This window comes from Serratia sp. 201, from assembly GCF_037027545.1.
GTDB classification, from domain to species: Bacteria; Pseudomonadota; Gammaproteobacteria; order Enterobacterales; family Enterobacteriaceae; genus Serratia; species Serratia bockelmannii.
On record NZ_JAXCHC010000002.1, the window covers coordinates 569,198 to 626,522 of the forward strand.

Consider the following 57,325-nt stretch of genomic DNA (forward strand, 5'->3'; position numbering starts at 1 on the left):
CGGATTCAGTTTGGCCACCTGCTCAGGCGTCAGCTTGTTGCCGCGCACGTCTTTTTCGTCGGACTGCAGCGCGGACGCGAAGCCGAGGGCGTCATAGACGAAGCTGAAACGGCTCTTGGGCGCGTAAGCGCTGATCTTGCCGCCGGAGAACAGCACCACCAGCCCACGCCCGGCCTGGGTGGCCTGTGGTTTGACCGCGGCGATCTGCGCATCCAGCTTATCGACCGCCGCCTGCGCCTGTTGCTGCTTATCGAACAGCTCGCCCAGCTGCAGGGTGCGCTGTTTCAGGCTGCCCAACTGATCCTGCTGATCGACGGACATGTTCAGCGTCGGTGCCAGCGCGTTCAGCTCGTCATAAGCTTTGGACGCCCGGCCGGCGATCAGGATCAGGTCCGGCTTGGCGGCGCGCAGCACGGCCATATCCGGTTCGAACAGGGTGCCGGCATTGAGGTATTTGTCATCCTGATAGCGCTTCAGGCTATCCGGCAAGTTCTTGCGGTTGCCGGGCAGCGCCAGCGGTTCGACGCCCAGCAGCTGCAGCGTTTCCAGAGACGCGTAATCCAGCACCACGATGCGCTGCGGGTGCTTCTTCACCTCGGTGCTGCCGTTCAGGTGCTGGACGTTGACGGTGGCCGGAGTAGCGGCTATCGGCGTATCGGTTTTGCTGTGGCAACCCGCCAGCGCCATTGCGGCCAGCAGGGCGATCATCAGGGGGGAGCGGCGTAATCTCATGGAGCTTCCTCACGGTGATGGAATGAAAAGGGCGCGCAGCGCGCGCCCAGGGGCATCAGAAGTTGTAGGTCATGCCGACGGTGTAACGGCGGCCGTCCAGCGTGGTGCGGTAGTGATCGTAATCCACGGTTTTGTCGAGGATGTTGTAAACCCCGCCGGTCAGCTGCAGGTTTTTCGCCGCCTGGTAGCTCAGGCCCGCATCGACGAAGGTGTAGGATGGCGTGCTGGTCGCCATCGAGGTGCGGCTCAGATATTGTGAGGTTTTGCTGCGGAAGTTAACGCGCGACCACAGGCTGAGGTCCTGCGTGGCACGCCAGTCCAGCACGGTATTCAGCATGTGCTTAGGCATCTGGTTGAGCGCCTTGCCCTGGAACTCGCCGCTCTTCTGCTCGGAAGAGGTGTAGGTGTAGTTGGTGTTCCACTTCCAGTCTTTGTTGATCTGCCAGCCGAAGGTGGCCTCTACGCCGCGCATATTGGCTTTGTCGACGTTGACGCGATCGCTGATAAAGTCGTAGGACGTGCCGCCGATGGTGCAATCCGGCGTGTCTTCACAGCGGCGCACTTCGGTGATTTTGTCTTTAAAGTCAGTGTTGAAGACCGTCACGCCGGCGTTAACGCCTTTCAGGCTATCCCACATCAGGCCGATTTCTTCGCTCAGGCTCTTCTCTGGCTGCAGATCCGGGTTGCCGACGATGATGCCTTTACGCACGCCGCCGCCGGTGACCTGCCCCCAGTTAGGGGAGGATTGGCGCAGATCCGGCGATTTGTAACCGGCGGAGACGCCGCCTTTCAGCGTCCACTGTTCGGTCAGGTGCCAGACACCGTACATGCGTGGGGTCCAGTGGCTGCCGAAGTTTTCATCACGGTCCATACGGATGCCGCTGGTCAGGCTAAAGTCGTTGGTCAGCGCCCATTCGTCTTCAGCGAACAATGCCCAGCTCCAGCGCGTCAGCTTGCTGAGACCTTGAGCCGATTCAAGCTGGTTGCCACCGTCGCCCAGTTTTTCATAGCGGTATTGGCCGCCGAGGTTCAGCATGTGGGAACCCAGCTCGAACTGGTTCTGGGTGTTGAAGATGGTGTTGTAGGCCTTCATGTTACGGCCCGGGTTACCGGTTTCTTCGCGCTGCACGTAGCTGGTGGAGTTGCCGAAGTCGTAATAGCCGTTGTGGGTCAGCGCGTAGTTGGTGCGAGTGTATAGGCTTTCGCTGACCTCGGTTGGTGTGCACTTGCCTTTGCTGCAGCGCTCCGCCACTACCGATTTGCCCGGCGTGCTGTTGCGATCCTGCAGCGAGCGGCCGATTTCGAAATCGAATTCGTTTTTCTCGTCCGGCGTCAGGGTGAACACCGCGGTGCCGCTGCGCATGCGCTGTTCGTTATAACCGTTGGTGATTTTATCTTCCGCGCGGCGCGACAGCAGGCCGTTGACCCGCAGGCCGAGCAGGCCTTCAACCAGCGGGCCGGAGGCGTAGGCGTTGGTCTGGAACAGATCGCCGGAATCGCGGTTTTCCTGAACGGTGGCGTCACCGTGCAGCGAGCCTTTCCACTCGGTGCGTGAGGTTTTGCGGGTGATGACGTTGATCACGCCGCCCATGGCGTCGGAACCGTACAGCGAAGACATCGGCCCGCGCACCACTTCGATGCGTTCGATGGCTTCCAGCGGCGGCAGCCAGCCCTGTTCGATGCCGGCGTTGTCGCTGTTCGGGCGGGTGCTGCGGGTGTCGACGCGCTTGCCGTCCACCAGGATCAGCGTGTACTTGGAGGACATGCCGCGGATGCTGATGTCACTGCTGCTGGCGCCGCCGGTGACCACCACGCCCGGCACGTCTTTCAGTGCATCGGTCACGTCGCGATAGGCCTTATCTTCGATCTGCTGGCGCGGGATCACCGAGATGGACGCGGCGGAGTCCTGAATTTTTTGCTGGAAGCCGGAGGCGGTGACGACCATGGTGTCCTGGGTGTCGTTCTGCGGCGCGGCCAGCGCGGCGGTGGCGCTGAGTGAAGCGACAACCAGAGCGGCGAGCTTGCTGTAACGTGGCGTTTCCATGAGGTGAACCTTTCCTGGGTTGAATTGAAAGTAATTAACCAATTGAATTTCTAATGAAATTATTCATCGTTCGCTGAGAAATACTTCGCTTCGTCAGCGTTGCGTGAGGGTATTGTAAGGATTTTTTACTGAATGTAAACGCTAATGATAATTCATATCATTTGTATGCGGGTTCTACTGACGAAAAAGAGTAACCGGATGAATTAAAGGGGAAAAGCGGCGCAGCGGGCGTGCGCCGGGGAGGATCAGCGTTTCTGGATGTAGGTAATGGCCAGCGCCAGCGCCAGCACCAGGCCTTTGATAATGTCCATGGCGTAGTAGGGCACCGACAGCATCACCAGGCCGTTTTGCAGCACGCCGAGGATCACCGCGCCGATCAGGGTGCCGAGCGCATTGGGTTTGCCGGAGCCCGCCAGCGAGAAGCCGATATAGGCCGCCGCCACCGCGTCCATCAGATAACCGCCGCCGGCGTTGACCTGCGAAGAGCCGATACGTGACGCCAGCAGGATGCCGCCAAGCGCCGCCAGCCAGGAAGAAATAACGTAAGCGGCAACCCTGTAACGTACGGTGCGGATACCCGACAGACGCGCCGCTTCGGGGTTGCCGCCGATGGCATACATGCGGCGGCCATGCTTGGTCAACGACAGGAACAGCTGCACCGCCACGGTGACCGCCAGCATGATCAGCACGATCACCGGCACCTGGCCGAGGGCGGAAAACACCTCCGGGATCAGGCCTTCCGCCATGTCGCCATTCGGCAGCACCATGTTTTGGGTGATGGAACCGCCGTAGCTGTAGGTCATCGCCACGCCCTGGATCACGAACAGGCTGGCCAGCGTCGCCAGCATGTCGGGAATTTTGAGCACCACGATCAGCAGGGCGTTGAACAGGCCGACCAGCGTGCAGAGCAGCAGCGTTACCACGATGGCGCCGGTGGTGTCGAACCCGTGCCAGACGAACAGTGAAATCACCAGCGCGTTGGCCAGCGAGGCGGTCGAGCCGACCGACAGATCGAAACCGCCGACCGACAGCGAGATGGAGACGCCGATGGCGATCACCGTCACGATGGCGATCGAACGCAGGATGTTGATGATGTTATTGGCATCGAGAAAGTTGTCCGACGCCAGGCCAAACAGGGCGATCAGCGCCGCGACGGTCAGCAACATGCCCCATTTGTAGAGGAAATCAAACAGCTGTTGGCGCCAGGGCAGCGCAGGCCGCAGGGCAAATTCTTTACTCACGCAGGGGTTCCTCCGGTGGAATAGAGCAATAAGGTTTCTTCGTCGATGTCGGCGGCGTTCAACTCCGCCACGATGCGGCCGTCCCACAGCACGCAGATGCGATCGCACAGGCCAATCAGCTCGGCGAACTCGCCGGAGGCGTAAATCACGCCTTTGCCGGCGTGAGCCAGGCCGTCGATCAGGCTGAACAGCTCCTGCTTGGCCTTGATGTCCACGCCCTTGGTCGGCTCATCGAAGATCAGCACCTCGGCGTTGCCGCGCAGCCACTTGCCGATCGCCACTTTTTGCTGATTGCCGCCGGACAGGCGCGCCAGCCGCTGTTGCGGGCCGGAGGCGCGAATGTTCAGACGCTGCATGATCTCGCGCGCCCAGCGCAGCTCTTGCCGCCGGCTGAACAGGCTCCAGCGCGAGAAGCTGTCGTCGGCGCTGACGCTCAGGTTCATCGGGATCGCCTCATCGATAAAAATGCCTTCTTTGCGGCGCTCTTCCGGCACCAGCGCCAATCCTTGTTCGACCGACAGGTGCGGCGCGCGTGGCGCCCAGGGCTGCCCGCGCAGTTCGCCGCGCTCGAGCTGCACGGTGCTGGCGCCGAACAATGCCTTGCACAGTTCGGTTTTGCCCGCTCCGGCCAGCCCGGCGATGCCGAGGATCTCTCCTTCATGCAGCCGCAGCGAAACGTCGCGCAGCTTATGGCGATCGCGCAAGCCCTCCACCTGCAGCAGCTTACGCCCAGCGTGCGGCGGGCGCGGCGGCGGGAAAATGTCGTCCAGCCGGTGGCCGAGCATTTTCTCGACGATCTGTTCGCCGCTCAGCCCGCGCATGGCGTCTTCGCTGACGCGCCGGCCGTCGCGCAGCACCGTCAGCCGATCGCAAATGTCGCTCAGTTCGTGGATGCGGTGAGAAATGAACACAATGCCGATGCCTTCGGATTGCAGGCGGCGCACTACGTTAAACAGGCGCTCGCTCTCGGCGCGATCGAGCGGCGCGGTCGGTTCGTCGAGCACCAGAAAACGGCAGCGGTGCGACAGCGCGCGCGCCAGCAGCACCTGCTGTTTTTCCGCCAGCGTGCAGTCCGCCAGGCGTCTGCGCGGGTTGAGCGGCAGCGCCCATTGCTGCAGCAACTGCGCCGCGCGGCGGTGCAGCTCTGCCCAGTTCAGCCAGTGGCCCGGCTCGTTCAGCCAGTCCAGCATGATGTTTTCCGCCACCGACAGCGTGGGGATCAGCGCGACGTCCACCTCTTGTTGCACCACGTGAATACCGTGGCGGCGCGCCTGCAGCGGGGAGTGGATCGCCACCGCCTGGCCGTCGATCAGGATCTCGCCGCGATAATGGTCGTGGGCGCCGGAGAGGATCGCCATCAGCGTCGACTTGCCCGCGCCGTTGGCGCCGACCAGCGCGTGGATTGAGCCGCCCTGCAGCGTGAAGTCCACGTCCTGCAGCGCGTTGAAGCCGGCGAAGGCGATCGAGATATTGCGCATCTCGAGGCGCGAAGGCGTTGCGGTTGACATTGCGTAGTAAGGCCGTTTAGATGTTTAGATGGCTGTTTTGCTCTGTTGTAACACAGATTACGCCGTTGGCAACCAACAAAATGGCATAACGGCGATGAAAAACGTCGAGAGGCAGGGGGCGCAACCCGTGTCAGGCTGCGCCGGAGCGATAAGCGGTCAGAAGGTGGTGGGGGTATGTGCGCTGACGATGCGGCAAATGCGCGCCGAAGTATTGCTGAAGCTGTGCGGGATGCCGGTGTTGATGGCGTAACTCTGGCCGGCGGTCAGGCAGTAGCTCTGGCCGTTGATGGTCAGCACGATCTCGCCCTCCAGCAGGGTGCCGATCTCTTCGCCCTGGTGCTTGATCTTTTCACCGGTGGTGGTGCCGGGCTGGTAGGTTTCCAGCATCATCGCCAGGTTGCGCGTGGGGCTGCCGTTGTGCACCAGCTTCATCGACACCCCCTGGCTGCCGATCTCAATCAGGCCCTCGGCGTCGATCACCACGCGCGGTTCGTCGGCGGTTTCCGGTTCGGCAAAGAATTCAGACAGCGACAGGCCATACACCTTCAGCAGCTTTTGCAGCGTGCTGATGGCCGGGCTGACCTTGTCCTGTTCGATGGTGCTGATCGCACTGTGGGTTAACCCGGACAGTTCGGCGACCCGGCGCTGTGACAAACCCAATTGCTGACGGATCTGCGACAGGCGTTTGCCCGGTGCCAAGCTGACTTCGCTCATAGCGGTACTTCCTTCTGGTAAGGGCGACAGGCAGAAATGAAGATCGCTATCGGGTGCCTGTCTGGTCGATAACGATACTGCATGATATCGGTAGTTAGGGTGGGTTTGGAAAATATATTGCCCATGTTCACTCTTGGTGCGTTGGACAAAATAGTTGACGTGAAAATGGCAGTAAGGCCTTTTCGGTCAATATTTTATCAATTTAGCAGCCGCTGGCGAATAATCAAACAGGATTGTAACATTTGCAAACCCATTCTGTTAATACTATGTTTCATATTGTGGATGTTATTTTGAGCGCCCGGCAGCGGCGCGGCCTGACGAGAAATCCAATCATGTGTTGAATCGAACGGTGGACGGGCGCCAACGCGCCTTCAGAGCATAATGGCGGGTGACGTATGCAAACCAATAGCGCAGCAGTTGAACATTTTGCACAGCATCATGAAGAGAGGCGAAGTAGCGCGTTCCAAAATGAGGTTGCTCATTATTTGGAACGCCATCCCGCCACGCAGTATGTCGATATCCTTCTCACCGATCTTAATGGTTCCTTCCGCGGCAAACGCATACCCGTCTCTGGGTTAAAAAAACTGGAAAAAGGCAGCTACTTCCCCGCGTCGGTGTTCGCCATGGACATCCTTGGCAACGTGGTGGAGGAGACCGGCCTTGGGCAGGAGCTCGGCGAACCGGACCGCATTTGCCTGCCGGTGCCCGGTTCGCTGACGCCGTCAGCCGCCGATCCGGAGCACATCGGCCAGGTGCTGCTCACCATGCTGGATGAAGATGGCACTCCCTTTGACGTTGAACCCCGCAATGTGCTGAACCGCGTGTGGCAGGCGCTGCGCCAGCGCGGTTTGTTTCCGGTGGCAGCGGTAGAGCTGGAGTTTTATCTCATCGATAGGCTGCGCGACGCGGAAGGCGATCTGCAGCCGCCGTGTGCGCCCGGCACTCAGGAACGCAACACCCAAAGCCAGGTGTATTCCGTCGATAACCTGAACCATTTCGCCGAGGTGCTGAACGATATCGACGCGCTGGCGAAGCTGCAGGGGCTGCCGGCGGACGGCGCGGTGGCGGAGGCGTCGCCGGGGCAGTTCGAGGTCAACCTGCGTCATACCGACGACATCCTGCTGGCCTGCGACCACGCGCTGGCGCTGAAGCGGCTGGTGCGGCTGGTCGCCGAGAACCACGACATGCACGCCACCTTTATGGCCAAACCCTATGAGGATTACGCCGGCAGCGGCATGCACGTGCATGTCAGCATGCAGGATAGTGCGGGCAACAACCTGTTTGCCGACGCCGAAGGCGAGGATTCGCCGCTCTTGAAACAGGCATTGGCCGGGATGATCACCCTGATGCCGGCGTCGATGGCGCTGCTGGCGCCGAACGTCAACGCCTACCGGCGCTTCCAGCCGGGGATGTATGTGCCGATCCAGGCCGCCTGGGGCCACAACAACCGCACCGTGGCGCTGCGCATTCCCTGCGGCGAACCGGAGAACCACCGGGTGGAGTACCGCGTGGCCGGCGCCGATGCCAATCCTTATCTGGTGATGGCGGCGATCCTGGCCGGCATGCTGTACGGGCTGGACAACCTAGTGCCGCTGCCTGAGCCGGTGACCGGCAACGGGCTGGAGCAGGAAGGGCTGCCGCTGCCGATCCGCCAGAGCGACGCGCTGTACGAGTTTGAACATCAGCACGCGCTGACGCACTATCTGGGCGAGCGTTTCACCCAGGTGTATCACGCCTGCAAGACCGACGAACTGCTGCAGTTTGAACGGCGGGTGACGGAAACCGAGATCGACTGGATGTTGAAAAATGCCTGAATGGGCGTATAAAGTAAGAGGTATGTGCGGGTGACTGGCCTGCCGGCAGCGGATTAATTCGCCTGCCGGGCTGGTTTTCCGTGCGATCGACAAAAAGAATTTGTATTTGAGGGTTTCCGGATCTTGTCATTCGGAGGCATTCTGGTGCAAAATATCTCAAATGCAGATAGCCGACGTTTTGAAAGCGTCGGTTATTTTTTTTGCATTATGTTTTACCAACGTAGCGTTTCATACACCAAGCGAGGCCGGACACCGATCCGGATAGATAAATAGTTTCGTGCACGATCAAACAAAACTTTATGGTCGTGACTCATGAGGATTAGAAAGATGGGGCAATTTTTCACTTTAGCGCCGGTGCCCGCCGGTTTCCGCTGTGGCCGCAGCGACTATGGAGCAGCCGAGGTTTCCTCGACCCGTTATCCAGCTTACAACCCCCTTCTTTTAGAATTAAGTCGCTCGTTGCGAAGTTTCCCCGCAACCTTAAGTCTTGGCGTGTCCGCCATCCGCAAGGCTCAAGGTAAGGGGGGGCTGAACAATGTCCGATAACACCATCAACGCCGCTCCGGCTCAGCGCACTCAGCTGCGTAAAACCCTGACATTAGTTCCGGTAGTGATGATGGGCTTGGCTTACCTGCAGCCAATGACCATTTTCGATACCTTCGGCATCGTATCCGGTTTGACCGATGGTCACGTCGCGACCGCGTACGCCTTCGCTCTGCTGGCGATCCTGTTTACCGCCCTGAGCTACGGCAAGCTGGTGAAGAAGTTCCCTTCCGCCGGTTCCGCCTACACCTACGCCCAGAAAGCCATCAGCCCGCACGTCGGCTTTATGGTGGGCTGGTCATCGCTGCTGGACTATCTGTTCATGCCGATGATCAACATTTTGCTGGCTAAGATTTACCTGGAAGCGATCTTCCCGGGCGTACCGTCCTGGATCTTCGTGGCGGTGCTGGTCGGCTTGATGACGATTTTCAACCTGCGCGGCATCAAGCTGGTGGCTAACCTGAACTCCATCATCGTGGTGGTGCAGGTGGCGATCATGATCGTGTTCCTCGGCCTGGTGATCAACGGTATTTACCACGGCGAAGGCGCCGGTACGCTGGTCAGCAGCCGCCCGTTCTGGTCCGATAACGCCCACGTGGTGCCGATGATTACCGGCGCGACCATCCTGTGCTTCTCGTTCCTGGGCTTCGACGGCATCAGCTCGCTGTCCGAAGAGACCAAAGACGCGGAAAAAGTGATCCCGAAAGCCATCTTCCTGACGGCGCTGATCGGCGGCATCATCTTTATCGTGGTGTCTTACTTCGTGCAGCTGTACTTCCCGGACATCTCGCGCTTCAAGGATCCGGACGCCTCACAGCCTGAAATCATGCTGTACGTGGCGGGCAAGTTCTTCCAGTCGGTGATCCTGGTGTTCTCCTGCGTGACGGTATTGGCGTCGGGCATGGCGGCGCACGCGGGCGTTTCGCGTCTGATGTACGTGATGGGCCGCGACGGCGTGTTCCCGACTCGCTTCTTCGGCTATGTGCATCCGAAGTGGCGTACCCCGGCGCTGAACGTGCTGCTTGTAGGCGCCATCGCGTTGTCCGCGGTGTCGTTTGACCTGGTGACCGCGACCGCGCTGATCAACTTCGGTGCGCTGGTGGCCTTCACCTTCGTTAACCTGTCGGTGATCTCGCAGTTCTATATTCGCGACAAGATGAACCGCACCGTGAAGGACACATTTAACTACCTGATCCTGCCGGTGATGGGCGCACTGACCGTCGGCGCGCTGTGGATCAACCTGGAAGCCAGCTCGATGACGCTGGGCCTGGTTTGGGCGGCCATCGGTTTGATCTACCTGGCCTTCGTCACCCGCAGCTTCCGTCTGCCGGTGCCGCAAGCGAGCGAAGACGCCGCCTAAGCGCGAGCCGTCTCCTCAGCCACAAAAAAGGCCGCTTTCGCGGCCTTTTCCTTTTCTGCTGCGGCGGGGTTTATCCCACCAACTCTTTGCCGTAATCGAACAGCGCTTTCAACAGGGCGGTTTTCTCTTTGTCGCCTTCGTGCAGGTTATACAGCGATTCGAGCTGCAGCAGGTAACTCTGCACGCGCTCTGCGCTCAGCGCTTCCTGGCGGTGTTGCAGCCAGCGACGCTGCTCGGCGTCGTCCAGCGTATTCGGGTAGTTGCGCGCGCGGAAGCGGAACAGCAGCTCTTTCATGCGGCCGTCGCTGAAGGCCAGATCCAGCGCCGGCAGGTTCTGCGGTTTGGTCTGCTGGATAATCCTCATCGCCGCCTTGTCGGCGTCGCTGAAGAAACCGTCGTACAAGCGGGCGTCGACGTCGTCGGCGCCTTTGAACGGCTCGGCTTCGGCGAACAGCGTGACCACTTTCTCGCGCACTTCCGGATGCTGTTTCAGCAGCTGCAGATTTTGCAGACACGCCTGACGATCGATGCCCAGCCGCTCGGCATTCTCCGGCAGCAGGGTTTTGGCCGGCGCCAGCACCGGGCATTTGTTGATGTGCACCAGCTTGATCGGCACCGGTGCCTGATCCGGCGCCAGATCGTCACGGCGGGTATACAGCCGTTCACGCAGCTGCTCGGCGCTCAGCGTCAACAGCGGCGTCATGTCGCCGGCCAGATCGCACATGATCACCGCGTTCTTGTTGTCCGGGTGCCAGGCCAGCGGCGACACCCAGCTGGTATTGCCGCGCGCCGCGCCGAACATGCCGGAGACGTGCACCAGCGGCGTCATGTCGGCGACGTCGATCAGGGCGTTCAGCTTGTGCTTGTTGCGGTGCTGCAGCAGGAAATCGAACAGCCGCGGCTGTGCCTGTTTGACCAGCTTGGCCATGGCGATAGTGGCGTAAACGTCCGACATCGCGTCGTGAGCCTGCGTGTGCTCGACGCCGTTGGCGCGCGTCAGATGTTCCAGGCGGAAGCTGGGGAAACCGTCTTCGTTTTCCGGCCAAACGATGCCGTCCGGGCGCAGAGCGTAGCAGGCGCGCATCACATCCAGCAGATCCCAGCGCGAGTTGCCGTTTTGCCAGCTGTAGGCGTAGGGATCGTAGAAGTTGCGATAGAAGATATTGCGGCTCACTTCGTCATCGAAGCGGATGTTGTTGTAACCGAGAATGCAGGTGCCGGCCACGCTGAAGGCCTGATGGATTTGGCGGGTGAACTCGGCCTCGTTAACCCCTTTGGCACGCGCCACCTGCGGCGTGATGCCGGTGATCATCACCGCCTCGGGTTCCGGCAGGTAGTCATCGGCCGGGGCGCAGTAGATGACCAGCGGCTCTTCGATAATGTTGAAATCCATATCGGTGCGCACGCCGGCGAACTGCGCCGGGCGGTCCAGCGACGGGCTCTTGCCGAAGGTCTCGTAATCGTGGATATAAAATGTGGCCGGTGCCTTGCTGCTCAAAATCGCGTCTCTTCAGTGGCGGATACAATATGCCTCTATTGTAACGGCGTAGGGAGCGATGCCAAGCGGCGGTTAGCGAAATGCGCGCAATTACGCACGGCGATAGAAATCCAGCCGCTGGTGAAAGTAGGGGAGCAGGTGGTCGGGGATCTGTCGTTCTGTTTCCGCCTGGGTCGAAGCGATGCCGTAGCGCTCGTTGTAGATCACGCTGATGGCCAGCAAATCGGCTTCTATTTTCTCGCGTTGCGCCTGCGGTAAGCTATCCAGCTTTCGAACCATCGTTATCTCCCTGTTAACCTTAGGGTATAATAGGATCGTTAGCGGGTCTTGTCCCTACCCATTCCGAGGGGAGGTGGACGCCTGCGCGCTTTGCTGCGAGCTGGGGGCCAGACTGTGGCGCGCGGCGAACTCGTTCTGCGCCTGGTGCGCATTGAGGCGATCTGCCCGGTTATACAGCGAACAGGCGCCGCTTATCACCGCCCCCCAAAACAGGGCGCACAGCAGTAAAACCCCCAACCAGATTTTTTGGTTATAGGTCATAGGTCCTCCACGGACGAGAAGAGAAATAACATTGACCGTTAAATTAAATCAGGCACTACATCAATGGTATTTAAACGGCAGAGATTAATCATCCAATCTACGCGCTTCTTTTGTTACTAAAGCCACGATGGATGTTTCAAAAGATTCCTTAAGATAATATTAAGAAAAGTGATTCTGGGCGCCGTAATTCTATTTAATATTTGTTTAAATACCCGCAGATACAATCTCCCACATTCAATACCAATGTGGGTGACAATGATGAAAACGCTACTGTTAACCGGCGCTACCGGCTTTCTCGGTGGTGCAGTTCTTGAAAAATTATTGATTGAAAATCAGTCTATTAATTATCTTTTACTGGTGCGCGCCGATGATGCGCAGCAAGGATTGGCTCGTATTCGCACGAATATGGAAAAGTTTAATATCGACGCGAATCTGCTGTCTAAAATTACGATAGAAAATATATTGTTGGGCGACCTTTCCGAGCCGGCCGAATTTTTAACTGACGCACGTATTAACAATGTCACGCACGTTATTAACTGTGCGGCCGTTGCTTCATTTGGTAATAACCCGCTCATTTGGAAGGTAAACGTAGAAGGCACCCTGGCCTTTGCCGAAAGAATGGCGCAGGTGCCGGGATTAAAACGCTTTCTGCATGTTGGTACCGCCATGTCCTGTTCCCCGGAACCGGGTTCGCTGGTGGCGGAGAGCGGCGAATTTGAGGAAGATGCCGAGCATCTGGTGGAATATACGCGTTCCAAATCCACCATCGAACAGCTGATGCGCCAACGCTGCCCGCAAATGCCGCTGACCATCGCTCGTCCGTCGATTGTCGTGGGCCACACCCGCCTGGGCTGCCAGCCTTCCAGCAGCATTTTCTGGGTGTTTGGCATGGCGCTGATGCTGCGCAAGTTTATGTGCTCGCTGCAGGACAATATCGACGTGATCCCGGTGGACTACTGTGCGGATGCGCTGGTGATGCTGATGAACAGCGAAACGCTGGAGAACGACGTTTATCACATCTCCGCCGGTGAAGAGCGCAGCGTCAGCTTTGCCGAAATCGACCGCGCCATGGCGGCAGCGCTGGAAAAAGCGCCGGTGGGCGATGAGTATGCGCAGGTGACGTATGACGCGTTGGTGAAAATGCGCCGTCAGCTGAAAGACATTTTCGGCCCGTGCAACGAGCGGCTGATGCTGAAGGCGATGCGCCTGTACGGCTCGTTCGCCATGCTCAACGTGCGTTTCAGCAACGAGAAGATCCTCAAGCTGGGCATGCCGAAACCGCCGCGCTTCACCGACTACATCGCCGGTTGCGTGCAGTCGACTCGCGGGTTGTCTATCCAGCAGCAGATGGTGGTGGACTTCAAATAACCGCCGGGCGCAGCGGGCGCCCGAGGTTGCTCTGCTACCAGGACGAAGAGGACCAGAAGACGCGGCCGAGCACCACCAGTTGCTCCTTGCGCTGCTGATAGCTGAGATGCTCGTCCTGGTACTCTTCACGGTTGAGGGAGCGGATGATGACGCCGCCGTCCGGCTGCTCGATCAGCACCTTCACCCGCAGCAAATTGCCGTGGCGGATGGCATAGGTCTTGCCCTCGCGGATGCGCGTGTCGTCGGTGTTGATGCCGACCACGTCGCCATCCTGCAGACGTGGTTCCATGCTGGAGCCGGAGATGCGGATAATGCGCGCGGCGTTGACCGCCACCCCCATCTTGTGCAGATAGTAACGGCGGAAGATCAGCGAAAATTCCTCGCGATCGACGATTTCGTAGCAGCCGTCGCCGGCGGAAAAATCAATATCCAGCAGCGGGATCTCCACAAACTCTTCCTTGTCCTGTTCGGTATCTTCCCATACCACCGGTTTTAAACGGGCGGGCTGGAAGTCCGACTCCGCCGCCACGTTGTCAAACGGGCGCACCAGCTGCTTTTCATGAAACACGTCGAACCAGCCCTTGGGCAAATTCAGCCTGGCCTCGATCCGCCTGGCCAGATTGTCGCCAAGATTGCGGGAGGATTTCTCCCCGATGATTTGGCTCAGCGTCGGCGCGGAAGACTCAACCAGCGTGGCGAATTCATTCTGGTTGACGCCTTGCCGGGCGTAGCGGGCCATCAATTCGCGCAGATTGTTGCGCCTGATTTCTTTAGTTTCCATTGTGCAATGATCGCACTCTTTAGCAAAAAGGTAAATAACGATTTTGCTAAAAAACACTTGCGCATGATTTAGCAATTAGCTAAAACAAAAAGGGTGAGCCAAGGGTTCACCTGTGCGGGGCGGCCTGTCATGATGAGGGGCCGCTCAGTGAAATCAAACGAGAGAGGGACTTTACGATGTATAAGATTGATTACAATAGCTACCGATCGGTCGCCAGCTTCGGCCACCGCGTGCGTTTTCTGGTGCTGCACTACACGGCGCAAAACTTCGCCGACTCGGTGAAGTCGTTGACCGGAAAATCGGTCAGCGCGCACTATCTGGTGCCGGATCCGACCGAGGCCACCTATCAGGCCGCCGGCTTCAGCGGCGTGCGCATTTTCAACCTGGTGGACGAGAACGAGCGCGCCTGGCATGCCGGTACCAGCCAGTGGGGCACCCGCAGCAATATCAACGACACCTCGATCGGCATCGAGATCGTTAACCTGGCGAGCGGCGACGGTGGAAACATCACCTTCCCGCCGTTCAATCCGCAGCAGATCGAGGCGGTCACCCAGCTGGCGCAGAACATCCTGCAGCGTTATCCGGACATCTCGCCGGTGAACGTGGTGGCGCACTCCGATATCGCGCCGGGCCGCAAGAGCGATCCGGGCCCGCAGTTCCCGTGGCAGCAGCTGTATCAGGCCGGCGTCGGCGCCTGGTATGACGAAGCGACCAAGCAGCAGCGCCAGCAGGAATACTGCAGCCAGGGCCTGCCGGCGCAGGCCGATTTGCTGAAACTGTTCGCCCAATATGGCTACGACACCTCGGCGGCGAACACCGCAGAAGGCTATCGCCAGCTGGTGCGCGCGTTCCAGCTGCACTTCCGTCAGCAGAAGTATGACGGCGTGATGGATGTTGAAACCGCCGCCGTTCTGCGCGCGCTGGTCGACAAGTACGCCGCCTGAGCCTGACCGCGAATGGGGGACGCCTCATTCGCCTTTTCCTCGCCGGGCTTCCTCCGCTAAAATAGCGGCCTGGCTGGTCTTTATCGGAGGCATTGTGCGCCTCGATCGAAAAATCTCTTCCCTTGAACTGCTGACCTATCGCCACTACCGCATCGTACACGGCGTGCGCATCGGGCTGGCGTTTATTCTGACCTTTCTGCTGATCCGCCTGCTGGCGGTGCCCGAAGGCACCTGGCCGCTGATCACCCTGGTGGTGGTGATGGGGCCGATCTCGTTTTGGGGCAACGTGCTGCAGCGGGCGCTGCAACGCATTGCCGGCACGGTGTTCGGCGCCGCGTCCGGCCTGATCGCCCTGTATCTGGAACTCTATTCGCTGCCGCTGATGCTGGCTTGGTGCGGCGTGGTGATGTTCGTCTGCGGTTACCTGACGCTCGGCAAACGGCCGTATATGGCGCTGCTGGTGGGGATCACGCTGGCGGTGGTATGCGGCGCGGGCGCCGGTGACATGCACACCGCGCTGTGGCGCAGCGGCGACGTGATCTTCGGTTCGCTGCTGGCGCTGCTGTTCACCAGCATCTACCCACAGCGCGCCTACATTCTGTGGCGCATGCAAATGGCGGACTGCCTGCAAACCGCCGCCCGCCTCTACGGCGCGTATTTTTCGCCGAACGTTATCGAGCGGCCGCGGCTGGAGCCGCAGCTCAAGGATCTGTTGAATCAGGTGGTGAAGCTGCGCAGCCTGATCGTGCCCGCCAGCAAGGAAACCCGCATCCCCAAAGCGGTGTTCGAGGCGGTGCAAACCCTCAGCCGCAATTTGGTGTGTACACTGGAGCTGATGGCCGACGCCTACTGGGCCTCGCGCGAAACGCACTTCATCATGTTGAACGCCCGCACGCTGCGCAGTACCCAACTGCTGACGCTGAGCTCGCTGGAATCGCTGGCGGTGCTGATGCGCGAAGGGCCGCAGGCGCAGCGGCAGGCGGTGGCGGGGCAGCTGGCGGAGATCGCCGGCGAGCTGAAAACGCTGATGCAGGAGGTCAGCCTCGGCCAGCACGGCGAAGCGCCGATTTACGGCTACGTTTGGCTCAGCATGGAGCTGGCGCAGCAGCTGGAAGAGTTGGGGGATCTGCTCCAGGTTTGTACCGCCGCCGGGCGTGAATAGGGGGTCAGATCATGAAGGCGGCGCTTTGGGTTTTGGCCGCCGGGGCAAAGTGGGTAAGATAAGGCAATCACTGTTGTGCCGGACCGCCACAAACCTGTATCTTGGTGCCATGTGGCCGTAAGCAAATGAATCTGTGTATTACTAAAGCAAGGGTATAAAGATGGATAATGCAAATAAGCCGAGTTTCCAGGACGTGCTGGAGTTTGTGCGTATGTTCCGCCGCAAAAACAAACTGCAACGCGAGATCGTCGACAACGAAAAGAAAATTCGTGATAACCAGAAGCGCGTGCTGCTGCTCGACAACCTGAGCGAGTACATCAAGCCCGGCATGAGCATTGAAGACATTCAGGGCATCATCGCCAACATGCGCAGCGACTACGAAGATCGCGTTGATGACTACATCATCAAAAATGCCGATCTGTCCAAAGAGCGCCGCGAGCTGTCCAAAAAGCTGAAAGCGATGGGCGAAGTGAAGTAACCCGCTTTATCGGGCCGGGTGCGATGCCTGGCCCGCATTCCTGCCAATCATCTTCTTCCCGCCGTTTCGATCATCTCCCGATCCTCATCGATCCTTTAAATGGGATCGCGATCCGCATTTGTAGCATTTTTAGCCGCAATGTTAACGAACTGTGATTTTGCTCAAACAATTATTTTTGCAGCTTTGGTTATATGTCGATCAATGTTCACGTTGTCATTTTGAGTTTTCGGGATGTTTGATGATTAATTCATTGAAATTTATCATGTTGTTTCGTTACTTGTTTTTTGTTGGATAAAAATGACAACGTCAACATTAAGAAAATTCAAGCGTTTAACGAGTGTATTGGAGGAAGAGATGAGCCAGTTGCCGGAAAAAATGCGCGCGGTCGTTTGCCACGGCCCGCAGGATTATCGTTTCGAACAGGTGCCTACGCCGCTGCCGAAGGCGCGCGAGCTGGTGATCAAGGTGGAAGGCTGCGGCATCTGCGCCGGCGACTGCAAATGCAAGAACGGCGCGCAGATGTTTTGGGGGGAGAACCCGTGGGTCAAACCGCCGGTGGTGCCGGGGCATGAGTTCTACGGCCGCATCGCCGCGCTGGGCGAGGGCGCGGAAGGCAAATACCGGATCGGCGAGCGGGTGATCGCCGAGCAGATCGTGCCGTGCTGGGAGTGCCGCTACTGCAAATCCGGCAGCTACTGGATGTGTGAGACGCATAACATTTACGGCTTCCAGAAAGACGTGGCGGAGGGCGGCATGGCGGAATACATGCGTTTTTCCGAGAACGCCATCGTGCACAAGATCCCGGAAAGCCTGAGCCACGAAGACGCGGTATTGATTGAGCCGATGGCCTGCGCCATTCACACCGTGGCGCGCGGCGACATCCAACTGGACGACGTGGTGGTGTTGGCCGGCGCCGGGCCGCTCGGGCTGTGCATGGTGCAGGTGGCGCGCCTGAAGACGCCAAAGAAACTGATCGTGATCGACGCCATCGACGAGCGGCTGGCGCTGGCGAAGGAATTCGGCGCCGACGTGGTGATCAACCCGCTGAAGGAAGACGCTGACCAGATCGTCAAATCGCTGACCGGCGGCTACGGCTGCGACGTCTACATTGAGGCCACCGGCGCGCCGATCGGCGTCACCCAGGGGCTGCAGATGATCCGCAAGCTGGGCCGCTTCGTAGAGTTCAGCGTGTTCGGTAAGGAAACCACCGTCGATTGGTCCATCATCGGCGATCGCAAAGAGCTGGACATTCGCGGCGCGCACCTGGCGCCCTACAGCTACGAAATCGCCATCGATCTGTTCGAGCGCGGGCTGGTGACTTCCAACGGCGTGGTTACCCACAGCTATTCATTGAACGACTGGGACGAAGCCTTCGCCCTGGCGGACTCGACCGACTCCATCAAGGTGATCCTGGTTCCCTGACCCTCCCGCCGTACCGCTGTTGCAGTCACGATCGCCGGCCCGTTCGCAATGGGGGGCCGGCCGGTCGGCCAAACGTAAAGACATGCTGTTGCTCTGATAACCACAACAAGAAGCTTCCCTACAGGAGAATTGGCTATGTTTTCATTATTCAAAAAGACCCTGCCTTTTATCGTCGCCGGTGGAATGTTGGCGGCCAGCCATGGGGCGCTGGCCAAGCAAATCACTATCGGTATGTCGTTCCAGGAAATGAACAACGACTACTTCGTCACCATGAAGCAGGCGCTGGATCAGGCGGCGGCGGATATCGGCGCCAAGGTGTACGTGGCCGATGCGCGCCATGACGTCGCCAAACAGATCGGCGACGTGGAAGACATGCTGCAGAAGAAGGTGGATATCCTGCTGATCAACCCGACCGATTCGGTGGGGGTGCAGTCGGCGGTGATCTCCGCCCATAAGGCCGGCGCGGTGGTGGTAGCGATCGACGCCCAGGCGGAAGGGCCGCTGGATTCGTTCGTCGGCTCGGAAAACTACGACGCCGGCTTCCAGGCGGGCGAGTACCTGGCGAAAGCGCTGGGCGGCAAAGGCAAGGTGGCGATCCTCGACGGCATCCCGGTGGTGCCGATCCTGGAGCGCGTGCGCGGCTTTGAAGCGGCGATGAAAAAATACCCCGACATCAAGATTGTCACCAAGCAAAACGGCAAGCAGGAGCGCGACACTGCGCTGACCGTGACCGAAAACATGCTGCAGTCGGCGCCTGATCTGGCGGGCATCTTCAGCGTCAACGACGTCGGCGCGCTCGGCGCCCTGGCGGCGATCGAAAGCAACGGCGCCAAGGTCAAGCTGGTGAGCGTCGACGGCCAGCCGGAAGCCATCAAAGAGATCCTCAAGCCGAATTCGCCGTTCATCGCCACTTCGGCGCAGTTCCCGCGCGACCAGCTGCGCATTGCGCTCGGCATTGCGCTGGCCCGCTACTGGGGCGCCACGGTGCCGAAAACCGTGCCGGTCAAAGTGAAGCTGATCGACCGCAGCAATGCGGCCGGCTTTAGCTGGTAACAGCAGCCGGGTTCGCCCCGCTGCGGCGGGGCGTTCGGTGCGGAGGGCAATACGGTGACACCTTTACTGGAACTGAAGCGAATAAAAAAGAGCTTTCCCGGCGTGAAGGCGCTGGACGGCATCGATCTGGCCATTCAACGCGGCGAGGTGCACGCCCTGCTGGGCGAAAACGGCGCCGGCAAATCGACGCTGGTGAAAATCATGTGTGGCATCTATCAGCCGGACGAGGGCGATATTTTTATCGACGGCGAGCAGCGCCGCTTTAACAACTATCGCCAGGCGATCGAGGCCGGGGTCGGCATTATTTTTCAGGAATTCTCGTTGATTCCCTACATGAGCGCCATCGACAACATCTTCCTCAACCGGGAGATCAGGAACCGCTGGGGCCTGCTGGATCGGCGGGCGATGCGGCGCAAGGCCGAGGCGATCTTCAAGCGGCTGACGGTGGCTATCGATCTCGATTGCCCGGTGGAGCAGCTGAGCGTGGCGCAGCAGCAGTTCGTTGAGATCGCCAAGGCGCTGTCGCTGGAGGCGCGGGTGCTGGTGCTGGATGAGCCGACCGCCACGCTGACGCCAGGCGAGGCCGAGCACCTGTTCAGCGTGATGAACGATCTGCGGCTGCTGGGCGTCGGCATGGTGTTTATCTCGCACCACCTGGACGAGATCTTCACCATCTGCGATCGCATCACCGTGCTGCGCGACGGCGCCTACATCGAAACGCTGGCCACCGGCGACACCAACGTGGAAGAGCTGGTGCGGCTGATGGTCGGGCGCAAAATCGAGAACGCTTTCCCGGTGAAGCAGCACCCGGTCGATACCGCGACGGTGCTGCTGGAGGCGGAGATCCAGCGCGAGAAGCACGGCGCGACCGACCGTTTTCACCTGCACAAGGGCGAGATCCTCGGCTTCGCCGGGCTGGTGGGCTCCGGGCGCACCGAGACCGTTTCGGCGCTGATCGGCGCCAGCCGCTGCCACCGTAAACGTGTCCGCCTCGGCGGCCAACCGGCGGCGCTGCGCTCCCCGGCGCAGGCGCTGGCGCAGGGTATCGGCCTGCTGCCGGAGAGCCGCAAAACCGAGGGCCTGGTGCTGCCGTTCTCGGTGGCGCAGAACATCACCCTCAACCGGCATCACCGGCGCGGCAAGATCTTCGTCAGCGCCCGCAAGGATCGCGACGTGGTGCAGCGGCTGATCCGCGCCGTGGGGGTGAAAACCCCGGACGCTGAGACCGCCGTCAGCACCCTGAGCGGCGGCAACCAGCAGAAGGTGGTGATCGCCCGCTGGCTCAACAATGACTGCAACATCCTGATCTTCGACGAGCCGACGCGCGGCATCGACGTGGGCGCCAAGGCCGAGATCTACCAGCTGATGCAGCAACTGACCCAGCAGGGCATCTCCATCATCATGATTTCCTCCGAACTGCCGGAGATCATCGGCGTGTGCGACCGCGTGCTGGTGTTTCGCGGCGGCCACATCGTCGCCGAGCTGACCGGCGACGACATCGAATCCAACCACATCATGCTTCACGCGACCGGGAGTGCCTTATGATCGGAATTGAACAACCCGCCGTGGCGCGCCGCGCCGCCGGCCCCAGCCTCGGCAAGCGCTGGGAAAAACTGCTGCATCACCCGGCGGTCTTGCCGTTTATCGGCTTTGTGATCCTGTTCGTGCTGATGAGCCTGTTGAACGACAGCTTCCTCAGCGTCAACAACCTGACCAACGTGGCGCGCCAGGTGTCGATCAACGCCATCATCGCGGTGGGCATGACCTGCGCCATCCTGACCGGCGGCATCGATCTCTCGGTGGGGCCGGTAATGGCGCTGGCCGGCTCCGTCGCCGCCGGGCTGATGCTGGCGGCGGTGCCGATCCCGCTGGCGATGGTGGCGGCGCTGGCGGTCGGCGCGCTGTTCGGCCTGGCCAACGGCGCCTGCATCGCCTACCTGCGCATGCCGCCGATCATCGTCACCCTGGCGTCGATGGGCATCGCCCGCGGCCTGGCGCTGCTCTATACCGGCGGCTACCCAATCTCCGGCCTGCCCGACGTCTTCTCCTTCTTTGGCCGCGGCACGGTGCTGGGCATTCAGGTGCCGATCCTGATCATGCTCGGCGTGTACGTGCTGGCCTGGCTGATGCTCAACCAGCTGCCGTTCGGCCGCTACGTCTACGCGATGGGTGGCAACGAAGAGGCGGCGCGCCTGAGCGGCATCCGCGTGCCGCGCTACAAGATGCTGGTGTACGTGATCAGCGGCCTGACCGCCGCGCTGGCCGGGCTGGTGCTGACCTCGCGCCTGATGAGCGGGCAGCCCAACGCCGGCGAAGGCTTCGAGCTGGACGCCATCGCCGCCGTAGTGCTGGGCGGGGCGGCGATCTCCGGCGGGCGCGGCGCCATCGTCGGCACGCTGGTGGGGGCGATGATGCTCGGGGTGCTCAACAACGGCCTCAATCTGATGAACGTGTCGCCATATATCCAGAACGTGGTGAAGGGCGGCATCATCCTGGCCGCCATCTACCTCAGCTCCGTGCGGCGCAAATAGGAGGCGCGATGTCAGTCTTTCTTGGCATAGACGTCGGCGGCACGGTGATCAAGGCCGGGCTGTACCGGGCAAGCGGTGAAGAGCTGGCGATCGCCGAGCGCGACGGCGCGGCGATTGCCGCACAGCCGGGCTTCAGCGAACGCAATATGGACGCGCTGTGGGATGATGTTTGCGCGGCGATCCGCCAGACGCTGCACGCGGCGGGGCTGGAGGCCGGGCAGGTGCGCGGCGTCAGTTTCTCGGCGCACGGCAAAGGGCTGTACGCCATCGACCGCCACGGCAAACCGGTCGGCAACGGCATCCTCTCTTCGGACAACCGCGCGGCGGCCACGGCGGCTGAGCTGCGCCGCACCGGCGTGGACGCGCAGACCTACCCGCGCAGCCTGCAGCCGCTGTGGCCCAGCCACCCGGCGCTGCTGCTGCGCTGGCTGAAGCAGCAGCAACCGGCGCAGTACGCCGCTGTCGATCGCATCCTGATGGCGCACGACTACCTGCGCTTTCGCCTCACCGGCGAGGCGGCGGCCGAGGTGACCAACATCTCCGGCAGCAACCTGTTTAACCAGCACAGCGGCGCTTACGATCCGGCGCTGATGGCGGCCTTCGGCATCGAAGAGGCGCAGGAGAAGACCGCGCCAACGATCGGCTCGGCGCAGCTGGCCGGGCGGGTGACGGCCTCTGCGGCGGCGCAGTGCGGCCTGCGAACGGGCACTGCGGTGTACGGCGGCCTGTTCGACGTGGTGGGCGCGGCGCTCAGCTCCGGCGTGGCCGACGATCGCACGCTCAGCGCGGTGGCGGGCACCTGGTCGATCGCCACCTGCGTGACCGAGCGCATCATTCCTGCCGATTACCCCTACGCCTGGGGGCGCTACTGCATCGACGGACGCTATTTCGTGCACGAAGGCAGCCCGACCTCGGCCGGCAACCTGGCCTGGTTCCTGCGCCAGTTCTGCGCCGACGACCGGCAGCGCTACGCCCAGTTTAACGCCTGGGTGGCCGAGCGCCGCGAGCAGCCGAGCGGGCTGCTGTTCCTGCCTTATCTGTACGGCTCCAACCTCGGCGGCAACACGCCGGGCGGGCTGATCGGCCTGAGCGCCCACCACGAGATGGCGGACGTGGTGCAGGCGATCTACCAGGGCATCGTGTTCTCGCACCTGATCCATCAGGAGCGCATGGTGCAGCTGAACCCGCGCATCGAGCGGGTGCGCATGACCGGCGGGCCGACGCAGTCCGAGGTCTGGATGCAGATGTACGCCGACGCCGGCAACCTGCCGCTCGAGGTGGTGGAAACGCGCCAGAGCGGCTGCCGCGCCGCCGCCCTGTGCGCCGCCGTCGGCGCCGGGGAGTACGCCGGGTTCGCCGAAGCGATCGCCGCCGCGCCGCCCAAGCTGCGCTGTTATTATCCCGCGACCGCCGCCCACCGGCGCCTGCGCGCCCAGCAGGCGCGCTATCTGGCGGTCGCTCAGGCTTTGAGTGAGGTGACTGATGCAAACGACTAACGCCGCCTGTCTGGGGCTGTATGAAAAGGCGCTGCCCGCCGATCTGAGCTGGCCGCAGCGGCTGGCCACCGCCGCCGAGCTGGGCTTTGAGTTCGTAGAGATGTCGATCGACGAACAGCCGGCGCGCCAGCAGCGGCTGGATTGGGATCGCCGCCAGCGGCTGGCGTTTATCCAGGCGCGACTCGACAGCGGGGTGACGGTGCCGAGCCTGTGCCTGTCGGCGCACCGGCGCGACCCGTTCGGCAGCGCCGACGCCGCCACCCGCGAGCGGGCGCGGGTGCTGATGAGCAAAGCGCTGGAACTGGCGACGGATCTCGGCATCCGCAACATCCAACTGGCGGGTTACGACGTCTATTACGAACCCGCCGATCGCCACAGCCGCGAACGCTTTATCGAGGGCATGCAGTGGGCGGCGGCGCAGGCCGCCAGAGCGCAGGTGATGCTGTCGGTGGAGGTGATGGACACGCCGTTCATCAACAGCATCAGCAAATGGCGCGACATCGCCCGCCACGTCAACAGCCCGTGGTTCACGGTGTATCCCGATCTCGGCAACCTCAGCGCCTGGGGTAACGATGTCGCCGCCGAGCTGGCGCTGGGCATCGGCAGCATCACCGCCGTGCACCTCAAAGACACCGTCGCGGTGGGGCCGGGCAGCGCCGGGCAGTTCCGCGACGTGCCGTTCGGCGAAGGCTGCGTGGATTTCGCCCACGCCTTTTCCGTGCTCAACGCGCTCGGCTATCGCGGCCCCTACCTGCTGGAGATGTGGGCGCGCGAAGACGGGCAGGATAAGCAACGCATCGCCCAGGCCAAGGCCTGGATCGAACAACAGATGATCGAGGGAGGCATCGCATGCTGAACGAACTCAAGCGGCAGGTGCTGGCCGCCAACCTCAGCCTGCCGGCATACGGGCTGGTGACCTTTACCTGGGGCAACGTCTCGGCGATCGATCGCCAGAGCGGGCTGGTGGTGATCAAGCCTTCGGGCATCGCCTACGAGGCGATGACGCTGGAGGATTTGGTGGTGGTGGATCTGGAGGGCAAGGTGCGCGAAGGGCACCGCAAGCCCTCATCCGATACCGCCACCCACCTGGCGCTGTACCGCGCCTTCGCCGATATCGGCGGCGTGGTGCACACCCACAGCCGCAACGCCACCATCTGGGCGCAGGCCGGGCAGCCGATCCCGGCGCTGGGCACCACTCACGCCGACTACTTTTACGGCGACATTCCCTGTACCCGGCCGATGAGCGAGGCGGAGATCGCCGGCGATTACGAGGGGGAAACCGGTAAGGTGATCATCGAGACCTTCAATCAGGCGGGGCGCGATCCGCAGCAGGTGCCGGGAGTGCTGGTCTATTCCCACGGCCCGTTCGCCTGGGGCAAGGACGCGGCGGATGCGGTGCACAATGCGGTGGTGCTGGAAGAGGTGGCGATCATGGCGATGGCGACGCGCCAGCTGGCGCCGGCCATCGCCCCGATGCAGCCGGAGCTGCTGGACAAACATTTCCTGCGCAAGCACGGCAAACACGCCTACTACGGGCAATAGCGCCCGTCAGCGATTCAACAGCGAGCCGGTGAAGAATTCTCTGCGCACCGGCAGCTCGCCGCGCGGGCTGTTAATGGCGCTGAACAGCAGCTCCGCGGCGATCTCCCCCAGTTTCTGCGTATCGTGATACACCCCCGGAATGTGCAGGCCGTAAGCGCCGGCGCGCGGCGGCTCGTCTATCGAGAAGAACTTCACCTGCTGATAGAGCCCCATCTCGTGGCAGATGGCGATGGCGCCCAGCGTGATGATGCCGTTCAGGCCGATGATGTAATCCGGGCGGTTCTCCGGCTGCGCCAGATAGGCGCGCACCTCGCTCTCTTGCGAGGTGAAATCGTAGTCGCCGTTGATGATGTGAATCTCACGGCCGCTGCCCTGCAGCGCCGCGACGATGCCGGCGGTGCGCGTTAGCGTAATTTCCGAATCCGCCGGGCCGCCGATAATCAAAAGCTTCTGCTCCGGCTGCTCCGCCAGATAGCGCCCGGCCAGCACGCCGATCTCGCGGTTATCGAGGAACACGCCGCTCAGCTGCTGATCGTAGAGATCGCGGTCGATCAGGATCAGCGGCACGCCGTACACCTCGGCCAGCTCGAGATAGGCGGGGCGGTAGCGCTTGTCGTCACGCACCGCCGACAGCAGAATGCCGCGCGCCTTGTAGCCGAACAGCGCCTGAATGGCGCGCATTTCCGCCTCTTCGCTGCCGTCGGTGTCGAACAGCATGATCTGATAGCCCTGCTGGCGCGCAATGCGCGACACGGTCTTGATCAGGCCGGAATAGAACGGGTTGTACATGCTGCTGGTGACGATGCCGATAATCTGGCTGCTGCTGCTTTTCAGCCCCTGCGCGAAGGCGTTGGGCACATAGTTCAGCTCTTTGGCGATGGCGTGAATGCGCTCGCGGGTTTCCGGCTTGACCAGCTCGGGCTTATTGAAGGCGCGGGAAACGGTGATATTGGTCACCCTGGCGCGGCGGGCGATATCCACGATAGTGGCATTGGGATTGGCTTTCGACACCGTCTTTCCTTGCGTTATGCCTCAACAGATCCCTTATTGTAGGGAAAGGGCGGGGGCGGTGCTAGGGGGGAGTTGGGGGGAGGGGAGTGGCGGGAAGGGAAATAATAGAATGAAATCAGGGGTAATAATGTTGCTGGTTTATTAATTGTGGGCTTAATCATTTCATGTGGCTATATTTTATTGATGGAGAGTTTGGTAAGGTGTGTTTTATGTTCGAGGTTAGGTATCAATGGCTGTTTTGTGCCAGGAACAGACGTTACTTACCTCGCGATATATTAATTTATGGTGAGCTGGTCACATGTTTGGTAAACATGTGTCAAATATTTAGTGGTGTAAGTGAATATCGACATCAGATTGCTGAAATAATGATGCAGAACGCGGCCTAATTAATTAGGGCGCAACTGCGCCCTTTAATAACCCGTCATGTGATAAACCCAATCTTTTGTCTGCCGTCTAATTTCACGACTCAATGTTTGGGGCAGTATTTCATTTGGAGTTCGGTCGCCCTTAATCCAATTAAAAGCATGATTGAACATATAAAGCAATATCGCCTCGTTATTCTCAAAGTAATCGATAGCTTCTTCTATAAGGGGAGCTCTTAGCACCAGCCTTCTATCATGAGATACAGCATCTTTCAGCTTTTCATAATCGATGAAATGATGGTTGAATATGTCAATTTCGCTATTAAAAGTTATATAGTCCTTGTGTTCATCTTGGAGGTAATAGTCTTCCTCTACAAAATTATCTAAGTCATGTTGTTCTAAATCATCTAATAATGATTTGGCGAGCCTTATCAGATCTTTGTCGGATTCTGAAAGCATTGCCATCCTCCAGGAATTTTTGGATTCAACACATAATTTATCTGAATCTGTGAAGGTGACTTTTTTGGACTGGTGTCCTTTTGAGGTTATTTCTTGAACTATTTCATCCAGACATTGTTTTGAAAATGGCTTCCAGAACATCTCAGGATCATTATGGCTATCCGCCATTACGATGGAGACCAAAACAACTTGAGTTTCCAACTGTTGCCAGTACATAAAGTCAGATAGATCGATCTGTATATCAGGGGTGTTTCCAACCGTTGATTTAATTTGAACCGCAAAAAAGTCCCCAGTTGATATTTCATCTTCAAAAATTTCAACTTGAGCATCTATGCCAACATCAATATCAAGCAATCGGCAAGGCCAATTAAAATAGCGAACTATCCAATAAGCAAAATATAGCTCACCTGCTCTTCCTGTTACTCCGGTGCTTTTGTATTTTTTCATAGCTTAGCTCATAGCTCTTCCTTTTCTCTGAGTTAGACAGGTTACACCCTAGCTAATTGTCTGCCAACTGAATGGTTAATATGAATTGCAACTGTTCCTGTAGTCACTTTCGTGAGAGCAGACCACAAAAGTGACTACTTCCGCTCTTCGCTCAAAGCTGTCGCTCTAAATGCCATCAGTCAAAGCACTCAACTAGCGCTAACAGCGATGGAGCAAAGGTGGGGAAGGGGTCACTGGGGGAAAACAACGAGCTCCGCTTAAGAACGAAAAAACAACATAGGTGATGAGCTCTACGCTCGACTACCGTAACAACACCGCTAATTTGCCAGTGATTTTCCACCGCCAATCCAAACACACCGCTAATCTAGCTGCGACTTTTCACCCACCAACCCCCCACCACAATCCCGGCAACAGCGCCAACGTCTCATCAATCAGCGCCCGTCGGTCACTGCCCGGCTTCCAGATGGTGACCATGGTTTGGCTGATCCCCTGGCTGCCGACTTCGGTGCGCAGCGTGTTGACGTTTTTCCACCGTTCGGCATGCATGTGCGTCGGCAAGAATCCCCAGCCGCAGCCTTGTTCAAGCAGGGCGCGCAGCATCTCCAGTTCGTTGGTGAAAATGGTATGCCCCGAAATTTGCAGGCGGCGCGCCACCGGCTCGTCAGAGTCCGGGTGCATGATCACCTGCGGCGTGAGCGAGAGCTCCAGCAGCGAAAGCGGCTGTTCCGCGCCGGGGAAAAGCGTTTCGGCGGCGTAGAAATCCATCTCTATAGCCCCTAAGGCGCGCCACTCCATGGTGTCGCCCACGCTGCGGTTGCGCGCCTGGCAGATGCCCAGATCGGCCTGGCCGCTTGCCAGCAGGCTTTCCGCTTCGTCGCGCGAGGCGTTAATCAGGCTCAGCCGCGTGTGGCGCTGGGCCATAGCGGCAATCAACGCCTGCAGTAATGTGCGGGGCGTAAAGGGATCGTAGACCAGCGAGATTTCCTGCGCCGCGCTCTTCGGCACGTCTTTGGCAAATGCCTCAAACGCCTTCACCTGGCGCATCAGCAGGTGCGCCTGGCGCTGCAGCTGTTCGCCTTCCGGTGTCAGGTGCAGGCTGCGCCCCTCGCGCAGGAACAGCGCATAGCCCAAGCCATCCTCGAGAAAATCAATCAAATCGCGCAGCGTCGTGCGGTCTTTGCCCAGTTTGAGCGCGGCCTTAGCCAGGCTGCCGTGCTCGGCCACGGCGGTGAAGGCTTCCAGTTGGGCAAAGGAATAAATCAGGCTCGGCACGCGGTTCCCCCGTCGATTTTGCGGGGGATTTTCCCCCATTAGGCGTTTTTTATTATAGGCCGCGTTTTTTTAAGCTGAACGCCTTCCTGAGCTAAGCGAGAAAAAATATGAAAAGCAAAGTGTTTAACCGCAGCCTGCTGGCGGGCGTTGTCATCAGTCTCTGCAGCGGTCTGTTGGCGCCCGCCGCGCTGGCCGCCTGTGCGGGCACCGAACTCAGCGCCTGTCCGGCGCCTTTCGATGCGCAATTGCCGGACACGCACAAGATGCTCACCTGGAGCCAGAGTGATCGGGTGATCGGTTTTCGTAACGACTACCGCAACTATGCCGGGGATGTGTTTCATCACGGCAATGCCGCACCGCTGCCGGCTGCCGCTAAACCGTTAAAGGACGCCAGTTATCGGGTGAATGGCAAAACCTACAGCCTGCAGGACTATCTGCAGCGCCAGAACGTCAGCGGCATGCTGGTATTGAAAGACGGCAAAATCGCCTGGAAATATCTTGGGGAGGGCAATACCGACGCCACGCTGTGGACGTCGCGCTCGGTGGGCAAATCCGTGGTCGCCACGCTGGTGGGCGTGGCGATTAAACAGGGCAAAATCCGCTCGCTCGACGATCTCATCACGCAATACGAACCCGATCTGAAAGGCACCGCGTGGGACGGCGTGACCCTCAGGCAGCTGATCACCCACACCTCCGGCGTGGCGTGGAATGAGGATTACACCAACCCGAAATCGGACTTCGCGCAGCTGACCGAGTGTGAAGCCAGGCCCGGCACCTACGCCTGCGTGCGCAAGCTGGTGGCCGGCTTGCAGCGTGCGCACCCTGCCGGGCAGAACTGGTCTTACTCCTCCGGCGGCGCGTGGCTGCTGGGCGACGTGCTGGAGCGCGCCACCGGCATGCCGCTGGCGGCCTATCTGCAGCAAAGCATCTGGCAGCCGTACGGCATGGCGAGCGACGGCGTGTGGCATGCCTACGCCAAAGGCCAGCACGACGTGGGCGCGCACGGCTTTAACGCCACGCTGGAAGACTGGGGGCGTTTCGGTGAGTTCATTCTGCATAACGGGACGTTGCCGAACGGCAAACAGATCTTGCCGGCTGATTGGGTAGCCCAGTCGGCCAACTGGACGCGGGCGGCGGGTTCGGTGTCGGCGGCGCACCCCAACGGCATTTACGGCTACCAGTGGTGGAACAACGAAGTGCCGGTGAATGCGACCAACGTGGAGCCTGTTCCACAGGCCTCCCTCAAGCATTCCCTGTGGGCGCTGGGGATCTTCGGCCAGATGATCATGGTCAATCAGGCGGAGAATCTGGTGATCGTCCAGTGGTCCACCTGGCCGCAGGCGGAGCCTTCTTTCAGCGCGCAACCGCTGGAGGCGTCGCTGATGTTTAGCGCGATAGCGAAGGAACTGCGTTAACTCTACGTAGCAAGCAGGGGCGGTTGCCATTTCGCCCCTGTTCGAAGGCGATGGCATAAATGCGCTCGTGCATATAACAGCGCGGAAATGGCGATCTGGGCTATGCTTTTCACCACACTACTTTGCGCCGAAACGGGCGTGACAAAAGTGCGACTTGTCAGGCTAGGTTGAAGTTCTTTATCGAACGGCTCTTCACAGGAGTGGTTAAATTGAAAATCGATTGGCATAGCGCATTGCTAACACGCGCTACGATCGTGGATAAAAGCTACAAAAATACGCAAAACGTCCGTCGTTTCATGGTTGAGGCGTGCGGAGAAGATTTTCGCTTCGATCGTGAGTTTATGGCATGGATACGCAATGACATGCCAAAGACGTTAGGTGATGTGGTCGATGAGTGGCGGCGTAGGCGCTCCCTCAACCTTAGCGGATAGGGTGCAACTTGCGGGCCTCTTGGTACTCTTCTTTTCTCGCAAACCTTGCCAAGATCGCCTTTGCACCAGCGCCAGGATCAGTAGCGGCGGGGTGAGCAGCCATTCAGCACCTGCTCAAAGATGTGGAATACATAGTTAGGTTCTTTGGCGATCGCGGGAAAGTGCTCTTGTTGTGAGCGGGTGCCAATGGAAACGTTACTTGGTGAAACATACATCTGGGCTGAGAAAATTTAGCCAGATGCCATCTGACAGCCCCATATAAATAACAGGCAGCTGTCAGATCTGCGTTGATGAAATTACTGCGCTTCCTTTGCCCCTTTCAAAAGCATGAGCTCGAGTATTTTCTTACACTGTTCATTGTATTCTGAGCCATCTTGGCTGTCTTTTATTTGCCGGTTTACTGCTGTTAACAGCGAAAGATTATTTATATTTACCGGATTAGGATTCGCACCCCGATTGAGCAGTAGGGCCATGTGTTCAAAGGCTGAGCTAAAAAAAGCATCCATTAATAAGGTTTGTTGCAAGGAGTCTCTGATATTAATGTCCGCTCCGTAATCCAGCATCACCTTTAACGTTTCAGTGTTTTTGGCTTTGATTGTTTGGAATACAATGGGCTCATTGAATACCTTATCTTTTGCGTTTGGCGGTAAACCGCCGTCGAGCATGGCTTTGACCCAAATCCCCTTGTCGGCTTTCATGACGAACTCCGCTGGGCTGCTTCCCCCTTCTGGTCTGGGCTGCAGCGGGTCTGCGCCAGCTTTTACCAGGTCGGTTATTATTTTCAGCCTTTCCGGCGTGTTTTTATCGTAGATTGAGTTCAACACCGACCAAAACAGCAGGGTCATGTCCGCCTTAACCTGTCGGTTCAGTTCTTCCTTGCTGACAGAGGGAAGTTTCTCTTTCAGTTTCACTTCATCGCCATCATAAATCAGCTGTGCGATGTCCAGTTGACGGCCTTCAAAAAAATCCTGTGGCTCATATTCCATGTTTTTTTTGCATCCTTGCATCATGAGAACAGTAAACAGTAACGCCATGGCCATTATCAACTTGCTCATATTCTCCCCCTGATAGTGGCGACGTCCTCGTCTTTCTGATCTTCAATCAACGTTATTGTCTGGTCAATACCGTGTTTATCGAGCAGGGTTCCTGTCCCACCGGCAAGCGTGTGCGGTATGCCAACGGCATCAGGCACCACCAGCGATGACCACTCTTTCAAGGTGAAAGGCAATGCTACGCCCCAGGGTTTTTGCAAAGCATCGGGTAGGGCATTTTTTAAAAGCTCATAATCACTTTCGTTATTAACCTCCTGTAACGTGGTTAACAGTTCTCCCTCAACTCGATAGGCCTGTATGTTCTTGGCTGAACCAATCATCTCAGCTCCGTATTTCCCTACAGTTCCATGATGGAGTCCGGCTGCATTAAACGTCCAGGCGGGTTTCCCACTGGTCATTGATGCAGCTGAGGCCATTCCCCCGCCCAATGAATGACCAGAAATATCGACGCCGGAGGAGTTCTTTACTTGTAATCCTATTTTAACCGCCTGTTTATAATAATCAGAGCTCGCCCCCATCCCCTGAGCACCATTATTTATCCAGTCATTCACATTTTTAATTCCTGACAAATCGCCCTAAGGGCCTTTTTGGCGGCGCTGCCGATTCCCTCCGGGAACTCTGGCGCTCTTGATCCTCTGAACACGACCGTTGGGTTCATCTCTTTACCAAAAACGGTGCTATCAGGTTGATATACCCTTGCCAAAAAATCCGGAGATTCATCTCTGTCGAAGAGCATATTTCTATTTAACCCAATTTTACTCAGGGCCGCATTATCGTTACTGATATCTTTCCAGCCTTCAGGAACGCCGGGTGTATCCTTTAGTGGATTCGTGGTCTTGTAGATATTCTCCGCCAGCTTTGCCTTCTCGACGGCGACATTGTTTGCCGCCAGGCGTTCCGAGGCGATTCGGGCGTCCGGATAGATACTCCGTTGCCCGCGGCCAATGAGGTATTTTCGCTCCTGCCAACGCTGCGCCTTGGTCAAGGGCTCAGACACGACCTGCTGTGAAACTCTTCCGCCCTGCACCGGGATATCCGGGCGAAGAGCCGGTTTGGCCCGCGTGACTTGTGCGGGGAAGACGGACGGGCGCGCCCGGCGGCCACCGTAAGACTTCACGGCCTCCTCGTACTGCCTCACTATCCTGTCCACCGGGTAGTTGGGCTCTTGTCTCCCCTGCGGTATCAGGTAGCCGTCGATGTCGGCGTAAAATGGTCCCATCGTCGCCAACACACCGGGCCGGGTTTCGACCGCTACGACAACGCCGCTCATCAGGTCGCTCTGCACTCTTGCGCGCAAGTTAGAGCTTATTCCGTTTTGCGTAACGCCAACTTCACGGCGGATCCGTTCACCACCGCGAAAACCAGAGAAAAGCGACAGAATGTCTTTGTCCGGCATGTATGAAAGGCCGTGACAGGCGCGGGAAGGGCTGACTATACGGGGGAATTCATCAGGTGAAATAATATCATCGGCGATATACAGCAGTTTCAAACGGGAAAACATAGTGTGTCTCTTCCTTTGCTTGCTGCGTCTTGGCCAATTCAGGCGGGCGCTCGCACTCCTTGCACTCGATGGCGCCCTGAGGGGGCATGTTATCGAACGGCAGTCAGCAGTAGCTAACGGCGCATAGGACACCAGATAAGGGATGATAACGGCTCAGGCCAATTTGTAAAGCCGGCCAATTATTAACCGGAAAGTTCTTGTTTTCCGAAGGCTGCCAGAGGGGGGAACTCCGCCGCTCAAATCGATAAACCAACGCCAGGATCAGTAGCGGCCGGGATGTGTGTCTCTATCTGTCCTTAACGCTATCAATCTTTGCCATACCAGGATTTAAAATACTTTAGGAAACTGTAGGCCACGGCATAAAACCCAGTAACGGCGCCGACTTTGCCTTCCTTCCATGCGCCGCTCAGTACGTACCATTTGAAAAACGCGCCGATCGCGCTTACGACGCCACGAAATATCGAGGGCCTGATGTCTCGGTATTTGACTACCCTTGTCGTATAGCTATTGAGCTTATTGAGTATTTCATGGAGAGAATAAAAAGTATCGTGCTTAACATTGCCGGGAATGACCGACGTGTGAATATAGCCTTCAGCGGCATCATCTACCGGAGCATCATTGAACCTGACCTGTGTTCTATTGAACAGTCGAACGGGGTAGTCCGGTGAGGAGATGGGATAAATCGTTCTGACTGGCTGCCCGAGTACAAACCAATTCCTTTTTATTCTATAGGCTTGCTGTGGTGGCGGGTTTGCCTGCGATTTGAATGTTAAAATGGACGCTATGGTTTCGGCATCAAGGATTTCGTCGCTGTCCAGGCACAGTACCCAATCATGGTGAGATTGAGAAATCGCAAAGTTCATTTGTCGTCCATGCGTTTCGAAACGATGGTAAATAGGGCTTATTCCAAAGCTTTGGCAAATAGACAGCGTTTTATCCGTACTGCCGGAGTCCACCACAATCCACTCATCCGCAATGCCCATGAGTGGAGAAAGCACCTCGTGTAATAAACGAGAGGAGTTAAAAGTCAGTATACAAACAGCTATCTTTGCCATTAACTAACATCCTTAAAAATCGCTGAGCAGGTGAGCGCGTAATGTTTTCTCTGGAATGGAAATTGCGATTCTCTTCTTATCCCTTATCAACCTCGGAAAATGCCTAACCCCGCCGATCAAACCGATAAACCAGCGCCAGCGACAATGCCAGGAGTAAAAGCGGCGGGGCGAGGGCGGTGAAGGGCGCGTTGAGGGCGAACAGCAACCCCAGATTGAGGACGATCTGGTAAGCGATGTAGGTCAGCAGCCCGATGATGACGCCGAGCGCTAATCGGCTGCCCATGCCGGGCGCGCGCGGGGCGGTGAAGGTAAACGGGATGGCCAGCAAAATCATCGCCAGCACCAGCAGGGGCTGGCCGAGTTTTTTCCACAGCGCCAGGCGGTATTCGGTGCTGGGCTGCCCCGAGCCCTGCAGGTAATCGATATAGCGATCCAGCTGTTGGAGCGAGAAGCTGCCGGCCGGCAGGGTCAGCTCTTTCAGGCTCGGCACGGCGAACAGCGAGCGCCAGAGCAGGCTGTCTTGCCGCTGAATCGTCTCCTTTCTGCCTTGCCAGCTTTTTTGCATCACGTTGTGCAGCAGCCAGTTGCCGTCGGCGGCGGTGCTGGCGCTGTCGGCGTAAATGTAAGATTCCAGCGCGTGGTTGGCCTGATAGCGGAAGATCTCAATGCCGTGGGGCTGGTCGTTCTCATCGACGGTTTTGACCGTCACAAACTCATTGCCGCGCCGCGCCCACAGCGGGTTAACGGTGACGTCGTTATCGTTCGACTGCGCCAGCGCGTTGTTCTTTATCTGCAGCGCGCGTTGCTGCAGCGGCGAAGCGGCCCATTCATCGAGGGCGCCGAGCGAGAGGTTCATCAGCAGCCCGGCGGCGAGCATCACCAGCGCGATGCGGAATATCGACATCCCGGCGGAGCGGATCGCCGTCAGCTCCAGGGTTTTAGACAGCTGCCCCAGCCCGACGATGCCGCCGAGCAGCGCGATAAACGGCCCCAGATCGACCAGGCTGCGCGGCAGGGTCATCACGGTCACCAGCAGCGCCTGCTGCCAGCGGTAGCCGCCCGGAGTGACGTCCTCCAGCTCGTTGATCAGCGTAAAGGTGGTGAACAGCGGGATGAGCAACCCGGCCGCGGCGGCGAAGCCGATGAACACGTTGCGCATTAGGTAGCGGCTAAAAATGGTCATCGGGAGGGTTTCCGCAGCAGTGATAAGTCGCGCGCCAGCAGCAGGGCGATGCCGACAGCCATTGCTATCGGCACCAGCCAAACGCCGGGGATCGGTGGCAGAGAGCCGTTGGCCACCAGCGTGCGGCAAATGTTGCCGCCATAGAAAATCACGGTAAACAGCACCGTCAGGGGCAACAGCGCGGCGTAGCGCCCCTGTCGCGGCTTGATGCGGCTAAAGGGGATCGCTAGCAGCACCATCAGTACGGTGGTCAGCCCGCGGCTCTCGCGCCATTGCAGTTCGGCGGCGTCGCCCGGATCGGCGGAACGCGCCAGCTCCGCCGGCGAGGCCGACTTGTGCCGGCTTTCGGCGCTGGGCACGAACGGTTTAAGCGCGATATCAAAGTTGTCGTAGTTCTGCCCGTTGTCGTCGGCGCCCTCACGATCAAGCACATAGGCGGTGCCGGTTTTCAGCCGCACGGCGGGGCTGGCGGGGGAGGCGTCGAGCACCTCCACCGACTGCGCGCGATACAGGTTGGTGTGATGGCCGCCGCGCACATAAATCAGGGCGTCCGTCAGGTGGTTGGCCGTTTTGTCGACGTGATTGGCGAGGATCATGCGGCCGTTGCCGCTGACGTTGAATTTGTCGGCCTGCAGGTGGCTCACGTCCAGCACCGATTGCGACTGTTGCTGCAGCTGATAAATATTGGCGTACGCCCAGGGCCTGCCATACAGCGACAGCAGCGTGACCGCGATCGCCAGCGGTACGGCGAGCAGCAGCACCGCCTTGTACAGCCGCAGCGGGCTGGCGCCGGCGGCCAGCATGGCGGTGATCTCCGCATCGCTGTACAGCTGGCTCAGCGCTACCGCCACCGAGACATACAGCGCGACGGGCAATATCATCTCCAGCGCGATCAGCGATTTATAGAAAACCACGTCGGCCACCACCCGCAGCGCCAGCGTGCCGTTGGCTGCGTCGGTCAGGTAGCGCTGGGCGGAGTAGCTGGCGAACATGAAGATCAGAAACCCGGCGATCATCATCACCAGGCGGCGGATCTCAACCGTGATATAGCGTTCAATCAAAGACATGCGTCATCGGCTCCCGGCGGCGTGCGCTTCATGGCGTTTCCTGCGCGATCAGGGTGCGCAGCAGGGCGATCACCTGGTCAACTTCCTGCGGGGTGAGTGCGCCGTCCTTCGCCCACTGCACGCGCCCGGCCTTATCCAGCACCACGATGGTGGAGCTCTCCTCCGGCAGCCGCCAGGCCATGCGCCCCAGCCCGTCGCTGTCGACGACGAACTGCGCCCAGGGGTAATGGCGTTTGTTTTTCTCGATCTTGCCGCGCACGAAGAAGCCGGAACCCGGTATCGCGTCGTCGGTGTTAACGATGGTGGTCGGCTGGAAGCGATCGCCCGGCAGGTTCGCGTCCTTAACGGCGTTGATCAGCAGCGAGTTCTTCTTTTTGGCTGAGGTGCGCCCGGCGATGTACTGGATCACCCGCACCTTGCCCGCCAGTTTTGCGCTGTCCCACGGCCGGTAGCTGAAATCGCCGTTGCGCAGCAGCAGCTCGCCGCGATCGGCGATGGCGATCGGCGCCACCGGCCGGCCATGCACGAAGTTATGCGCAGATGCCGCCAACGGCGACAGCAGCAGCGCAAGGGCCAGCAAGCGAGGTAACGTCATCATGGCTCCGTACAACCCGCTTATCTGCCCGCCGCGATGGCCGGCTGGGAAAACGACAGCGGAAAGCGCGCCAGCAGCAGCTCCAGGCGCTGGCGGATGTCGATATCCAGGATCGCCGGCCGATCATAGATATCGCCGCCGGCCAGCTTGTCCGCCACCATCACGTCATGCCGGTCACCCATCAGGCCGTTAATCGCCGCCAGGAAGCGCGAGATCTGCCGGGCCTCGCGGTTGTCCGGATCGATCGATCTCAGCGTGTCGTAAAACGAGACCTGGCGGCTGACGATTTTGCGCACGTCGTGGAACTGATGCCCGGTCAGCGCCGGGCCGGCGATCAGCGTCTGCAGCTGGCGCATCTGCTCCTGGCGGTAGGCGATAAAGCCCTGTGCGCTTTCCAGGCGGGTGTGGCGCAGCGCATAGCGCACGTAAGACCATACCGGCTTGCTGAGCAGCAGCCGCAGCAGGTTGCCGTACAGCGTGAGGTTCTTCTGGTTGCCGTTGCGAAACGCGTCCTGAAAATGGCCGAGCACCACGGTGGTGGTGTGGAACAGGCGGTTGGCGCGGTGGGGCGCACCGTACAGCTGCTGAGCGAAGCGCAGGTGCTTGTAGCGGGCGCGGATATATTTGTAGCGCATGCGGGTAGCCGCCGCCAACTGCGGGTCTTGCAGGAAACCGTTCACCAATTGCAGCAGCTCGCGGCGGGAAAAACCGTCTTCCCAAAACTGCAGGCACAGCGCGTAGTTGTCCCGAATGCTCTCGGGGGAGCATTCCAGATCGATCTGCTGCGGCAGGCTGATATTCGCCTCGACCAGGTCATCCTCTTCCACCGCGACAAACAGCGCCTGGGTGGTTTCGGCGGAGAACTTCTTCCAATTCGTGATAGCGGTCATTGATTACTCTCTTTGGGCACATTCAGCCCCAACATAAAGCGATTGCGGTAGGCGCCGATCGTCGGTATCAGGGATAACAGCACGTCTAAACATTGCCCCAGTAAATAAGCGAAGGCGGCGCCCTGCACGCCGAAGGCATACGCCATCGACACCAGCAGCGCAATGTAGGCCGCCGAGGCCGTCGCCTGCGCGATCAGGAAAGCGCGCTGCTTGCCTGCCATAAACAGTAAGGATTCCTGCGGGAAGCCCATCATGGAGACGATGATCGCGCCCAGCATGATTTGAATCAGGTCATAGGCTTCCAGGTATTGCTGCCCGAAGACGGCGGAAATGAGCGGTTTGCCCACCAGCAACATCAACACCGCGACGGCCAGGCCGATGCCGCCGGCCAGCAGCGAGGAGCGCAGGCCCAACAGCCACGGGGTCTTGGTGCGCGGATCCAGGCGCATGATCTCGGGATAGAAGCTTTTTTCCAGCAGCTTGGCCGGGGTGCCCGTCGCATCGAAGAAGGTCATGGCGATCTTGAACAGCCCGGCGGCGGCCGGCCCGAGCACCACGCCCACCAGCACGGTGGTGCAGGAGTTGCGCGCGGCCCAGATGGTATGGGCGATGTTGGTGGTCCAGACGAAGTTCCAGGCGCCCTCGATGCGGCGCGCGACGTTGAACAGGCGTGGCCTCAGCGCGCCGTGGATATCGCGGCGGCGCAGTTCGCGCGCGGTGAACCACCAAAACAGCGTGCCGCCGATCAGGTTAGAGGCGTACCAGGTGACGATAAAGCCGGGGAACCCCAGATCGAAATAATAGGAGATGACGCTGCCCACTGCCTGCAGGAACGGCTTGATCGCCTGCTGGATGGCGATGAGATCGAAGCGGTTGAAGGCGCGCAGCACGCCGGTCGGCGTGGACGAGGTCATCGACGGGATCAGGGTGCAGTACAGCATGGCGAGCCAGAAGCTTTCGCTGTCCAGCCCCAGGGCGTGAGACAAGAACGGCAGCATGATCATGCCGCCCAGCACGGCGATGACGCCGCTGGCGATATCCAGGCCAAAGGAGAAGGCGACGACGTCGCGGAAGCGCCCGGTATTTTGATGCTCCAGCGCCGGGGTGCCGAATTGCACCACAAACTGCCAGGTCTGGAATTTGATGAAATCGCTGACCGCTTTGGTGTAGGCCTGGATCACCACCAGCACGCCGAACATTTCAGGCGACATGCCTTTCCCGGCGCAGGAGAGCGCCAGCAGGCCGAGCAGCGCGCTGGCGACGCTGCCGGAGCCTAAATAGGCGGCATTACGTAAAATGGAGCGAAACGCGCCATCGGAAAACCACCGTTTCATAACCAAAACCAGCCGTTATCGTTGTTTTGCTGCACTTTTTGTTCCGCCGTCATGCGCTTGCCCTGTATGCGTTTAATAAACCTGAGTTTCTTCGCCGGCGTTTTCGCCGGGTTGCCCGATATCGCTCTGTGGGCGCTTCGCGGGATTCACTACGGCGGAAATGGCGTTGAGCGCGTTGCTCAGCACCTCGTCGTAAGGGGCTCTGGCGTCCAGCTCGATGATGCGCGCACCGTTGTACTGCAGGCGCACCATAGCGGCGATCTTGTCTTTCAGCTCTTCATAGCTGTGATCGGGCTTGCGGGAAAATGCCGTATCGACGTCGATATCAAGGCGAATGATCAGCGCCGGCCGATAGACGGCCATGCGTTGATATAAACGGCGTTCGCGCGCCGCCAAGCGGCTCAATAGCCAGCCTTTTGCGCGTTCCACGCCGATGCCGGGCCCATCGTAGTAAAAACCTGAAATTTCCGCCTGCGGGTAGCGATCGCTGACCACCAGCACGCCGCTCTGCGCCAGCCGTCGCACCTTGCGCAGGTTGGCGGCGCGCCACAGCGAAAAGCCGTACATGATCAGCGCCGCCCACAGCGCCGGCGGCCTGTTGCTCATGCGCTGGGTTTTATCGGATTTGGCCGCGAGGCGCCGTTCCAACCACACGCCGATGAACGGCAACTTCTTGATTTTGTCGCCGTCTTCGCCGGAGATCAGCCCCAAATAGCGGCGCTCCGTGGGGCGATGTTGCTGCAGGTTTTTCACCAGATCGGCGGTCAGCGTGGACTTGCCCGTGCCGTCGCTGCCCACCACGGCAATCAGCCCGGTGATGCAGGTGGGAGAGGTATCCTGTTCGGCGGTGAGTTTATTTTTTTTCATCTGTTTCGGTACGAAAAGGTTATTTGGCGGCTAGGCATTGGCGGCCCTCAGCGATATTTTAACGGCGCGCAGTGAGGCATCGAAAATACGGTTAGCCGGCTCGCGGCCGTCTAAATCCAATATGTTAGCGCCATTAAACGTCAGGTGCGGGATGACGGCGATCTTTTCACGCAACGCCGCCAGCGAGTGATCGGGTTTACGTGAATAGGCCGTTTGTTCGTCAATATCCAGCCGAATTAATAATAAGGGCTGATAAGACGCCATCCATTGGTACAGCTTTTGTTCGCGCTTTCTCAGCCAGCGGATCCAGCGATTGCCGCCGGCGGTTTTCGCCAGCTGCGGGCCATCGAAACGAAACCCCGCCACTTCGGCCTGCGGATAACGATCGGTGATCAGCAATGCGCCGCTGCGGCTTTTCTTCAGCATGCGACGGAATTTATAAACGCGCCAATAGGAGAGTAAAAAAATTACCAGCGCCGTGGCATTATCCGGCGGTGTGGAAGGGCGCTCATGCACGCGTTCCGATTTCTTCAGCAAATAACGCCCGAAGGGCGCGCCAATAATCGGCAGCGAACTGATCCATTCGCCGATGCGCCCGGAAGACTGGCCGAGATACAGCAGTTCGGCAGGTTCTTGTGCCGATAACGCGTTGACCAGGCTGGCAGCTAACGTGGATTTTCCCGAGCCGTCACAGCCGGTTATCGCTATTACGCGCACGGGCGAGCGATCAGATGAAGGTCTTATCTGCTGACTCACAATAATTGATCCAATGCGAAAAAAACTATTGTATTCCAATACGCCTTGGGTTCAAGATATTTATTGTGCTTTGCTGCGATAAAATAATGAGATTGGTATTCTTGTTCGCTATTTGAATTGATATTTATGGCGTTCGTTCTTGTTATTTTGTGCTAATTTTTCGTGCGCGCGCCGGTTTCGCTTTTTATGTTAATTCCCGGCAGGGCTCACGATGAAAAAAGAGCAGAGGTTTTCAATTTTCGCTTAATATTTTGTGCTTTTTGGCGCCGCGCTACGGTAAATTTTTTCACGTAGCCGCCACGGCAATGATAAGCGATAGGTCGCTTCAAATATGGCACGCCGTTTCTGGTGTATTGAAAGAGAGTCTTATTATGAGTGCAAAATTTCCGCCGCTGATTGCGGTTATCGGCAGCGACGGATCGGGTAAGTCCACCGTTTGTGAACATCTGATCGCGTATATGAAACATTATGGCCCGGCGGTGCAAGTGCATCTGGGCAAACAGGCGGGCAACGTCGGCCGCGCGGCGGCGAAATTGCCGCTGCTCGGGCGCTCGGTGGGCAAGGCTATCGAGAGTAATACCAAAAAAGTCAAAACGAAAAAATCCCGCATCGGCCTGTTGCCGTCGGCGGTGATCATCGCTTTCGTGGGGCGGCGGCTGCTGCGTTTCCGCCGCATGCTGGCGTACCGTCGGCAAGGGTTCATCGTGTTGACCGACCGTTTTCCGCAGGCGCAAATCCCCGGCGCTTACGACGGTACGGTTTTTCCCGTCGACGTGGAAGGGAGCCGTTTTGTCCGTTGGCTGGCGGCGCGCGAGCGGGCGGCGTTCCAATGGATGGCGGGGCAAAAACCGGATCTGGTACTCAAGCTGAATGTCAGTCTGGACGTGGCCTGCGCGCGTAAACCCGATCACCGCAAAGCGGCGTTGGAGAAGAAGATCGCCGTCACGCCGTTATTGACGTTCGAAGGCGCCGACATCGTGGATCTCGATGCCGATCGGCCGATCGAGGAGGTGCTTTCGGCGGCGGAAAAAGCCATCGGGGAATTTATGGCGGCGCAGGGTTATCGCTATTCGGCTGATGGGGTATCAACGGCTGCGCACTGAGGTGCGCAGCGATTCGGCAGGGCGGCGATACCATTTTGGCACCGCCGCCGCGGCCGAGAGGGAAGGCTTTATTTTTTCAGCGCCGCAAAGGCGCGCACGATGGCGTCTATCTCTTCATCGCTGTGCGCGGCATTGACGCTGCAGCGCAACAGGGTGACGCCCGCCGGCGCGGCCGGTGGCAGCACCAGGTTTACATACACCCCGTGGGCGATCAGCTCGCGCCAGAAACGCAATCCTTCTTCTTTTGAACCGATCATCACCGGCACCACCGGGCTGATGCGCGGCCCCAGGGTATACCCCAGTTCGGCGAGGCCGTGGTACAGACGGTGCGCGTTGCTCCACAGCTTTTCCCGCAGCTCGGGATGGCGCGCGATTTTTTGCAGCGCCGTGCGCACCGATGCGATGCTGGACGGCGACGGCGAAGCGGTAAAGATATACGGCCGGCTGCTGTAGCGCAGCACGTCCATCCCTTTGCCGCCGACGGCGAAACCGCCGATTGAAGCCAGGCTTTTGCTGAAGGTGCCCAGGATAATATCCACGTCTTGCTCGACGCCGAGCGCTTCGGCCAGGCCGCGGCCGTGCTCACCCATCACGCCGAAGGAGTGCGCTTCGTCGACCAGCAGATAGCCGCCGAGCCGCCGCTTGATATCGACGATTTCCACCAGCGGGGCGACGTCACCCAGCATGCTGTAGATGCCTTCCACGATAATGATCGCCTCGCGGGCCCGCTCGCCCAGGCGCACCATGCGGCGCTCCAGATCGGCGGCGTCATTGTGGCGGAAGCGAATAATCTCCGCGCCGCCGAGGGCGCAGGCGTCGTAAATGCTCGCGTGGCTGTCCGCGTCGATCAACACCACGGCGCCCGGCCCCGCCAGGGTGCTGATGACGCCCAGGTTGGCGGTATAGCCGGTGGAGAAAACGATGGCGCTTGGGCGATCGAAGAACTCCGCCAGCTCCCGTTCCAGCGTCAGGTGCGATCCGTAACTGCCGTTCGCCATGCGCGAGCCGGTGGTGCCGGTGCCGAGCGCGGCCAGGGCCGCCTGGCCGGCGGCGATCGCCTGCGCATCGAACGTCAGGCCAAGGTAATTATTGGTGCCTGCTAGGACAATCTTTTGATCGCCGATGCGCCCCTGGGTGGCGGAATAGACTTCGTCGATGCAGGTGCCGAACGGATTCAGACCGGACGTTTGAAATTGCTCACGGTCATTGGCGAGCCGCGCAAACTTATCATACAGTCCCATGGTTTTTCTCCAGATAAGGGCGCAGCGCGTCAAGCAGTTGCTCCGGCGTTCTGACATCAAGCAATATATTGATAGGAATGGAGATATCTAATTCATCTTCCAGCATCATCAGCAGATCCAAGACTCTGATGGATTCCAGGCCAAGATCATTGACGAGATCGCTATCAGGTTTTATTTCCACTCCGCCTTCGACGATACCTTGCAAACACGTCAGGATATAATCCATTACAGCATCGCGATTTAGCATAAGAACGTTGACACACCTCTAATTGGAATAATTAAAACAGCCCTTCGCGCAGTGCGCGCTCCAAACTTACCTGTGGAAACCAATTAATCTGTTGCGACAGCGCGTGATTACTGGCGGACCAGTCGTGATGCGTTAATTCGCGTATTTTGCTGCGCGTCAGCATCGGCTCTTGTTTGACCAGGCGGTTCCACACCACGCTGATATCCGCCAGGGCTTTCAGCAGCGGCAGCGGAATGCTCACCAGACGCACCGGCCCGTGACGCACGGCGGCGCCGATGTCGCGCAGGCGCAGCCAGTTATAGCCTTCGGCCACGCCGTCGCACAGTTCGTAAATATTCGGCTGCGCGGGTTCGGCCTGCACCCATTGGCTGACCGCCTTTGCCAAATCGCTCACGTGCAGAAAAGTGAGCTTGGCCTCAGGCGCGCCCAGCCGGGGCAGTACGCCGCGCAGCAGGCCGTTGAACAGCGGTTTCAGCTCTTTATCGCCCGGCCCGTAAACCGCCGTTGGGCGGAAAATCCCCAGCGCGATATCGCCGGAGGCGGCGATGAGTTGCTGCTCGGCGGCCTGTTTTGAATGGGCGTACCAGGACAGCGCCGGATGGCGGGCCGCCAGCGACGACATGAACAAGAAACGATTGCAGCGGCCGTTTTGCCTGGCCGCCTGCATCAGGTTCAGGCTGCCGGTGACGTTGCAGCGGGTGAACACCGCTTCCGCATGCCCGCGCACCTGGCCCGCACAATGCACGACGTATTCTGCGCCGCGCACCAGCTCGGTGAGCGAGGGCCGATCTTCCAGCGCGCCGGGGATCCACTGCAGGTTGTCCGCAGCGGCTTTTCCGGCTTGCCGCGTCAGGGCGCGCACGTTAAACCCTTGCGCCAGCAGTTCCTGGACGATATGCCGGCCGATAAAGCCGGTCGCGCCCGTCACTGCGACGGTGCCGCTCATTGCGCGAAACCGGCCAGCTGCGGCATTTGCGGATAGAGCGAAGCGCTCAGCCAGCGTTTTTTGGCCTCCGCACGGGCGGGTTTGCCCGATGACGTGCGGGGAATGCTGTGCGGCGGCAGCAGCTCGATGTCCACCGCAATGCCGAACTCGCTTTGAATGCGCGCGCTCAGCGAATGCACGATTTGTTCCCGGCGTTCTTCCGAACTGACTCGGCACTGGATTTGCAAAATGATCCTGGCCGCTTCGTCGTGTTCTTCAGTCACGAAGGCAATCGCATCGCCGGAACGGATTTCCGGTTCGGATTCCGCGACGTACTCGATATCCTGTGGCCAGATATTGCGGCCGCGAATGATGATCAAGTCCTTCTTGCGGCCGGTGACGTACAGATAGCCGTCCAGCAGGTAGCCCAGATCGCCGGTATCCATCCAGCCGGTCACCTGAATTTGCTTCTGAGATTCATCGTCGCAGAAATAGCCGTTCATCAGGCTGGGGCCGGAAATCGTGATATGGCCGACCTGGCGCTCCGGCAGCGGTTGCCCGGTTTCGCTGCGGATCTCGATGCGGTGGCCGGGCAGCGCACGGCCGCAGTTGACGAAGGTCGAGACGGCGCGGGTTTTTTTGCCCGGCGCGACCGCTTTACCCTCGTACTCCAAAATATCGCGGTCGACCGCGTTGGTTTGCGGGCCGGAGCAAGGATCGGAAAAGCTCACCGCCAGGGTGTTCTCGGCCAGGCCGTAACACGGCATGAAGGCTTTGCTGTCGAAGTTGATGCTGCTGAAGTGTTCGCCAAACTGGCCGAGCAGCTCGGCCGGGATCGGCTCGGCGCCTACGCCGGCAACCCGCCAGCTGGAAAGATCCAGATCGGCCAGCTCTTTGGCGTTGCTGCGGCGTAGACACAGATCGTAGCCGAACGGCGGGGCGACGGACACCGTGCCGCGATTCTTGGCGATCAGTTTCAGCCACTGCATCGGGCGCATGGCGAAATCTTGCGTGCGCAGATAATCGACGGACAGCTGGGTCGCCACCGGCGTCAGCAGGAAACCGACCAGGCCCATGTCGTGATAGAAGGGCAGCCATGAAACGCAGCGATCGCCCGCACGCAGCTTGATCCCGTCGCGGCTGATCGCGTTCAGGTTCGCCATGGCCGCCCGCTGGGTAATGATCACGCCGCGCGGGAAGCGGGTGCTGCCCGAGGTGTATTGGAGGTAGGCGATATCGTCGGGCGAAGGCGCGGGCAACGCGATCTCCGGCTCCGGCAAGGCGTTAAAATCCTCGTCGCTGAGGATGTGCATCGCCGACGTGTTTTCCGTGGCTGACGCGATGAGCGGTGTCCACTCTTCGCTGCTGATGATCGCCGCCGGGTTGCAGCTGGCGATCAGCCCTTTCAGTTTGGCGGTGTAGGAGTCGCGCTGGCCCACGCCCATCGGGATCGCCAACGGTACCGCCACCAGGCCGGCATATTGGCACGCAAAAAAGGCTTCGACGAATCCCGCGCTGGTTTCGGCGATAAGCGCCACGCGATCGCCTTTCTTGAGCTTCAGGGACAATAAGCGCCGCGCGCCCGAGATCGCTTTTTGCTGCAGCGTGCGATATTCGAGAACGGTCACGAGTTGATTGCGACGGTCGTAAAAATTCATTCCCGTATTGCCCAGCGCCGCGTAATCCAACGCGTCCACTAAAGTGGGGAAGTCCGCATAGCGCATAGGAAGAGAATGAACGGAACTTGTTTCAGACATAGACAAACTTAGCCATAGATTAAAAATCACCAAAAGAGAAAAATCACTCTTGGCGAGGTAATTGATGTTTTACTATGAATAGGTTTTTGAATAAGTTTGTTATTCAACCATCTTCATTCCGCGAACAGCGTATATTGCCGTGCTTGAGCGGCACGCCGGTTATTAACCGGTCAGAGCGCGAGTAGCCCGTGCTATCAGCCTGAACGGCACCCCGGCGATATACGAGAGGCTATTGTAATATCCGGGTTTCGCCGTTCTTTAGTCTGCATCTGTCGGGCAGGAAATAACTGTCGGCTCATAGGTTATGACCTCATGCATGGCTATCTTGGAACTTAAACACTTCCTAAACAGTATGCCGCAAGAAATCCAAAAGTGAACGATTCATTTAAGGCTAATCTTAAAAAGAGCATTAAGTGGTAAAGATGGCGGCACACCTCCTGATTAAAGTCGGTACACTAAAAACGGCGAGTTTCTTTTGCCATAACAGCACGAAATAATAAAAGAGCACCATTAGCGTAGCCTGGCTGCGCCGCTTTCTGTTTCCTTTTTTTATCAATTATGGACATCACAGGGTGAATGTAGAGCCAATAATGCGCTGATTCACAGGGGGTAATATTCGGTTTTTCTTATCATTGAACCGGAGGCAATACACAATCCAATAAAAGAGAACAGCATAAAAAATGCTAAAGGCGTTGTCGCGCGCTCATTTAATTATTTTATTAAAACGTAAGGCTATTTATGATCCGTATTGAGAAAGTTCTGGATAAACGCGAACTTAAAGAATTTATTGCTTTCCCCTCGCAACTGTTTCGCGATGATCCGAACTGGATTGAGCCGCTGCATATCGAGCGCGAAGAGCACCTGTCAAAGAAGAATCCCGGCACCGACCATATTGAATGGCAGGCATGGGTGGCCAAAAAACATGGCAAAGTCGTTGGGCGCATCACGGCGCAAATCGATTCTCTGCACCGGGAGCTGCATGGCGAGGATACCGGCCACTTCGGCATGATTGACGCCGTTGACGATCCCGCCGTTTTCAGCACCTTATTCACGGTCGCGGAAGAGTGGCTGAGATCGAAAGGCGCGCGTAAAATCACCGGGCCATTCAGCCTCAATATCAATCAGGAAAGCGGCCTGTTGGTCGAAGGGTTCGATACCCCGCCTTCCGCCCTGATGACGCACGCGAAACCCTACTACGCGGCCCAGATAGCGCAACAGGGCTACAGCGAAGGGATTGATTTGCTTGCCTATTGGATGAAAAGAACCGATCTGCATTTTTCGCCGTCGCTGACCCGGATGATGGATCAGGTGCGCAAAAAGGTGACCGTGCGCCGCCTCAATCGCAAGCGCTTTCGCGAGGAGATGCAGGTGCTGCGCGAGGTGTTCAACTCCGGGTGGCAGCATAACTGGGGGTTTGTCCCGTTCACCGAGCATGAGTTCGCCACCATGGGGGATCAGCTGAAGTTTCTGGTGCCCGACGATATGATCCATATCGCCGAGGTGGATGGTGCCCCCTGTGCCTTTATTGTCGGCCTGCCAAACATCAACGAAGCGATTGCCGATCTGCAGGGGCGGTTATTGCCGTTCGGTTGGGCGAAGCTCTTGTGGCGGCTGAAAGTCAGCGGCGTGCGCACCGCGCGCGTGCCGTTGATGGGCGTGCGTCAGGAATATCAATTCAGCCGCATCGGGCCGATTATTGCGCTGTTGCTTATTGAGGCGCTGCGCGAGCCTTTCGCGAAGCGCAATATCGACGCGCTGGAAATGTCGTGGATCCTGGAAACCAATACCGGCATGCGGACGATTTTAGAACGCATCGGCGCAGTTCCCTATAAGCGCTACCGCTTGTTCGAGAAAACGCTTTAACCGGCTGATAACGCATCGCCTTTTCACGTTCTCAGAATAATAACCGCGGCAGGGTATTTTCGGGCGGTGCCGTTTCAGGGGCAGGGTGACGGCGCGTGAGGGAATGCATCGCCTCCTGGAAGAGAACAGTTAAGGTCCTTAATTAATAAACTCGTGATAAATTCACGCCGCGTTATTTATTCGCGAGTGATTGTCGCAGTCTTGACGAGAGCAGATTGTATGCCTGTGGAAAAGAAAAAAGGAATAAGCCGATTAACCTACAGCATAAGGAATTCCTGGGCCGGGTTTATTGACGCCGTGCTTACCGAAGATGCGTTCCGCCAATTATTGGTTATTAACGCCATTTTACTGGTTGTTACATTTGGTTTAGATATTACAAATATAGAGCGGCTGTTATTAATCACCTGCAGTTTTCTGCTATTGGTGGTTGAACTGCTTAATACGGCGATTGAAACCGTGGTCGATCGCATTTCGCTGGAATTACATCCGTTATCCAAACGCGCCAAAGATTTGGGCGGCGCAGCGCAGCTGGTGGCCGTGGTGATGACTATCATTATTTGGGGAATGGTGCTGCTGGGGCGATAGGGGCTTTGGTGGCTCAACCAGCAAGCCGGTTGCCGTGGCGATATAAGCGGTTATCATCGTTGTTTTGCGTCCTCTGCCATTTCAGCAAGGAGAGTTGGCCGTTATGCCCGTGAATTTTGATCTCAACGATCTTTATGCGTTTCGCGCGCTGGTGGAGTACGGCAATTTTCGGCTGGCTGCAGAGTCCATCTGCCTGTCGCAGTCGGCATTGAGCCGCAGGATTGAGAAGCTGGAAAACGCGCTGGGCATCAAATTGTTCGACCGCACCACCCGGCGCGTGACCTTGACGCTGTACGGGCAGGCCTTCGCCGAACGTTCGGAGCAGTTACTGATGAACGTCGAAGCGGTGATGGCCGATATCGATAAGGTCAGCCAGGAGCGGGTGGGGCTGGTCACCGTCGCCACGGTGCCATCGGCGGCCTACTATTTCATGCCCGACGTGATACGCCGTTTCCGGCTTCGCTATCCGCGCGTGCGCGTTAAGCTGATCGACGGCAGCGCAGGCAATGTCATCGAGGCGGTCACCGGCGGCCAGGCCGATTTCGGCATCTGCTTCGCCGGGCGGCTGCAGCCTAATCTTGAGTTTGTGCCGTTGGTGGGGGACGTCTACGTGGCCGCCTGCCGGCGTGACCATTCGCTCGCCGGTAAAAAGACTCTCACCTGGCGGGAGTTTTATCAGCAGGATTACGTGTCGCTGGATAAAACCTCCGGCAATCGCAATCTGCTCGATCAGCGCCTGGAACACCTCGTGCCGGAACGCCCCAGCGTGTGTGAAACTCGCCATGTGACGACCATGCTGGGCATGGTTGAGGCGGGCATCGGCATTGCCGCCGTGCCCGCCATGTCGATGCCCGCTTCAGAGCATTCGGTGTTGACGTCGGTACCGCTGGTCGATCCGGTGGTGAAACGCACCGTAGGCCTCATCAGACGCGGCGGCCGCATGCAGTCTTTCGTCGCCGCCGAGTTGGAAAAGCTGATTACTGAACAGTATCACTCTGCCTGACCGGCTGCGGCGCCGGCACGGTTCGCATGCCGGTCGCACGAATGGTCGGCTGCGCCTGAGAGGAGGTGAGGAAGTCCAGCAGCGCTTTGCCTTCGCGGCGGTGCTCCGCCTTGGCGGTCACCGCGCCCGCGAAGCGGGTGATGTACTGCACGTTTTCCGGCAGCTCGCCGATAAAGGTCACGCCCGCCACGGGCAGCAATTCGCTGACCTGCTGGAAACCCAGCGCGTATTTCCCCTGCGCCACTTCAGAGGCCACCGGGATGCGCTCAACCTTATGCGCCTTTCCTTTCACCTGTTCCTCGATACCCAGCTTTTTAAACAGTTGGCCGCTGACATAGCGGCCGCTGGCGCTGTCGGAATAGGCGAAAGAGTCCGCCTGCAGCAGGACATTGCGCAGGTCGGCATCCGTTTTTACCACCGGCTTGGGCGCGCCCTGTTTGACCACCATGCCGATCGGCGAATCGGCCAGCTCCACGCGCGAACCCGGCTGGGTCCAGCGCTCTTTTTCCAGTTGGGTGAGCGCGTCGCCCACCATGATCAGCACATCGGCTTGCTCTCCGCGCGCTAACCGCGCGGGGATCGCCTGCGGCGTTTTGCCCATCGAGGGGCCGGACACCAGAATGATTTTATCGCCGCTTTGGGCTTCATACTCCGGGGCCAGCTTCTCCAGCGCGGCTTTGAAGCCGCCGGAGATCATCACGGTCACGTCTTTGGCCAGCGCCGCCGTACTGCAGGAGGCGCACACCAGCGCGGCGAGGATCGAACGAGTGAGTTTTAGCATGACATCATTCCTTTTGAGATGGCGGCTTAGCGCGCGGTTTGCAGCGGCATGGCGATGCGGCGATACATATACAGCGTCGCCAGCAGGGCGCACAGCGCGGCGAAGCTCATCCAGTAGCCCGGTGAAGCCTTGTCGCCGGTGTATTCGATCAACGCAGTGGAGACTACCGGCGTAAAGCCGCCGAACACCGCCGTCGCCAGGCTGTAGGCCAGCGAGAACCCGGCCACCCGCACTTCCGTTGGCATGATCTCCGTCAAGGCCGGGATCATCGCGCCGTTGTAGAGGCCGTAAATGAAGGACAGCCACAGCAGCACGGCCAGCATCATGCTGAAGCTGGGGGCGGCGGCGAGCAGGCTCAGCGCCGGGTAGGCGGTGGCCAACGTCAGCAACGTCATGGCGACCAGAACCGGTTTGCGGCCGAAGCGATCCGACAGCGCGCCGCCGATGGGCAGCCAGATGAAGTTGGAGATCGCCACCAGCAGGGTGACCAGCAAGCTGTCTGAAGCGCTGAGCAGCAGCACCTTTTTGCCGAAGGTCGGCGCATAGACGGTGATGAGGTAAAACGCGGTGGTGGTCATGGCGACCATCAGCATGCCGGCGATCACCACCGGCCAGTTTTTCAGCAGGGTTTTAAACACGTCGCGCATCGCCAGGTGGTGACGGCGAGCGGTAAATTCCTGCGTCTCTTCCAGCTTGCGGCGCAGGAAGAAGATGAAGGGAACGATCAGGCAGCCAAACAGGAAAGGCAGGCGCCAGCCCCATTCGCGAATGGCGCTTTCTTCCAGCGCCGCATTGAGCGCGAAGCCCATGGCTGCCGCCACCATGATAGCCACCTGCTGGCTGCCGGACTGCCAGCTGGTGTAGAAGCCTTTACGGCCCGGCGTGGCGATTTCAGCCAGATAGACGGACACGCCGCCCAGCTCCGCGCCCGCCGAAAAGCCTTGCAACAGACGCCCGCACAGCACCAGCAGCGGCGCCCAAAGCCCGATGCTTTGGTAAGAGGGGATCAGCACGATCAGGAAGGTGCCTGCGGCCATGATCGACAGGGTCACGATCAACCCTTTGCGGCGGCCGACTTTATCGATGTAAGCACCTAGCACGACAGCGCCGATCGGGCGCATCAGAAAACCTGCGCCGAATACCGCGAAGGTCATCATCAGCGAGGCGAACTCGCTGCTGGCCGGGAAAAAGGTGTGTGCGATGTAGGTAGCGTAAAAGCCGAACAGGAAAAAATCGAACTGCTCTAAAAAGTTGCCGGAGGTGACGCGCAGTATCGCGCCGGTTCTGGCCCGGGTGGTCATGGGTGAGGTAGAGGAATGCATCTTTATCTCCAGTTTGTTATTGGCGCTTGACGCCGCGCCTGTTGCTGAAGACTCGCTCAGGAAAATAAAGTAAATAAGCGCAATAAACGCATGGCGCGATGCGTTTGACGCATCAATCGGCGTTAACAATGTTGCCTAACCCGATGTAACGTGGCGTTAACAAGTTTGTCGCTCATTGCCCGCTGCGCAGAACGCCGAAAACGTTATGCGCTTTTTGTGACAGGGTTCATAAAGGGGCGGCGGGGAAGCGCCCCGTGCCTCTGAACGATTGTTCGATACCGTACGTAAAAAGATGAATACCTCGCACTGCGTTTGCAAAATACGTGGATGTACGTTCAGCCTTGCAGTATCCACGTATGCCTTTGCATGTTATCCCTGCGCCTCTCTGCTATAGCTTTACATCTATATAGTTACTGATCTATATTTTAGGGAGGTCCCGTGTGGGAAATTAAAACAACGGATGCATTTGATCATTGGTACAGATCGCTCAGCGATGCCGATCGGGCCGGCGTACTTGCCGCATTGATGGTCCTGCGGGAAAAGGGGCCGGGGCTGCCCAGACCCTATGCCGATACGGTTAAAGGCTCACGTTACAGCAATATGAAAGAGTTGCGCATTCAGTGCCGAGGCGAACCGTTGCGGGCATTCTTCGCTTTCGATCCGTACCGTATTGGCATTGTGCTTTGCGCGGGCAATAAAGCCGGTAATGAAAAGCGTTTTTACGATCGGATGATCCAGGTTGCCGATCGGGAATTCACGAACTGGCTGAACACATTAAACGAGAAGGAGTGACGCGATGGGCAGAACGTTGGAACAGCTTATTGCGGATGAAAAGCCCGAGGTCGTGGCCAAAGCGCAGGCGCTGGCGGCGGACATCATGCTGAACATTCACCTTGCCGAGCTGCGTGAAAAAGTACAGAAAACGCAGGTTGAAATGGCGCAGGCGCTGGGGATCAGGCAGCCGACCGTTGCCGTGATGGAAAAACCGGGCCGCGATCTGAAACTGTCTTCGCTTAAACGCTATGTTGAGGCGGCCGGCGGCAAACTGCGCCTGGACATCGAACTGCCGGACGGTTCGCACTACGAATTTGTGCTGTAAGCGCTAACGGCAGAAAAGCAAAAGCCCGCTCAGGTTTCCCCGAGCGGGCTTTGCGTACCTGGGATGCTTTGAAACAACCAGGCGGCCGTGAAAGCAAAGAGGCGCAAGACGGGCAGGCTGTCTGAGCGCTTTCGTTTGGGCCGGATAGCGTTAAACAAGCCACCCACACTCCCTTCGCGATGTCTTGCTTGCCCGTAACTGTCTCCTTGCTCCTTAGCTGAAACGATACAAATTATATTGATAAGTAGCTCGTTTCATGTGCAAAAAGTCAACGTCTTTCATTAAAACTGCGATGAAATTCGTATTTTTATCGCGCTATTTCGTCAAATACTCACCCGGTGAAGCTCATCACATTTCTTTAACCTGCTTAACAGTAGATTTTCCTTGTTTATAAAAAATCGATTCAGCTAAAGGGGAAGGGAAATGAAAAAGACATGGGTGATGGCGGTGTTTTCGGCCCTGATTTCAGGGCAGGCGGCGGCGCAGAGTTGGGTGCTGACCAGCGCTGAAGATGGCGTGGAGAAAGGAAACTGGAAGATTTCGAGCGAGGCGCTGAAGATTAAGGATAAAACGTTCAGCATTGAGCAGAAGGTGTTGCACGGCGGTAAGCAAGAAGGCAGCAAAGTCGTGATTATCCGCAGCGAGGATGGCCTGACCATCACGCTGAGTCCCACCCGTGGCATGAACCTCCTGCGGGCAGAAGGATTTGGCGCGAAAATGGGATGGGATTCCCCGGTCAAAGAGGTGGTCAACCCCGCCTTTATCAACTTGGAAAGCCGCAATGGGCTCGGCTGGCTGGAAGGTTTCAATGAGATGATGGTGCGTTGTGGCTATGAGTGGACCGGGCATCCGGTGACCGAAGGAGGGCAAATGTACACGTTGCACGGCAAAGCGGGCAATACGCCGGCCTCGCGGGTTGAGGTTGAGGTCGCGGATACGGCGCCGTATGAAATTCGTGTTCGCGGCCTGATCAAAGAGAGCACATTCAAAAAAGCCGATCTGCAAACCCTGACCGAATTGCGCTATGTGCCCGGCAGCAACAGTTTCCGCCTGCATGATGTGTTAACCAACCGGGCGGATTATCCCCATGACTACCAGATTATTTATCACAGCAATTTCGGCGCACCGATTCTGGAAAATGGCGCCCGCTTCCTGGCGCCGATGGCCAGCATCAGCCCGTTTAACGACTATGCCAAAGCCGGGCTGAAGACCTGGGCAACCTATGCCGGTCCAACCAAAGGGTTCGATGAAATGGTCTTTAACATTAAGCCATTATCGGATCCGAATCATCAGACACTGGCGGCGCTGGTCAATAACGCGGGCGACAAAGGGGTGGCGATTCAGTTCGATACCCGCCAGTTGCCCGTCCTGACGCTGTGGAAGAATACCGATACGTTAAAACAGGGGTATGTCACGGGGATTGAGCCGGGCACCAGTTATGCCTACCCGGTCACTATCGAGCGCGAACAAAAACGCGTTAAGCAGCTGCAGCCAGGCGCCAGTGCGCAGTTTGATCTGACCTATACCTTGCTGCACAGCAAAGCGCAGGTGGCGGATCTGGAGCAGAAGATTGCGGATATTCAGGGCAAGGTAAAAATTGATGAGAATGACGCGCCGATAGCCAAAGAGTAACGCTGCCTGTCGATGCATTTAGCGTTAAAGCAAAAAGCCCGCTTAAGTTTCCTTAAGCGGGCTTCTCTAAATATGGCTCCTCTGACTGGACTCGAACCAGTGACATACGGATTAACAGTCCGCCGTTCTACCGACTGAACTACAGAGGAATCGTGTGAACGGGGCGAATAATAGCGGGGCGCCTGGGGTTTGTCAAAGCGCTAAACTGCAAAAAAAGTGCGTTTGCTGAGGGAATGAGCACCTTGCGCTGTTTTTCGGCATTTTCCATCGCTATGCGTTGATTTTTGCATCCCAAATCGTTTTGACGCCGCTTGCACACGCCTTTGCACGGCGATGGTGCAGGGCCGTTCTCCCTCCCATACTTCCTCTCGCGCTAGCCGTATTGCCCAGTCTCCGGCTAACGCCGCCACACGCCGCGCCGCAACTGATATGTAGGATGAATAAGCAAACAATATGTATTCGTCGTCACAATGGCTGGATTTTTGCTTACCCATTTTTGGGGAATGCGACTGCGCTCTCAAGAAAATTATTTTCCCCGTCTACACATAAAGTGACTGATCCGCGCCCCAGGGCGTTTCGCTACAACAGTGCTGAGGAAGATAACAATGTCATCGAAATTGATAAAAAGTCCGCTCGCTGCTTTGCTCATCGGTTGTTTAGGTACGGCGTTTTCCGCGCAGGCCGATATTGTCATCGGCGTCGCCGGGCCGTTCTCCGGGCCGAACGCCACATACGGCGATCAGTATTGGCGCGGGGCTTCGCAGGCAGCGGCGGATATCAACGCCGCCGGCGGCATCAAAGGGGAAAAAATCAAACTGGTGCAGGGGGATGACGCCTGCGAACCGAAGCAGGCGGTCGCGGTCGCCAACCGGCTGGTGGATCAGGACAAGGTCTCGGCGGTGGTCGGCCACTTCTGCTCCTCTTCCACCATGCCCGCCTCCGAGGTGTATGACGAGGCCGGCATCATCGCCATTACCCCCGGCTCCACCAACCCGCAGATCACCGAGCGCGGCATGAAGACGATGTTCCGCATGTGCGGGCGCGACGATCAGCAGGGGGTGATCGCCACCAACTACATGCTGGATACCCTGAAGGCCAAACGCATCGCGGTGATCCACGATAAAGACACCTACGGCCAGGGGCTGGCGGACGCAGCGAAGGCGGCAATGAACAAGCGCGGGGTCAAGGAAGTGCTGTATGAGGGGCTGTCGCGCGGTGAGAAAGATTTCAACGCGCTGGTGACCAAGATCGCCTCGGTCAAGCCGGACGTGGTCTACTTCGGCGGCTGCCATCCGGAAGCCGGGCCGCTGGTGCGCCAGATGCGCGAGCAGGGCGTGACCGCCAAGTTCTTCTCCGGCGACTGCGTGGTGACCGAAGAGCTGGTGACCGCCGCCGGCGGGCCGCAGTACACCAACGGCGTGCTGATGACCTTCGGCAACGATCCGCGTCAGATCGCGGAAGGCAAGGCGGTGATCGCCAAGTTCCGTGCCAGCGGTTTTGAACCGGAAGGGTACACCCTCTACTCCTATGCCTCGATCCAGGCGATCGCCGCCGCCTTCAACGCCACCGGCGGCAAAGACAGCGCCAAGGCCGCCGAATGGCTGAAGTCGCACGATGTCGACACCGTGATGGGCAAAAAAGCCTGGGATCAGAAGGGCGACCTGAAGGTCTCGGACTACGTGGTCTATCAGTGGGATGACAAGGGCAAATATCACCAGCTTTGAACAACCCAATACTGACGTTGTGACTCTATGACAGACGGGCTCGCCGCCCTGGCGAGCCCGTTCCGCGATGACCTTTGGGCCGCGTCGGACGGCGTTGGCGGCCTTACCAGGCGAGACTGCTCATTATGGATGTATTCTTTCTGCAACAGCTGATCAACGGCCTGACCCTCGGTGCGGTGTATGGCCTGATCGCCATTGGCTACACCATGGTTTACGGCATCATCGGTATGATCAACTTCGCTCACGGCGAGGTGTACATGATCTCCGCCTACCTGTGCGCCATCGGTTTGGCGCTGCTGTCGTTCTTCGGGCTGCACTCGTTCCCGTTGCTGATCCTCGGCACGCTGGTGTTCACCATCGTCATCACCGGGGTGTACGGCTGGGTGATCGAGCGTATTGCCTACAAGCCGCTGCGCAACTCCACCCGCCTGGCGCCGCTGATATCCGCCATCGGCATGTCGTTAATCCTGCAAAACTACGCGCAGATAAGCCAGGGGCCGCGCCAGCAGGGTATCCCTACGCTGCTGAGCGGCGTGTTCCGCCTGGAGTTCGACGGCGGCGTGGTGCAGATCACCTACACCAAGGTGTTCATTCTGGTGGCGTCACTGCTCGGCATGGCGATCCTCACCTACATCATTCAGCGTACCCGGCTAGGGCGCATCTGCCGCGCCACCCAGCAGGATCGCAAAATGGCCTCGATTCTCGGCATCAATACCGATCGGGTGATCTCGCTGGTGTTTGTGATCGGTGCTGCCATGGCCGGGCTGGCCGGGGTGCTGATCACCATGAACTACGGCACCTTCGATTTTTACGTCGGCTTTATCATCGGCATCAAGGCCTTCACCGCCGCGGTGCTGGGCGGCATCGGCTCGCTGCCGGGCGCGATGCTGGGCGGGCTGCTGCTCGGGGTGGCGGAGGCGCAGTTCGCCGGCATGGTGAACTCGGATTACAAGGACGTGTTCTCCTTCGGGTTGCTGGTGGCGATCCTGATCTTCCGTCCGCAGGGGCTGCTCGGCCGGCCGCTGATCGCCAAGGTTTAAGGAGAACGCCATGTCGCAATCCGTGATCAACGGCGGGCTGAACGTCAAACGCAGCCTGCTGGACGCCGTCTTGGCCGGGCTGATCGCCCTGATCGTGTTCGGGCCGATCGTCGGCATCGTGCTGAACGGCTACAGTTTCAACTTCGAACCGCACCGGCTGGTGTGGATTATCGTCGCGGTGATGGCCGGACGGCTGCTGCTGAGCCTGTTCCTGCAAACCGCGCCGGGGCGCAGAGTGCTGGCGCGCTTCGACGGCGGCAGCGACGGCGTCTACGTACGGCCGCTGGGCTATAAATCCAACCTGCGCTGGTTCCTGCCGCTGATGGCGGCGATCGCGCTGCTGTTCCCGTTCGTCGCCACCAAATACCTGCTGACGGTGGCGATCCTCGGCCTGATCTACGTGCTGCTCGGGCTGGGGCTGAACATCGTGGTCGGGTTGGCGGGGCTGCTCGATCTGGGGTACGTGGCGTTTTACGCCATCGGCGCCTACGGGTTGGCGTTGGGCTACCAGTATCTCGGGCTGGGGTTTTGGGCG

General features: G+C 58.7%; 54 protein-coding genes and 1 tRNA gene (2 of these 55 cut by a window edge). 25 read left to right on the forward strand and 30 right to left on the reverse strand.

Going from position 1 to position 57,325, the window contains the following annotated elements; genetic code table 11:
• The 5 genes from WA302_RS10985 to puuR all read right to left on the reverse strand — a co-directional run.
• On the reverse strand, positions 1-732 hold the 5' portion of the coding sequence (locus tag WA302_RS10985) for a siderophore ABC transporter substrate-binding protein (RefSeq protein ID WP_197791276.1). 222 nt of this gene lie to the left of the window's left edge; 732 of the gene's 954 nt are visible here — the first part of the coding sequence; it begins with the start codon at positions 730-732; its stop codon lies beyond the left edge, outside the window.
• Positions 733-787: 55 nt separating this feature from the next.
• Complete coding sequence (locus WA302_RS10990; RefSeq protein ID WP_197837184.1) at positions 788-2,776, reverse strand: ligand-gated channel protein; 1,989 nt, start codon at positions 2,774-2,776, stop codon at positions 788-790.
• 245 nt (positions 2,777-3,021) lie between these two features.
• Positions 3,022-4,017: an ABC transporter permease gene (locus WA302_RS10995; protein WP_197837183.1), complete on the reverse strand. Its 996-nt coding sequence runs from the start codon at positions 4,015-4,017 to the stop codon at positions 3,022-3,024.
• Positions 4,014-5,525, reverse strand: coding sequence for a sugar ABC transporter ATP-binding protein (locus WA302_RS11000; RefSeq protein WP_261456904.1), 1,512 nt, complete (start codon positions 5,523-5,525; stop codon positions 4,014-4,016). Before WA302_RS11000 ends, WA302_RS10995 begins: the two co-directional genes overlap by 4 nt.
• A 156-nt stretch (positions 5,526-5,681) precedes the next feature.
• The gene (gene puuR, locus WA302_RS11005; RefSeq protein WP_261456905.1) at positions 5,682-6,239 is read right to left on the reverse strand and encodes an HTH-type transcriptional regulator PuuR; all 558 of its coding nucleotides are present in this window, start codon (positions 6,237-6,239) and stop codon (positions 5,682-5,684) included.
• 395 nt (positions 6,240-6,634) lie between these two features.
• Here puuR and WA302_RS11010 point away from each other — a divergent pair, with 395 nt between their 5' ends.
• Both WA302_RS11010 and WA302_RS11015 read left to right on the forward strand, forming a co-directional pair.
• Entirely contained in the window at positions 6,635-8,053 is a 1,419-nt protein-coding gene (locus WA302_RS11010; RefSeq protein WP_261456906.1) for a glutamine synthetase family protein, read from the forward strand.
• A 535-nt stretch (positions 8,054-8,588) separates the two neighbouring features.
• Positions 8,589-9,956, forward strand: a complete 1,368-nt coding sequence (locus tag WA302_RS11015) for an APC family permease (RefSeq protein WP_025303526.1) — start codon at positions 8,589-8,591, stop codon at positions 9,954-9,956.
• Between the two features lie 70 nt (positions 9,957-10,026).
• On the opposite strand, the gene sbcB is transcribed toward WA302_RS11015, so the two are convergent.
• The 3 genes from sbcB to WA302_RS11030 form a co-directional block, all read right to left on the reverse strand.
• A complete protein-coding gene (sbcB, locus tag WA302_RS11020) occupies positions 10,027-11,454 on the reverse strand; it encodes an exodeoxyribonuclease I (RefSeq protein WP_261456907.1) in 1,428 nt (475 codons plus the stop codon).
• Between the two features lie 90 nt (positions 11,455-11,544).
• Entirely contained in the window at positions 11,545-11,733 is a 189-nt protein-coding gene (locus WA302_RS11025) for a DNA polymerase III subunit theta (RefSeq protein WP_025303524.1), read from the reverse strand.
• Positions 11,734-11,787: 54 nt separating this feature from the next.
• On the reverse strand, positions 11,788-11,994 hold the full coding sequence (locus tag WA302_RS11030; RefSeq protein ID WP_025303523.1) for a hypothetical protein: 207 nt from the start codon (positions 11,992-11,994) through the stop codon (positions 11,788-11,790).
• A 258-nt stretch (positions 11,995-12,252) separates the two neighbouring features.
• On the opposite strand from WA302_RS11030, the gene WA302_RS11035 reads away from it, so the two are divergent.
• Complete coding sequence (locus WA302_RS11035) at positions 12,253-13,362, forward strand: SDR family oxidoreductase (RefSeq protein ID WP_025303522.1); 1,110 nt, start codon at positions 12,253-12,255, stop codon at positions 13,360-13,362.
• A gap of 34 nt (positions 13,363-13,396) precedes the next feature.
• Here the strand turns inward: WA302_RS11035 and WA302_RS11040 are convergent, their stop codons facing one another.
• Positions 13,397-14,143, reverse strand: coding sequence for a S24 family peptidase (locus tag WA302_RS11040; RefSeq protein ID WP_019453597.1), 747 nt, complete (start codon positions 14,141-14,143; stop codon positions 13,397-13,399).
• A 176-nt stretch (positions 14,144-14,319) separates the two neighbouring features.
• Between WA302_RS11040 and WA302_RS11045 the strand changes: the two genes are divergently transcribed.
• The 10 genes from WA302_RS11045 (at position 14,320) to araD (ending at position 24,771) form a co-directional block, all read left to right on the forward strand.
• Positions 14,320-15,087, forward strand: a complete 768-nt coding sequence (locus tag WA302_RS11045) for an N-acetylmuramoyl-L-alanine amidase (protein ID WP_025303521.1) — start codon at positions 14,320-14,322, stop codon at positions 15,085-15,087.
• 94 nt (positions 15,088-15,181) lie between these two features.
• Positions 15,182-16,249: an FUSC family protein gene (locus WA302_RS11050; RefSeq protein WP_025303520.1), complete on the forward strand. Its 1,068-nt coding sequence runs from the start codon at positions 15,182-15,184 to the stop codon at positions 16,247-16,249.
• 160 nt (positions 16,250-16,409) lie between these two features.
• On the forward strand, positions 16,410-16,727 hold the full coding sequence (tmaR, locus tag WA302_RS11055; RefSeq protein WP_004935612.1) for a PTS system regulator TmaR: 318 nt from the start codon (positions 16,410-16,412) through the stop codon (positions 16,725-16,727).
• Positions 16,728-17,081: 354 nt separating this feature from the next.
• Entirely contained in the window at positions 17,082-18,149 is a 1,068-nt protein-coding gene (locus tag WA302_RS11060; RefSeq protein WP_016927009.1) for an erythritol/L-threitol dehydrogenase, read from the forward strand.
• 135 nt (positions 18,150-18,284) lie between these two features.
• Positions 18,285-19,202 carry an ABC transporter substrate-binding protein gene (locus WA302_RS11065; RefSeq protein WP_015378502.1) on the forward strand — a complete coding sequence of 306 codons (918 nt, stop codon included), beginning with the start codon at positions 18,285-18,287 and terminating at the stop codon, positions 19,200-19,202.
• A gap of 54 nt (positions 19,203-19,256) precedes the next feature.
• A complete protein-coding gene (locus WA302_RS11070) occupies positions 19,257-20,747 on the forward strand; it encodes a sugar ABC transporter ATP-binding protein (protein WP_046896377.1) in 1,491 nt (496 codons plus the stop codon).
• On the forward strand, positions 20,744-21,733 hold the full coding sequence (locus WA302_RS11075) for an ABC transporter permease (RefSeq protein WP_033655114.1): 990 nt from the start codon (positions 20,744-20,746) through the stop codon (positions 21,731-21,733). The genes WA302_RS11070 and WA302_RS11075 overlap by 4 nt, the downstream gene beginning before the upstream one ends.
• An 8-nt stretch (positions 21,734-21,741) precedes the next feature.
• Positions 21,742-23,229 (forward strand): FGGY-family carbohydrate kinase, encoded by a 1,488-nt coding sequence (locus WA302_RS11080; protein ID WP_169540808.1) that lies wholly within the window; start codon positions 21,742-21,744, stop codon positions 23,227-23,229.
• Positions 23,216-24,085, forward strand: coding sequence for an L-ribulose-5-phosphate 3-epimerase (locus WA302_RS11085; RefSeq protein WP_046687461.1), 870 nt, complete (start codon positions 23,216-23,218; stop codon positions 24,083-24,085). Before WA302_RS11080 ends, WA302_RS11085 begins: the two co-directional genes overlap by 14 nt.
• Positions 24,079-24,771, forward strand: a complete 693-nt coding sequence (araD, locus tag WA302_RS11090; RefSeq protein ID WP_033632583.1) for an L-ribulose-5-phosphate 4-epimerase — start codon at positions 24,079-24,081, stop codon at positions 24,769-24,771. Before WA302_RS11085 ends, araD begins: the two co-directional genes overlap by 7 nt.
• 6 nt (positions 24,772-24,777) lie before the next feature.
• Here araD and WA302_RS11095 read toward each other — a convergent pair whose 3' ends face one another.
• The 3 genes from WA302_RS11095 to WA302_RS11105 form a co-directional block, all read right to left on the reverse strand.
• Positions 24,778-25,782 (reverse strand): LacI family DNA-binding transcriptional regulator, encoded by a 1,005-nt coding sequence (locus tag WA302_RS11095; RefSeq protein ID WP_004935582.1) that lies wholly within the window; start codon positions 25,780-25,782, stop codon positions 24,778-24,780.
• Positions 25,783-26,192: 410 nt separating this feature from the next.
• Positions 26,193-27,050 carry a DUF4365 domain-containing protein gene (locus WA302_RS11100; RefSeq protein WP_197832525.1) on the reverse strand — a complete coding sequence of 286 codons (858 nt, stop codon included), beginning with the start codon at positions 27,048-27,050 and terminating at the stop codon, positions 26,193-26,195.
• 378 nt (positions 27,051-27,428) lie between these two features.
• Positions 27,429-28,322 (reverse strand): LysR family transcriptional regulator, encoded by an 894-nt coding sequence (locus WA302_RS11105; RefSeq protein WP_336063887.1) that lies wholly within the window; start codon positions 28,320-28,322, stop codon positions 27,429-27,431.
• 107 nt (positions 28,323-28,429) lie between these two features.
• On the opposite strand from WA302_RS11105, the gene WA302_RS11110 reads away from it, so the two are divergent.
• Both WA302_RS11110 and WA302_RS11115 read left to right on the forward strand, forming a co-directional pair.
• Positions 28,430-29,737: a serine hydrolase domain-containing protein gene (locus WA302_RS11110; protein WP_197832527.1), complete on the forward strand. Its 1,308-nt coding sequence runs from the start codon at positions 28,430-28,432 to the stop codon at positions 29,735-29,737.
• Positions 29,738-29,946: 209 nt separating this feature from the next.
• Positions 29,947-30,168: a DUF6434 domain-containing protein gene (locus WA302_RS11115; RefSeq protein ID WP_049209284.1), complete on the forward strand. Its 222-nt coding sequence runs from the start codon at positions 29,947-29,949 to the stop codon at positions 30,166-30,168.
• A gap of 296 nt (positions 30,169-30,464) precedes the next feature.
• Here the strand turns inward: WA302_RS11115 and WA302_RS11120 are convergent, their stop codons facing one another.
• The 11 genes from WA302_RS11120 to WA302_RS11170 all read right to left on the reverse strand — a co-directional run bounded on the left by WA302_RS11120 (position 30,465) and on the right by WA302_RS11170 (position 40,468).
• Positions 30,465-31,223: an ankyrin repeat domain-containing protein gene (locus WA302_RS11120; protein WP_060447915.1), complete on the reverse strand. Its 759-nt coding sequence runs from the start codon at positions 31,221-31,223 to the stop codon at positions 30,465-30,467.
• Entirely contained in the window at positions 31,220-31,771 is a 552-nt protein-coding gene (locus tag WA302_RS11125; RefSeq protein ID WP_264383653.1) for a hypothetical protein, read from the reverse strand. The genes WA302_RS11120 and WA302_RS11125 overlap by 4 nt, the downstream gene beginning before the upstream one ends.
• Entirely contained in the window at positions 31,768-32,721 is a 954-nt protein-coding gene (locus WA302_RS11130) for a hypothetical protein (RefSeq protein ID WP_264383652.1), read from the reverse strand. The genes WA302_RS11125 and WA302_RS11130 overlap by 4 nt, the downstream gene beginning before the upstream one ends.
• Positions 32,722-33,026: 305 nt before the next feature.
• Positions 33,027-33,776 carry a glycosyltransferase family 2 protein gene (locus WA302_RS11135; protein ID WP_043143064.1) on the reverse strand — a complete coding sequence of 250 codons (750 nt, stop codon included), beginning with the start codon at positions 33,774-33,776 and terminating at the stop codon, positions 33,027-33,029.
• A gap of 103 nt (positions 33,777-33,879) precedes the next feature.
• Positions 33,880-34,959 carry an LPS export ABC transporter permease LptG gene (gene lptG, locus WA302_RS11140; protein ID WP_197832528.1) on the reverse strand — a complete coding sequence of 360 codons (1,080 nt, stop codon included), beginning with the start codon at positions 34,957-34,959 and terminating at the stop codon, positions 33,880-33,882.
• Complete coding sequence (gene lptF / locus WA302_RS11145; RefSeq protein ID WP_089181118.1) at positions 34,956-36,026, reverse strand: LPS export ABC transporter permease LptF; 1,071 nt, start codon at positions 36,024-36,026, stop codon at positions 34,956-34,958. The genes lptG and lptF overlap by 4 nt, the downstream gene beginning before the upstream one ends.
• Positions 36,027-36,054: 28 nt before the next feature.
• A complete protein-coding gene (locus tag WA302_RS11150; RefSeq protein WP_197832529.1) occupies positions 36,055-36,621 on the reverse strand; it encodes a YtfJ family protein in 567 nt (188 codons plus the stop codon).
• A gap of 20 nt (positions 36,622-36,641) precedes the next feature.
• Entirely contained in the window at positions 36,642-37,511 is an 870-nt protein-coding gene (locus WA302_RS11155) for a hypothetical protein (RefSeq protein ID WP_197819200.1), read from the reverse strand.
• On the reverse strand, positions 37,508-38,845 hold the full coding sequence (locus tag WA302_RS11160) for a lipopolysaccharide biosynthesis protein (protein ID WP_004935553.1): 1,338 nt from the start codon (positions 38,843-38,845) through the stop codon (positions 37,508-37,510). The genes WA302_RS11155 and WA302_RS11160 overlap by 4 nt, the downstream gene beginning before the upstream one ends.
• Positions 38,846-38,917: 72 nt before the next feature.
• Positions 38,918-39,712: a hypothetical protein gene (locus WA302_RS11165; RefSeq protein ID WP_043143074.1), complete on the reverse strand. Its 795-nt coding sequence runs from the start codon at positions 39,710-39,712 to the stop codon at positions 38,918-38,920.
• Positions 39,713-39,742: 30 nt separating this feature from the next.
• Positions 39,743-40,468, reverse strand: a complete 726-nt coding sequence (locus tag WA302_RS11170; RefSeq protein ID WP_197835858.1) for a hypothetical protein — start codon at positions 40,466-40,468, stop codon at positions 39,743-39,745.
• Positions 40,469-40,839: 371 nt separating this feature from the next.
• On the opposite strand from WA302_RS11170, the gene WA302_RS11175 reads away from it, so the two are divergent.
• Positions 40,840-41,571: an ATP-binding protein gene (locus WA302_RS11175; protein WP_025303502.1), complete on the forward strand. Its 732-nt coding sequence runs from the start codon at positions 40,840-40,842 to the stop codon at positions 41,569-41,571.
• A gap of 68 nt (positions 41,572-41,639) precedes the next feature.
• Here WA302_RS11175 and spt read toward each other — a convergent pair whose 3' ends face one another.
• From spt to WA302_RS11195, 4 genes are read right to left on the reverse strand one after another with little or no spacing between them, the layout of a single operon-like run.
• Positions 41,640-42,812, reverse strand: a complete 1,173-nt coding sequence (gene spt, locus WA302_RS11180; RefSeq protein ID WP_025303501.1) for a serine palmitoyltransferase — start codon at positions 42,810-42,812, stop codon at positions 41,640-41,642.
• On the reverse strand, positions 42,799-43,059 hold the full coding sequence (locus WA302_RS11185) for an acyl carrier protein (protein WP_015378483.1): 261 nt from the start codon (positions 43,057-43,059) through the stop codon (positions 42,799-42,801). The genes spt and WA302_RS11185 overlap by 14 nt, the downstream gene beginning before the upstream one ends.
• Positions 43,060-43,090: 31 nt before the next feature.
• Entirely contained in the window at positions 43,091-44,005 is a 915-nt protein-coding gene (locus WA302_RS11190; RefSeq protein WP_025303500.1) for an NAD-dependent epimerase/dehydratase family protein, read from the reverse strand.
• Entirely contained in the window at positions 44,002-45,741 is a 1,740-nt protein-coding gene (locus WA302_RS11195; RefSeq protein WP_038629655.1) for a fatty acyl-AMP ligase, read from the reverse strand. Before WA302_RS11195 ends, WA302_RS11190 begins: the two co-directional genes overlap by 4 nt.
• Before the next feature lie 738 nt (positions 45,742-46,479).
• Here WA302_RS11195 and WA302_RS11200 point away from each other — a divergent pair.
• From WA302_RS11200 to WA302_RS11210, 3 genes are all read left to right on the forward strand, one after another.
• Complete coding sequence (locus WA302_RS11200) at positions 46,480-47,604, forward strand: hypothetical protein (protein ID WP_043143083.1); 1,125 nt, start codon at positions 46,480-46,482, stop codon at positions 47,602-47,604.
• A 219-nt stretch (positions 47,605-47,823) separates the two neighbouring features.
• Entirely contained in the window at positions 47,824-48,189 is a 366-nt protein-coding gene (locus tag WA302_RS11205; protein ID WP_004935528.1) for a diacylglycerol kinase, read from the forward strand.
• Between the two features lie 103 nt (positions 48,190-48,292).
• Positions 48,293-49,192, forward strand: a complete 900-nt coding sequence (locus WA302_RS11210) for a LysR family transcriptional regulator (RefSeq protein ID WP_025303496.1) — start codon at positions 48,293-48,295, stop codon at positions 49,190-49,192.
• Here WA302_RS11210 and WA302_RS11215 read toward each other — a convergent pair.
• Positions 49,167-49,973 (reverse strand): substrate-binding domain-containing protein, encoded by an 807-nt coding sequence (locus WA302_RS11215; protein WP_127146097.1) that lies wholly within the window; start codon positions 49,971-49,973, stop codon positions 49,167-49,169. The two genes, WA302_RS11210 and WA302_RS11215, sit on opposite strands and share 26 nt — an antisense overlap.
• A 26-nt stretch (positions 49,974-49,999) precedes the next feature.
• Positions 50,000-51,295 (reverse strand): MFS transporter, encoded by a 1,296-nt coding sequence (locus tag WA302_RS11220; protein WP_043143090.1) that lies wholly within the window; start codon positions 51,293-51,295, stop codon positions 50,000-50,002.
• A 438-nt stretch (positions 51,296-51,733) separates the two neighbouring features.
• On the opposite strand from WA302_RS11220, the gene WA302_RS11225 reads away from it, so the two are divergent.
• From WA302_RS11225 to WA302_RS11235, 3 genes are all read left to right on the forward strand, one after another.
• The gene (locus WA302_RS11225) at positions 51,734-52,087 is read left to right on the forward strand and encodes a type II toxin-antitoxin system RelE/ParE family toxin (RefSeq protein WP_025303493.1); all 354 of its coding nucleotides are present in this window, start codon (positions 51,734-51,736) and stop codon (positions 52,085-52,087) included.
• Between the two features lie 4 nt (positions 52,088-52,091).
• The gene (locus tag WA302_RS11230) at positions 52,092-52,394 is read left to right on the forward strand and encodes an XRE family transcriptional regulator (RefSeq protein WP_016927038.1); all 303 of its coding nucleotides are present in this window, start codon (positions 52,092-52,094) and stop codon (positions 52,392-52,394) included.
• A gap of 423 nt (positions 52,395-52,817) precedes the next feature.
• Entirely contained in the window at positions 52,818-54,026 is a 1,209-nt protein-coding gene (locus WA302_RS11235; RefSeq protein WP_043143093.1) for an aldose 1-epimerase family protein, read from the forward strand.
• A gap of 73 nt (positions 54,027-54,099) precedes the next feature.
• Here WA302_RS11235 and WA302_RS11240 read toward each other — a convergent pair.
• Positions 54,100-54,175, reverse strand: a tRNA-Asn gene (locus WA302_RS11240).
• Between the two features lie 456 nt (positions 54,176-54,631).
• On the opposite strand from WA302_RS11240, the gene WA302_RS11245 reads away from it, so the two are divergent.
• From WA302_RS11245 to livM, 3 genes are all read left to right on the forward strand, one after another.
• Positions 54,632-55,750, forward strand: a complete 1,119-nt coding sequence (locus WA302_RS11245; protein ID WP_016927040.1) for a branched-chain amino acid ABC transporter substrate-binding protein — start codon at positions 54,632-54,634, stop codon at positions 55,748-55,750.
• Between the two features lie 125 nt (positions 55,751-55,875).
• Positions 55,876-56,790: an ABC transporter permease subunit gene (locus WA302_RS11250; RefSeq protein ID WP_004928592.1), complete on the forward strand. Its 915-nt coding sequence runs from the start codon at positions 55,876-55,878 to the stop codon at positions 56,788-56,790.
• 10 nt (positions 56,791-56,800) lie between these two features.
• Positions 56,801-57,325, forward strand: partial view of a high-affinity branched-chain amino acid ABC transporter permease LivM gene (gene livM, locus WA302_RS11255; RefSeq protein ID WP_193402883.1) — the start only. 762 nt of this gene lie beyond the right edge of the window; 525 of the gene's 1,287 nt are visible here — the first part of the coding sequence; it begins with the start codon at positions 56,801-56,803; its stop codon lies off the right edge, out of view.

Bases quoted from the DNA above. Each gene is read 5' to 3' on its own strand.
- WA302_RS11245 (WP_016927040.1), top strand. From the start codon at position 54,632: ATGTCATCGAAATTGATAAAAAGTCCGCTCGCTGCTTTGCTCATCGGT.
- tmaR (WP_004935612.1), top strand. From the start codon at position 16,410: ATGGATAATGCAAATAAGCCGAGTTTCCAGGACGTGCTGGAGTTTGTG.
- WA302_RS10990 (WP_197837184.1), bottom strand. From the start codon at position 2,776: ATGGAAACGCCACGTTACAGCAAGCTCGCCGCTCTGGTTGTCGCTTCA.
- WA302_RS11175 (WP_025303502.1), top strand. From the start codon at position 40,840: ATGAGTGCAAAATTTCCGCCGCTGATTGCGGTTATCGGCAGCGACGGA.
- WA302_RS11035 (WP_025303522.1), top strand. From the start codon at position 12,253: ATGAAAACGCTACTGTTAACCGGCGCTACCGGCTTTCTCGGTGGTGCA.
- WA302_RS11160 (WP_004935553.1), bottom strand. From the start codon at position 38,845: ATGAAACGGTGGTTTTCCGATGGCGCGTTTCGCTCCATTTTACGTAAT.
- WA302_RS11085 (WP_046687461.1), top strand. From the start codon at position 23,216: ATGCAAACGACTAACGCCGCCTGTCTGGGGCTGTATGAAAAGGCGCTG.
- WA302_RS11230 (WP_016927038.1), top strand. From the start codon at position 52,092: ATGGGCAGAACGTTGGAACAGCTTATTGCGGATGAAAAGCCCGAGGTC.
- WA302_RS11040 (WP_019453597.1), bottom strand. From the start codon at position 14,143: ATGGAAACTAAAGAAATCAGGCGCAACAATCTGCGCGAATTGATGGCC.
- WA302_RS11185 (WP_015378483.1), bottom strand. From the start codon at position 43,059: ATGCTAAATCGCGATGCTGTAATGGATTATATCCTGACGTGTTTGCAA.
- WA302_RS11015 (WP_025303526.1), top strand. From the start codon at position 8,589: ATGTCCGATAACACCATCAACGCCGCTCCGGCTCAGCGCACTCAGCTG.
- WA302_RS11235 (WP_043143093.1), top strand. From the start codon at position 52,818: ATGAAAAAGACATGGGTGATGGCGGTGTTTTCGGCCCTGATTTCAGGG.
- lptG (WP_197832528.1), bottom strand. From the start codon at position 34,959: ATGACCATTTTTAGCCGCTACCTAATGCGCAACGTGTTCATCGGCTTC.
- WA302_RS11220 (WP_043143090.1), bottom strand. From the start codon at position 51,295: ATGCATTCCTCTACCTCACCCATGACCACCCGGGCCAGAACCGGCGCG.
- araD (WP_033632583.1), top strand. From the start codon at position 24,079: ATGCTGAACGAACTCAAGCGGCAGGTGCTGGCCGCCAACCTCAGCCTG.
- WA302_RS11165 (WP_043143074.1), bottom strand. From the start codon at position 39,712: ATGAAAAAAAATAAACTCACCGCCGAACAGGATACCTCTCCCACCTGC.
- WA302_RS11110 (WP_197832527.1), top strand. From the start codon at position 28,430: ATGAAAAGCAAAGTGTTTAACCGCAGCCTGCTGGCGGGCGTTGTCATC.
- WA302_RS11060 (WP_016927009.1), top strand. From the start codon at position 17,082: ATGAGCCAGTTGCCGGAAAAAATGCGCGCGGTCGTTTGCCACGGCCCG.
- WA302_RS11010 (WP_261456906.1), top strand. From the start codon at position 6,635: ATGCAAACCAATAGCGCAGCAGTTGAACATTTTGCACAGCATCATGAA.
- WA302_RS11210 (WP_025303496.1), top strand. From the start codon at position 48,293: ATGCCCGTGAATTTTGATCTCAACGATCTTTATGCGTTTCGCGCGCTG.
- WA302_RS11190 (WP_025303500.1), bottom strand. From the start codon at position 44,005: ATGAGCGGCACCGTCGCAGTGACGGGCGCGACCGGCTTTATCGGCCGG.
- lptF (WP_089181118.1), bottom strand. From the start codon at position 36,026: ATGTCTTTGATTGAACGCTATATCACGGTTGAGATCCGCCGCCTGGTG.
- WA302_RS11065 (WP_015378502.1), top strand. From the start codon at position 18,285: ATGTTTTCATTATTCAAAAAGACCCTGCCTTTTATCGTCGCCGGTGGA.
- WA302_RS11030 (WP_025303523.1), bottom strand. From the start codon at position 11,994: ATGACCTATAACCAAAAAATCTGGTTGGGGGTTTTACTGCTGTGCGCC.
- WA302_RS11100 (WP_197832525.1), bottom strand. From the start codon at position 27,050: ATGAAAAAATACAAAAGCACCGGAGTAACAGGAAGAGCAGGTGAGCTA.
- WA302_RS11025 (WP_025303524.1), bottom strand. From the start codon at position 11,733: ATGGTTCGAAAGCTGGATAGCTTACCGCAGGCGCAACGCGAGAAAATA.
- spt (WP_025303501.1), bottom strand. From the start codon at position 42,812: ATGGGACTGTATGATAAGTTTGCGCGGCTCGCCAATGACCGTGAGCAA.
- puuR (WP_261456905.1), bottom strand. From the start codon at position 6,239: ATGAGCGAAGTCAGCTTGGCACCGGGCAAACGCCTGTCGCAGATCCGT.
- WA302_RS11000 (WP_261456904.1), bottom strand. From the start codon at position 5,525: ATGTCAACCGCAACGCCTTCGCGCCTCGAGATGCGCAATATCTCGATC.
- WA302_RS11045 (WP_025303521.1), top strand. From the start codon at position 14,320: ATGTATAAGATTGATTACAATAGCTACCGATCGGTCGCCAGCTTCGGC.
- WA302_RS11155 (WP_197819200.1), bottom strand. From the start codon at position 37,511: ATGACCGCTATCACGAATTGGAAGAAGTTCTCCGCCGAAACCACCCAG.
- WA302_RS11130 (WP_264383652.1), bottom strand. From the start codon at position 32,721: ATGTTTTCCCGTTTGAAACTGCTGTATATCGCCGATGATATTATTTCA.
- WA302_RS11250 (WP_004928592.1), top strand. From the start codon at position 55,876: ATGGATGTATTCTTTCTGCAACAGCTGATCAACGGCCTGACCCTCGGT.
- WA302_RS11195 (WP_038629655.1), bottom strand. From the start codon at position 45,741: ATGTCTGAAACAAGTTCCGTTCATTCTCTTCCTATGCGCTATGCGGAC.
- WA302_RS11150 (WP_197832529.1), bottom strand. From the start codon at position 36,621: ATGACGTTACCTCGCTTGCTGGCCCTTGCGCTGCTGCTGTCGCCGTTG.
- WA302_RS11075 (WP_033655114.1), top strand. From the start codon at position 20,744: ATGATCGGAATTGAACAACCCGCCGTGGCGCGCCGCGCCGCCGGCCCC.
- WA302_RS11120 (WP_060447915.1), bottom strand. From the start codon at position 31,223: ATGAGCAAGTTGATAATGGCCATGGCGTTACTGTTTACTGTTCTCATG.
- WA302_RS11080 (WP_169540808.1), top strand. From the start codon at position 21,742: ATGTCAGTCTTTCTTGGCATAGACGTCGGCGGCACGGTGATCAAGGCC.
- WA302_RS11200 (WP_043143083.1), top strand. From the start codon at position 46,480: ATGATCCGTATTGAGAAAGTTCTGGATAAACGCGAACTTAAAGAATTT.
- WA302_RS11135 (WP_043143064.1), bottom strand. From the start codon at position 33,776: ATGGCAAAGATAGCTGTTTGTATACTGACTTTTAACTCCTCTCGTTTA.
- WA302_RS11205 (WP_004935528.1), top strand. From the start codon at position 47,824: ATGCCTGTGGAAAAGAAAAAAGGAATAAGCCGATTAACCTACAGCATA.
- WA302_RS11215 (WP_127146097.1), bottom strand. From the start codon at position 49,973: ATGCTAAAACTCACTCGTTCGATCCTCGCCGCGCTGGTGTGCGCCTCC.